This is a genomic window from Lysobacter sp. 05T417 (assembly GCF_056396405.1).
On sequence record NZ_JBFTLK010000004.1, the window covers coordinates 1 to 57443 of the forward strand.

A 57443-nucleotide genomic window follows, 5' to 3' on the forward strand; every position below is an offset into this window, starting at 1 on the left:
TGTGGTCCCACCCGATCCCTTTCCGAACTCGGAAGTGAAACGCACATGCGCCGATGGTAGTGTGGCCTAAGCCATGCAAGAGTAGGTCATCGCCAGGGGCTTTACCCTAAAACCCCCAGCCGAAAGGTTGGGGGTTTTTCTTTGTGCGCGTGGAAAGTCGATGCCCGCGCAAGTTAATGCCGCGCAAAGTTGATGCCGCGGCAGTTGATACCGCGGAAGTTAATATCGCCGTCAACTCGCAGGGACTACTTTCAGCCGACCGCCCGAAGCGTCAAGACGAGTACGTCGCGGTGAGATGGCTGCTGCGGATCCTGCGCTTCCACCGCGGTAACGCCGTGGAACACGCGCGAATCGTCCACCAGCGCCGCGTCCATTGGATGCGTGAGCGTGAAGCTCCCCAGCTCACGGCCATCGGCGGCATGGATGGTGGTCTTGCCGCTGACGATGTTGTGGCGATCGATCAGCAGGACCAGCACGTAATTGACGCCATCGCGGTGAACGCCCTCCGGCGTCGGTTGCCCGGGTTCGCCGGGGCGTGCCTCGATGCGGAACTGGTGCAGTTCGATGTGCCAGGCCGCCACCTCCGGCGACAGTTCGCCGTAGAAATCGCGGCAGAACTCGACGATCGCGCGCAGGCTGGAACTGGCGACGACCTCGGGCAAGACCGGCTCGAACCAGCGCTCGATGCCGCCCTGGAGGTTGTTGTAGTCACGGCTCTGGTAGTGCGGCTGATGCGGCTGGGGAACGATCCTGCCGGTGCTGCCAGCCGCAAACACGGCATAACGCCGGCTGCGATGGTGGCCGACGGCCGCCAGGTAGGCGTCCGGCGCCAGATCGTCCCAGCTCGCGGCGAACTGTGCCCAGTCATCGAGCGCGTCGCGCTGTTGGAAGAAGACGCGCATCACGCCGCCGGCGACAAAGCTGAAGCCGTCTCGCCTCAGCGTTTCCTGCAGCGCGGAGAAGGTGTTCCGGGTTGTTTGCATTCGGGGGATGGCAAGCAGGGCGCGGCATCGGGCCGCCGCGCGTGGTCGATCGATGGCGGGCCTGGCCCGTCCGGGCCGGCCTTGCCATGCGATCAGGGAGTGATGTTCAGTGCCGCCTGCACCAGCAGCCACAGCACGCAGACAAAGCCGCCAGCCCAGGCGGCGCTGCGCAGCATGTGGTGCCCGCTGACGTACAGCAGGCCGTGCAGGATGCGGAAGACGACGAAAACGATGGCCAGTGTGCCGATCTGCGTGTGCGGCACGCCAGCCAGCTGGGCCATGATCACGCCGGCGGCGAATGGCGCGAACGCTTCGTAACTGTTGAGCTGGGCGGCGTTGGCGCGCAGCGAGCGCTGGCTCTGCTGGCGCTCCTGCCAGCGGCGCGGGTCGCGGTTGTCGTAGCGCTCGCCGCTCGCCTTGGCGACGGCCACCCACAGGTAGGGCAGGAAGGCGGCAATCAGGACACAGACGTACGCAGTGACAAGCGTCATGGCATTCCCCGGTTGAGCAGGACGCCAGCGTAGCCGAAATGACAACGGCGCCCCACTGCCGGGGCGCCGTCGTCGTTGTGCAGCAACGCGGGCCTACTTCGCCGCGGGCTTCATCAGTTTGTCGTGGGCGGCGCGGAACGCGTTGCCCTCGTACCAGTTCGGCCACTGTTCGTTGCCCGCCAGGGTCTTGCCGACGCCATACAGCGCATCGAGGTCCTGGATCACGCCGTCGAGCTTCCACGCCGGGTCGTACTCGTCGCCGGGCTTGTGGTAGCGGTTGTCGCGGTAGTCGACCTGCGCCTTCTGCCCGGCTTCCATGCCGCCCTCGACCAGGTCGTCGCCGCCCTTGGCGTAGAGCGAGGGGACGCCGGCCTTGGCGAAGTTGAAATGATCGGAGCGGAAGTAGAAGCCGTCCTCGGGCGTCGCCTCGGCATGCAGCACACGCTTCTGTCCATCGGCGACGGTCCTGAGGATGTCCTCGAGCTCGGAGCTGCCGAATCCCACCACCGTCATGTCATGGGCCTTGCCGATCACCGGCATGGCATCGAGGTTGATCACCGCCACGGTCTTGTCCAGTGGCGCGGTCGGGTGGGCGACGTAGTACTTCGAACCGAGCAGGCCCGACTCCTCAAGCGTCACGGCCAAGAACAGCAGCGAGCGGTCCGGCGGCGGCTGCTGCTTGCTGAAGGCTTCGGCGATCTCGAGGATGCCGGCCACGCCGGTGGCGTTGTCGACGGCGCCGTTGTAGATGTCGTCGCTGCCGCTCGGGGCCGCTTCGCCGTGACCCTCGTGGCCGTGATTGCCCAGGTGATCCCAGTGCGCCATGTAGACGATGGTTTCGTCCGGCCGGGTGGCACCGGGCAGGCGCGCGATCACGTTGCGCGAGGACTTCTCGCTGATCGTGCTCTTCAGGTCGACCGACAGCTTCGCCTGCAGCGCAATCGCCTTGAAGCCGGGCTTGCCGGCGGCCTTGTAGAGCTCATCGAGATTCTGGCCGAGCGAGGACAGCAGACTGCGCGCAACATCTGCGGTGATCCATCCCTGCGCGGGCAGGCGCGGTTCCGGATCGTCCTTCGCCGGGAGGTCGAACTGCGCGCCCGACCAGGAGTTCTTGACCACGTCCCAACCGTAGGACGCGCCGTCGGTGTCGTGGATGATCAGTGCGGCGGCGGCGCCCTGGCGCGCGGCTTCCTCGAACTTGTAGGTCCAGCGGCCGTAGTAGGTCATCCGCTTGCCTTCGAACAGTTTCGGATCCTGTCCGTGGAAGCCGGGGTCGTTGACGAACATGACCACGGTCTTGCCCTTCACGTCGATGCCGGCGTAGTCGTTCCACTTCTGCTCGGGCGCGTTGACGCCATAGCCGACGAACACCAGTTCGCTGCCGTCGACCTTGACTTCGTTCTTGCCGCTGCGCGTGCCGATCACCATGTCGCTGCCGAACTTCAGTTCGCGCGGCTGGCCCTTGACGTCGAGCTTGAGCACGGTGCCTTCGTCGGCGACGGTCTCGACCATCGGCACGGTCTGCACATAGCTGTCGCCGTTGCCAGGCTGCAGGCCGATCCGCTTGAACTGCGCTTCCAGGTAGGCGACCGTCTTGTCCTCGCCGGGACTGCCGGGAGCGCGGCCTTCGAACTCGTCCGACGCCAGTGTCTTGACGTGTTCGGCGAAGTCGGCGGCGTTGATCGAATCACCGAACGCGTGGCTGCTGCCGACATCGGCAGGGGCAGCGGACGGTGCGGCAGCCATCGGCGCTTCAGAATCGGGCCTGGAGCAGGCCGTAAGCGCCATCGCGCCGACGAAAGCGCTGGCGATGGCGGCGGTAAGCAGGGGGGTGCGGGACATGGGACCTCCGGAATGGACCAACCGCGCAAGACCGTCAGGCGGCCTTGCGCGGATTTCCATTCTAGGGCCCGGTGCCGGCCGGCAACGTGCCGGTCGCGGCAGTTTGGGTGGCGGACCTTACTCCGGCGGCAGCGCGCCGTCGTAGCGCACCGCGGTGGCGCCGCTGATCGCGCCGGTCTTGGCGGTGCTGTGCACGTACAGGGTGACCTTGCGCTCGAACACCAGCGGGCCGTCGACCACGGCATTGGGTCCGATGATCACCTTCGGGTCGCGGCGGTTGAATGAGAACCAGCTCTGGCTCGGCTTGGTGTAGCGGATGCGGCCCTTCACGTGCGAGTTCACGCCGACGGTAAGGTCGCCGTTGACGGTGGTGATGTCGCCACCGACGTCGGTATCGACCAGGCCGATGGCGCCGTTGACCGTCTCGATGCTGCCGCGGACTTCACCGTCGCGGTCGACGAAGACGCCGCCGTTGACCGTCTGCAGGCCGCCGTCCAGTCGCGACTTCTCGCCAACGCGGATGCTGCCGTTGACCGTTTCCAGGCCGCCGACCTGGACGTTCTCGGCGGCGTTGATGCTGCCGTTGACGGTCTCGGCGTCGCCGGCGCGGGCGCCTGCGCCGATCTTGATGCTGCCGTTGACGGTCTCGAGCTTGCCGGCCTGCTGGCCTGGCTCGACGGTGATGCTGCCATTGACCTTTTCGATGTCCTCGGCGGCGAAGGCGGCCGGGGCGGACAGGACCAGGGCGAGAGGGAGTACGAAAGCGGGGCGGATGCGCATCGGTTGGGATTCCGTAATGGGACAGGCTTCAATGCAGGAGATGCGGTCAGGGCGAATTCGGTTTACGCCGCTTCGCTACAATCGCAGCCAGTGCCGGTTCCGGCCCGTGCCCGAAGTCACCTTTCGCCGGTCCGGGCTGTTCCAGAGCCATCCCATCCGATCCAGTTCAGCCAGTTCAGCCAGTTCAGGGAATCCCCGACGTGCCAGCCACCTCCGTGCGCCCCAAACCCGTTGTCCTGCTGATCCTCGACGGCTGGGGCCACCGTGAAGACCCGACCGACAACGCCCTGGCGCAGGCGACCCTGCCGAACTGGCACGCGCTGCTGGCCAGCGCCCCGCACACGCTGATCCACACCGAGGGTCGCCACGTCGGCCTGCCGGACGGGCAGATGGGCAACTCCGAGGTGGGCCACATGAACCTCGGGGCTGGCCGCATCGTCTACCAGGACCTGACCCGGATCGATGCCGCGATCGAGGACGGCAGCTTCTTCGGCAACGAGGAGCTGCGCGCGGCCTGCGCCGCCGCCCAGAACAGCGGCGGCACCCTGCACGTGATGGGTCTGCTCTCGCCCGGCGGCGTCCACAGCCACGAGAACCACATCTTCGCGATGCTCGAACTGGCCCGCCAGGCCGGTGTCGCCAAGGTCGCCGTGCATGCCTTCCTCGACGGCCGCGACATGCCGCCCCGGTCGGCCGAAGCCAGCCTCAAGCGCCTGCAGGATGTCTGCCGCAAGCTCGGCAACGCCCGCGTCGCCAGCGTCAGCGGTCGCTACTACGCAATGGACCGCGACCAGCGCTGGGACCGCCTGCATCGCGCCTGGGACGCGATGGTCGAAGCGCGCAGCGAGCACGTCACCACCGGGCCGATCGAGGCATTGCTGCAGGCCTACGAGCGCGGCGAGAACGACGAGTTCGTCGCGCCGACCGTGATCGAGGGCAGCGCGCCCATGGCCGATGGCGACGCGGTGGTGTTCATGAACTTCCGCGCCGACCGCGCGCGCCAGCTGACCGCCGCGTTCGTCTCGCCGACGTTCGATGGCTTCGCCACGCGCCGGCCGGCGCTGTCGCGTTTCGTCTGCCTCACCGAATACGACGCGCGCCTGCCGGCGCCGGTCGCGTTCGGCCCGGACGACCTGCGCAACACCCTGGGCGAAGTGCTGGCCGCCAACGGCCTCAAGCAGCTGCGAATCGCCGAGACCGAGAAGTACGCGCACGTCACCTTCTTTTTCAGTGGCGGCCGCGAGGATCCCTACGAGGGCGAGACCCGCATCCTGGTGCCGAGCCCGAAGGTCGCCACGTACGACCTGCAGCCGGAAATGAGCTGCCCGGAAGTCACCGCCCGGCTGGTCGCGGCGATCCACTCCGGCGAAGTCGATGTCGCCATCTGCAACATCGCCAATCCGGACATGGTTGGCCACACCGGCGACATAGCCGCTGCGATCAAGGCGGCCGAAGCGGTGGACATTGCCATCGGGGCCATCACCCAGGCCGTGCGCGACACTGGCGGCGCACTGTTGATCACCGCCGACCACGGCAACCTGGAAATGATGCGCGACGCCTCGACCGGTCAGCCGCACACCGCCCACACCGTCGGCCCGGTGCCGTTCGTGTACGTCGGGCCACGTGCGGCGACGCTGCGCAGCGGCGGCGCCCTGCGCGACGTCGCACCGACCATCCTCGACCTGCTCGGATTGCCGAAGCCGGCCGAGATGAGCGGAACGAGCCTGCTGGCGGGCTGATCGAACCCATGCCCGCCACCACGATGACGCGGCTGCTGCGCGCATTCGCCATCGTTGCCTGCCTCGTCGCCACGATGGCGGCGATGCCCGTGGTCGCGCAGAGCAGCAGCGAGGCCGAACGCAAGCTGGAGAAGATCCAGCGCGAGTTGAAGTCGGTCGCCGACGAGCGTCGCAAGATCGAGGACCAGCGCGGCGATGCGTCGCGCAAGCTGCGCGCGGCCGATGAGAAGGTCGGCGAATCCAACCGTCGCCTGCGCGATATCGAAACGCGACTGGCCCGCGAGCAGTCATCGCTGGCGCAGTTGCAGCAGCAGCGCACGGACCTGCAGGAGCGGATGGCGGCGCAGCGCAAGGAACTGGCGCAGTTGCTGCGCGGCGCCTACCTGCAGGGCCAGGACGCGCCGCTGAAGCTGTTGCTGGCGCAGGACAGCGTCGCCGAAGGCAGCCGTACCCTGGCCTACTACGGCTACCTGCAGCGCGACCGCACGGCCCGCATCACCGAACTGAGCGCGCAGCTCAAGGAACTCGATGCGGTCGAGGCGGAGATCGTCCAGCGACGCAGCCAGCTCGACAGCACCCGCCAGCAGCAGCGCAGCCAGCTTGGCGAGCTGCAGTCCGATCGCAGCGAGCGTGCGGCGCTGGTCGCCACGCTCGACCAGCGCTACAAGGACCGCAGTTCGCGCGAGCGCGCACTCGGGCGCGACGCCAAGGGCCTGGAGCAGTTGTTGAAGAAGTTGCGCGTGGCCGCGGCCCGGGCCGAGGCACAGCGGCGCGCGGCGGCCGAACGCGCCGCGCGCGAAGAGGCTCGACGCAGCAGTGGCAGCGGCGACGCCACGCCGCGCAAGCCGCCGGTGGTGGTGGCCAGCGCGCCGGCGCCGCAGGTCGGCGGATTGGGGTGGCCGGTGTCGGGCTCACTGCTGGCCGGCTTCGGCGCGACCATGCCCGACGGACGCAGCAGCGACGGCCTGCTGATTGCCGCCGGCGCCGGTACGCCGGTGAAGGCGGTCGCCGACGGCACCGTGGTCTACGCCGAATGGATGACCGGCTACGGCCTGCTGCTGATCGTCGATCACGGCAATGGCTACATGAGCCTGTACGCGCACAACGACGCCCTGCTCAAGGACGTCGGCGCCAGCGTCAAGCGCGGCGACACCGTCGCCAGCGTCGGCAACTCCGGTGGCCAGGGCCGGCCGGCGCTGTACTTCGAGTTGCGTCGCAACGGTGCGCCGGTGAACCCGGGCACCTGGCTGCGGCGCTGACGGCTGAATGCACGTCCGCCGCCCGTCCGGCGGATTAACGAAAGCCTTCCATTGCCCCGTGCCAACGTGTCCATAATCAACACGCGAATGGACCCGCGCGCGACCGTTCCCCGGAGCGGTCGCGCCGCCGGTCAATGTCCCTGACGTCCTGCCCCGGAGTTTCGTGCATGTCCCTGCGTCACCTGGTTCTGGCTCCTCTCGCTGGTGCAGCCCTCGCGGCTGCGGTCGCCTTGCCGGCCTTGGCGCAGGACACGCCTCCTGCAAGCACGCCTCCTGCAAGCACGCCTCCTGCGAGCGCGCCTCCTGCGAGCGCGGCGCCCGAGGCGCCCATCGAGTCGCCTGACGCGGAGACCACCGAGTCCAAGGTTCCGCTGGAAGAAATCCGCCGCTATGTGTCGGTCTACAACGCGGTCAAGCAGGCCTACGTCGAGCCGGTTGGCGACGACAAGCTGATGCATTCGGCGATCCGCGGCCTGCTGTTCGATCTCGATCCGCACAGCGTCTATCTCGACAAGGACGATGCGGAAAGCTTCGAAGAGCAGTCGCGTGGCGCCTATGACGGCGTCGGCGTGGAGCTGATGCGCCAGCCCGATGGCGGCCTGCGCGTGATCGCCCCGATCGACGACACGCCCGCGGCGCGCGCCGGCGTCAAGGCCGGCGATGTCATCACCGCCATCGACGGCAAACCGTTCAAGCCCGACGAAGGCGACAACTCCGGTCCGCTGCGTGGCGCGGCCGGCAGCAAGGTCACGCTGACGATCGTGCGCGAGGGCAAGGACAAGCCCTTCGACGTCACCATCCAGCGCGAGACCATCCGCATCGCCAGTGTGCGCAGCAAGATGCTCGAGCCGGGCTACGGCTATATCCGCATCAGCGCGTTCCAGGCCGATACCGCGGCCGATTTCGAAACCAAGGTCGAAGCGCTCAAGGCGCAGGCCGGCGGCAAGCTGCGCGGCCTGGTCATCGACCTGCGCAGCAATCCTGGTGGCCTGCTGACCTCGGCGGTGCAGATCGCCGATGACCTGCTCGACAGCGGCAAGATCGTCAGCACGCGCGGGCGCATCGCCATCAGCGATGCCGAGTTCTCGGCGACGCCGGGCGATCGCCTCGGCGGTGCGCCGCTGGTGGTGCTGGTCGATGCCGGTTCGGCCAGTGCGGCCGAAGTGCTCGCCGGCGCGCTTCGCGACAACGGGCGTGCGCGCATCGTCGGCAGTCGCACGTTCGGCAAGGGCTCGGTACAGACCGTGTTGCCGCTGGACAACGGCGACTCGGTCAAGCTGACCACCGCGCGCTATTACACCCCCAGTGGCAAGTCGATCCAGGCGCTGGGCATCACGCCCGATGTCGTGCTGCATCCAGGCAAGGGCGAAGACAAGGCCGTGCGCAACCTCAGCGAGGCGAGCCTGCCGGGCCACCTGCGCGGCGATGGGGAAGAAGGCGACGGCCAGCCGGGCGACAACGCTGGCGACGTGCTCGACGGCGATGCGCCGATCACCGCGGCGCTGGTCGAGCTGAAGAAGCCGGTGGCGAGCAACGCCAAGCCGGCGGCGAAACAATAGCCACGCGCGTGCAGGCGCCAGCACGGCGCCTGCAACGCAATTGCGTCAACGCGGTTTGGCGGGCATCGGGAACGGCGTGACCACCTTTTCGCCGGTGGTCGCGTCACGGATCGCCGACTGGCCTTTGCGCTCGACTTCCTCGACACGCACGATGCTGTGCATCGGCAGGTGCAGCACGCGGGTGTTGCCGAACTCGTCGCGCAGGCGCTCCTCGGTCGGGTCGATCACCACGCCCTCGTGCACATCGAACACCAGTTCACCGACCTCGGTGAATCCCCACAGCGAACCGGAACCGACGTGGCGGGCATAGAGCTCGTACACCTTGCCGGCGTTGAGGAAGGTCACCTTGTAGAGGGGCTTGGCCATGCGCGGGGAGTGTCCGGAGTTCGCGATCGGCGACGGCATTGCGTCGCAGTAGCAAACACAATGGGGCGGGCTTGTTGCCTTCTCAAGCTCGGACCACCTCAAGCCCTGACAACTGCCGGCCTGGGCGATGGCGCCTATAAACCGCGTTTGCGGCGCAGGCGCCGGGCAATGCCGGCGCGGGCGATCAGCGCGAACGCGCCGCCGAACGCGAACCCGGCCAGGTGCGCCGACCAGGCAACCGCGCCGAACGCCGGTCCGATGAAGGTGAAGAGCAGCTGCAGCAGGGCCCACACGCCGATCAGCAACGGCGCCGGAACCTTCACGAACTGCAGGAACAGCCCCAGCGGCACGACCACGCCGAGCTTGGCGCTCGGGAACAGCGCCAGGTAGGCGCCGATCAGCGCCGAGACCGCGCCGCTGGCGCCGATGATCAGCCGGTCGGGGGTGCCGATCGCGATCACCGCGGCCAGGTTGGCCACCGCACCGCCCAGCAGGAACAGCATCAACAGCCGCCACGGCCCCATCGCGCGCTCGGCGGGCAGTCCGAAGATCAGCAGGAACACCAGGTTGCCCAGCAGGTGGGCCCAGTCGGCGTGCAGGAACAGGGCGCTGAACAGGCGCAGCAGCACGCCGCTGCGCAGCGAGGACCACCATTCCTCGGGCGAGGTCAGGCCGCCGGAGAGCGCGCCCCATTCCAGCAGCAGGCGACGCTGGTCGGAGTCGGGGAGCAGTTCGACGCCGATAAAGCACAGCCATAGAACGCTGAACAGGGCTGGCGTGGCCCAGCGAACCGGCGTGCGCTCGCGAGTCGGGATCGAGACGAACACCGTTCAGGCTCCCCGGTGGCCAACGTCATGGAATTGCCGGCAATTTGGCGTTGTGCAAGTGCGGAGGGGCATGCCGGCTTTTGTTAGCTTCGAGTTAACTGCCGCGTTATAGTGCATACGGCGTCGTACGTCGGGAGGGGTTTCCGGCGCGCAACAGGCGCCCGGATTCGGTCGGGTGCCAGGCAATGGCGGCCGCGGAAGACATAAATACTCCAATGGAGACTACACGCATGCAACACGTTCACCGCTTCACCCGCCTGTCGGCGCTGGCTCTGGGCATCACCGGCGTACTGGCAATCGGTCAGGCCGGCGCTACCGGCTTCCAGATTCGCGAGAACAGCGTCAAGAACATGGGCCGCGCCAACTCCGGCACGGCCGTTGCCCAGGACGACGCCTCGGTTGTGTCCAACAACCCGGCGGCGATGGTCAACCTCAAGTCCACCACGGTCCAGGCCGACGTCACCGGCATCGACCTGACCGCCGACTTCACCGGCGGCGGCACCGCAGCCGCAGGCTCCCCGCTCGCCCGTCCGCTGACCGGCGGCAACGGTGGCGACCCGGGCAGCCTCGAGACCGTCCCGGCCCTGGCCGTGGTCGTGCCGCTGAGCGGCTCGCTTGAGTACGTCACCCTGGGCGCCAGCATCAGCGCGCCGTTCGGCCTGAAGACCGAATACGACCGCGACTGGGTCGGCCGCTACAACGCCGTCAAGTCCGACCTCAAGACCGTCGACCTGACGCTGTCGGCCGCGATCGAGCTGAGCGAGCGCTTCTCGGTGGGCGTCGGCTTCATCTACGAGCGTGCCGAAGCCACCCTTTCGAACGCCGTCGACTTCGGTTCGGCGATCTGCCGCGTCAACGTTGCTGCGTGCATCACGCCCAACCCGGTTGCCGCGCCGTTCGGTCCGCAGAAGAACGATGGTTTCGCCGAAGTGACCGGCGACGACACCGGCATCGGCTGGCTGTTCGGCGCCCAGTGGCGTCCGACCGACCAGCTCTCGATCGGCTACTCGCACCGCTCCGAGATCGACCATGACCTGGAAGGCTCGATCGAGTTCACCAAGCCGGCCGCCGTGCAGGCGCTGTTCGGCGCTGCTGGCATCACCCAGTACAACTCCGGTCCGGGTGGCGCAGCGCTGACCACCCCGGCGGTGGACACGTTGAGCGTGCAGTACGACTTCAACGACGACTTCCGCATGATGGCCGACATCCAGCAGACCGGCTGGGAGTCGTTGCAGTCGATCAACATCAAGCGTTCCAACGGCGCCCTGGTTTCTTCCGAGGCGTTCAATTGGGAAGACACGATGCTGTATTCGCTGGGCGCCGAATACGATCTCAACGACAGCTGGGCGCTCCGCGCAGGCGTCGCCAGCGACGAAACGCCGACCAACGACCAGGCCCGTACCCCGCGCTTGCCCGACAATGACCGCATGCTGTACTCGGTTGGCGTGACCTGGCAGGCGACGCCGGCCCTGAGCGTCGATGCGGCCTACATGTACATCTCGATCGACAGCCCGACCATCGACGTGGTTTCCTCGAGCGGCTCCCACCTGGTGGGCGAGTTCAAGGGTCACGCCGACCTGCTGGGCTTCTCGGCACGCTACAAGTTCTGATCCATTGCGTCATTGCTGCATGAAAAAGCCCCGCTTCGGCGGGGCTTTTTTTGTGCGCGGCGCGGGCTGTCCTTCGACTTCGCTGCGCTACGCTCAGGACGAACGGGTTGATGCGGAGCGCTACGCTCAGGACGAACGGGTTGATGCGGACCGCTACGCTCAGGACGAACGGGTCGATGCGGATGGGCGGGCCGGAGCCCGCCCGATGCCTCAGTCGCCCAGCGTCAGCAGCGAGGCATTGCCGCCGGCTGCCGTGGTGTTGACGGTGATCGTCTTCTCGGTAGTGAAGCGCGGCAGGTAGTGCGGGCCGCCGGCCTTGGGGCCGGTGCCGGACAGGTTCTGGCCGCCGAAGGGCTGCACGCCGACGACCGCACCGATCTGGTTGCGGTTGACGTAGCAGTTGCCCACCTTCACTCGCGCGCTGATCTTCTCGATGGTTTCGTCGATGCGCGAGTGGATGCCGAGCGTCAGGCCGTAACCGGTGGCGTTGATCGCGTCGATCACCGCATCGAGCTGGTCGGCCTTCCAGCGGATCACGTGCAGCACCGGACCGAAGACTTCCTTGTGCAGCTGGTCCAGCGACTTGAGCGCGTAGGCGCGCGGGGCGAAGAAGCTGCCGTGCGCGGTGTCGCTGTCGACTGCGACTTCGCCGATCTTCGTCGCTTCCACGTCCATGCGCGCGGCGTGGTCGACGAGCATCTTGAGCGCGTCTTCGTCGATCACCGGGCCGACGTCGGTCGACAGCAAGCCCGGGTCGCCGACCTTCAGTTCGGCCATCGCGCCGGCGAGCATCGAGGTCACCTTGTCGGCGATGTCCTCCTGCACGAACAGCACGCGCGCGGCCGAGCAGCGCTGTCCGGCGGAAGTGAAGGCCGAACCGATCGCATCCTTGACCACCTGCTCGGGCAGCGAGGACGAGTCGGCGATCAGCGCGTTCTGGCCGCCGGTCTCGGCGATCAGCACGCCGATGGCGGCATCGCGCGCGGCCAGTGCGCGGTTGATCGCGCGGGCGGTGTCGGTCGAGCCGGTGAAGGCGACGCCGGCGATGCGCGGGTCGCGCGTGAGCGCGGCGCCGACGGTGGCGCCGTCGCCGGGCAGGAACTGCAGCACGGCTTCGGGCACGCCGGCCTCGTGCAGCAGCTTCACAGCGTAATAGCCAATGAGGTTGGTCTGCTCGGCCGGCTTGGCGATGACCGAGTTGCCTGCGGCAAGCGCGGCGGCAATCTGGCCGGCAAAGATCGCCAGCGGAAAGTTCCAGGGGCTGATGCAGACGAACACGCCGCGGCCGGACAGCTGCAGCGTGTTGGACTCGCCGGTCGGGCCCGGCAGGGCTTCGACCTGGAACAGCTTGCGCGCCTGGCCACCGTAGTAGCGCAGGAAGTCGACCGCCTCGCGCACTTCGGCGACGCCGTCGGGCAGGGTCTTGCCGGCTTCCTTGGTGCACAGCGCCAGGTACTGCGGCATGCGCTGCTCGAGCAGGTCGGCGGCGTGTTCGAGGATCGTGGCGCGGCTGGCGGCCGGCAGCGTGTTCCAGGCGTCCTGCGCGGTGACGGCGTTCTTCAAGGCCTGCTCGACGGTTGCGGCATCGGCGGCCTGCCACTGGCCGACGGTCTCGCGACGGTCGGCCGGGTTGGTCACGGCAATGCTGGCGCCGCCGATGGTCGTGCCCGGCACGAGCGGGGTGGCGCGCCAGTCGCTGCGGGTGGCCTGGTTGACCTGCTCGGCGAGTGCGCGCAGCTGGTCGTCGTTGGCGAAGTTGATGCCCATGGAATTGGTCCTGTCTGCATGCTGTTTCGAGTCCGCGTAGCTGCGGTACAGATCGACCGGCTGCGGGATGCGCGGATGCGCGATGGAGTCGAAAGAGGAAACGGTGGCGACCGGATCGTGGATGAGGTCATCGATGGCGATGTCCTCGTCGGTGATGCGGTTGACGAAGCTGGAATTGGCGCCGTTCTCGAGCAGGCGGCGCACCAGGTACGGCAGCAGGTCTTCATGGCTGCCGACCGGCGCGTACACGCGGCACGGTACGTCGAGGCGTTCGGCCGGAATCACTTCGGCGTAGAGGTCGTCGCCCATGCCGTGCAGCTTCTGGAACTCGAAGTGCTTCGCACGGCCCATCGTCTTCGCGCGCTGGTGGATCGTGGCGATCGTCTGCGCGTTGTGGGTGGCGAACATCGGATAGATGGCGTCGCCGGCCTCGAGCATGCAGCGCGCATTGGCGAGGTAGCTGACGTCGGTGTTGGGCTTGCGCGTGAACACCGGGTAGCCCGGCTGGCCGTCGACCTGCGCGCGCTTGACCTCGCTGTCCCAGTACGCGCCCTTGACCAGGCGCACGGGGATGCGGCGGCCGTGGCGGCGGGCGAGGTCGGCAATGAAGGTGATCACTTCCGGCGCGCGCTTCTGGTACGCCTGGATCGCCAGGCCGTAGCCTTCCCAGCCGTTGAGCGAGGCATCGGCGTAAGCGGCGGCGATCACGTCCAGCGACAACTCGAGACGGTCGGCCTCTTCGGCGTCGATGGTGAAGCCGATGCCGTAGGACTTGGCCAGCTGCGCCAGTTCGAGCACGCGCGGCGTCAGCTCGGCAAACACGCGTTCGCGCTTGGCATGCTCGTAGCGCGGGTGCAGCGCCGAGAGTTTGACCGAGATCGAAGGCGCGGCGAATACGTCGATGCCGACGAAGTTTCCCCGAGCATCGCCTTGGCGATGCGGAGAAGCATGTTTGCCGATCGCGTGGATCGCATCGCGGTACGCCTGCAGGTAGCGCAGCGCATCCTTGGTGGTCAGCGCGCCTTCGCCGAGCATGTCGAACGAATAGCGGTAGCTTGCATTGGCGCCCTTGACCGAGCGCGCCAGCGCCTCGCCGATGGTCCGGCCCATCACGAACTGGTGGCCCATGATCTTCATCGCCTGGCGTACGGCCAGGCGGATCACCGGCTCGCCGACGCGGCCGAGCAGGCGCTTGAAGGCGCCGTGGACGTCGCGCTTGGTGTCGTCGTTCAGGTCGACCAGGTGCCCGGTCAGCATCAGGCCCCAGGTCGAGGCATTGACCAGCACCGAATCGGACTGGCCCATGTGCCGCTTCCAGTCGGCATCGCCGAGCTTGTCGCGGATGAGTTTGTCGGCGGTCTCCTGGTCGGGGATGCGCAGCAGCGCCTCGGCCACACACATCAGCAGCACGCCTTCCTCGCTGCCCAGGTCGTACTGGCGCATGAAGGCCTCGATCGCGCCCTGGTCCTTGGCGCGGGCACGCACGCGCTGGACGATGCCCGCGGCGGTGGCCTGGGCGGCGTCGCGCTCGGCGTCGGGCAGTCGGGCGAGCTCGAGCAGGGCGCGGACGTGCCCGGCCTCGTCGCGGACCCAGCCGGCGGTGATCGCGGCACGGGGCGCAGCCGGCGCCGGCGGGAGTTCGGGGCTGAGCAGCGCGCGCGTCGGCGGCGGGCCGTCGCTGGCGACGGCGGGGGAAGCGTTGATGGTCATCGGGCCCGGGGAGACTGCCGTGGGGAGCCCACTAGTTTAGAGGCTATGGGCGTCGCTGGCCCGTGCGCCCGTGGCCCCGCCCCGGCGGGCAGCGCCCTTCCGAAGTCGGAGCGCGCTGGGGAATTTTTGGCCCGCAAGCCCCTCAAGCGCGGCAAAGAGCCGTTTTTGCAAGGTGCAAGGCCCGCTTACTGCATCGTGCAGGTTGCCGCAGCAGTGGTCGGCGGATACCATTTCCCGGTTATCCGTAGCGCTATGGGGCGATCTGCCCCGGCGTGATGGGCCCCATACCAAGTGTCAGGGGCTCGCCAGCCACCTCCGTCCGGACGGTCCCCGCGTGTTGCGCGGCCGGTGCCGGGAGAGGCAGCCCGCGGAGCACGACATCGCAACCGTATCCAATACGTTACCTAGTTGATATTTCTGGGGCTCGAACAGATGAAAGCCGGTCGTTTCAAGCAGTGGGCAGCGGGCGTCGCCGCAATGGCGCTGCCGGTCCTTGCGTTCGCGCAGGCGGCCGATCCCAAGCCGTGGCAGCTGAACATGGGCAAGGGCGTCACCGCCCAGTCCACCAATGCCTATGACGCCCACATGTTCGCGCTGTGGGTCTGCGTGGTCATCGGCATCCTGGTGTTTGGCGCCATGGCCGTGGCCATGGTCAAGTTCCGCCACTCCAAGGGAGCGGTGCCGGACAAGGACTTCACCCACTCGACCAAGCTCGAGATCGTCTGGACCGTGGTCCCGGTGGTGCTGCTGGTGCTGATGGCGTTCCCCGCCACCAGCAAGCTGATCAAGATGTACGACACCCGCAACGCCGAGATGACCGTCAAGATCACCGGCTACCAGTGGATGTGGAAGTACGAGTACCTCGGCGAGAACGTGGCCTTCACCAGCCGCCTGGACCGCAAGAGCGACGCGATGCGCCAGAGCAAGGCCGTGCCGACCGTCGACCAGCTCCCGCACTACCTGCTCGACGTCGACCACGTCCTGGTCCTGCCGACCGAGACCAAGATCCGCTTCGTCATCACCGCCGACGACGTGATCCATGCCTGGTGGGTGCCGGCGCTGGGTTGGAAGCAGGACGCGATCCCGGGCATCGTCAACGAGGCCTGGACCGACATCTCCAAGCCAGGCATCTACCGCGGCCAGTGCGCCGAGCTGTGCGGCAAGGACCATGGCTTCATGCCGATCGTGGTCAAGGCCGTGCCGAAGGCGGAATACCAGCAGTGGCTGGCTTCCGAGAAGGCCAAGAACGCCCCGGCCCCGGCTCCCGCCGCGCCTGCCGCACCTGCGGAGCCCGCCGCTGCACCGGCTGAACAGCCGGCGCCGGAAGGCACCACCCCGAACACCGAAGCCGTCGCCGCTGTCGCGGCTGCCGGCTGATCGTCACGCAATCCTGAGGTAGGCCATGGCCGTCACGCACGCTGACACCCATCACGATGATCACGCCCACAAGCAGGGCTTCATCGAGCGTTGGTTCTTTTCGACCAACCACAAGGACATCGGCACGCTGTACCTGATTTTCAGCTTCATCATGTTCATCATCGGCGCGTTCATGTCGGTGCTGATCCGGACGGAGCTGGCGCAACCGGGCCTGCAGCACTTCAGCCCCGAGTTCTTCAACCAGATGACGTCGATGCACGCGCTGGTGATGATCTTCGGTGGCGTCATGCCGGCGTTCGTCGGCCTGGCCAACTGGATGATCCCGCTGCAGATCGGCGCGCCGGACATGGCGCTGCCGCGAATGAACAACTGGTCCTTCTGGATCCTGCCGTTCGCCTTCACCCTGCTGCTGATGACGCTGTTCCTGCCGGGCGGTGGCCCCGCCGGTGGCTGGACGCTGTACCCGCCGCTGTCGCTGCAGGGTGGCAACAACGTTGCCTTCACCATCTTCGCCATCCACATGATGGGCATCAGCTCGATCATGGGCGCGATCAACGTCATCGCCACCATCCTCAACATGCGCGCCCCGGGCATCGACCTGCTGAAGATGCCGATCTTCTGCTGGACCTGGCTGATCACCGCCTTCCTGCTGATCGCCGTGATGCCGGTGCTGGCTGGCGCGGTGACGATGCTGCTGACCGACAAGTTCTTCGCCACCTCGTTCTTCAACGCGGCCGGCGGCGGCGACCCGGTGATGTTCCAGCACATCTTCTGGTTCTTCGGTCACCCCGAGGTCTACATCATGATCCTGCCGGCGTTCGGCATCGTGTCGGAGATCATCCCGACCTTCAGCCGCAAGCCGCTGTTCGGCTACCAGGCGATGGTGTACGCAACCGCCTCGATCGCCTTCCTCTCGTTCATCGTGTGGGCGCACCACATGTTCACCGTCGGCATGCCGCTCGGTGGCGAGATCTACTTCATGTTCGCCACCATGCTGATCGCGGTGCCGACGGGCGTGAAGGTGTTCAACTGGGTCACCACGATGTGGCGCGGCTCGATCTCGTTCGAGCCGCCGATGCTGTGGGCGATCTCGTTCGTGGTCCTGTTCACCATCGGCGGTTTCTCCGGCCTGATGCTGGCGATTGTTCCTGCCGACTTCCAGTACCACGACACCTACTTCGTGGTGGCGCACTTCCACTACGTGCTGGTGACCGGCGCGCTGTTCGCGATCATCGCCGCCGTGTACTACTGGTGGCCGAAGTGGTCCGGGCGCATGTACAACGAAGGCATGGCCAAGTTCCACTTCTGGTGGACGATGGTCTTCGTCAACCTGCTGTTCTTCCCGCAGCACTTCCTGGGCCTGGCCGGCATGCCGCGCCGCATCCCGGATTACAACGTGGTGTTCGCGGACTGGAACCTGGTGAGCTCGATTGGCGCGTTCGGCATGTTTGCCACGCCGTTCATGATGGCCTTCATCCTGTGGCGCTCGAAGGCTGCCGGCGTGCAGGCCGAAGCCCGTGCCTGGCCGACCGCGCGTGGCCTGGAGTGGACCGTGCCGAGCCCGGCGCCGCACCACACCTTCACCACGCCGCCGGTCATCAAGGATGGCGACCTGGCCCACGGCGACATCACGCACTAAGGTCCTGATCGTCATGACTCCGATCACCGATCCCACTGACGTTGCAGCGCGCCGCAAGGCGGCGCGTCGCACCGCCGTGTGGGTGGCGGTGGTCGCGGTCGCGATCTACGTGCTGTTCCTTCTCGGTGGGATGCTCGGCAAATGAGCGACATCCAGGACAAGAAGAACAGCGCCGGTCTCACCAAGATGATCGTGGTGGCAATTTTCGCCTTCGGCCTGACCTTCGCGCTGGTGCCGCTGTACCGCATCGCCTGCGAGAAGGTCTTCGGCATCCGCCTGGAGCGCACCGCCGCCGAAGGCGTCGCCGACGCCAAGACACCGGCGGACAAGCGCGTGATCACCGTGCAGTTCGATGGCGGCACCAATTCGAAGCTGCCGTGGGACTTCTCGCCGAACCAGGTCACGATGCAGGTCGTGCCGGGCGAGCAGTACGAGACCACGTACCACGCCCGCAACACCGCGCAGCGCACCATCGTGGGTTCGGCCGTGCCGTCGGTCGCGCCTGCGCGCGCCTCGGGTTACTTCAGCAAGACCGAATGCTTCTGCTTCACCGCCCAGACGCTCAAGGCCGGTGAAGTTCGCGAGATGCCGGTGCGTTTCATCGTCGATCCGAACCTGCCGGCCGACGTGAAGACGATCACCCTCTCGTACACCTTCTTCAAGAACGACACGCTCACCGCACGGGCGCAAGGCACGGCGAAGGCCGCGTCCGCACCGTTGTCGGCACCGTGACGCTGCCCTTTTCCCTGTAATCGCACCACTCAGACGGAACGCCGCCATGGCCCAAGCCCATACGCCAGACGCCAGCCACTACTTCGTGCCGCATCACAGCCGCTGGCCGTTCCTCGGTTCGATCGCGCTGTTCATCACCATGATCGGCATCGCTGCCTGGTTCTCGGAACTGGGCAACTGGGGCAAGCCGGCGTTCTTCTTCGGCATCGCGCTGATGGTCGGCGTGCTGTTCGGCTGGTTCAGCGACGTCGTGCGCGAGTCGGTGCAAGGCAACTACAACAAGCAGGTCGACACCTCGTTCCGCATGGGGATGATCTGGTTCATCTTCTCGGAAGTGATGTTCTTCGGCGCCTTCTTCGGCGCGCTGTTCTACGCCCGCCAGCTGGCGATGCCGTGGCTCGGCGGCGAAGGCGACGGCGTGATGACCAACGCCCTGCTGTGGCCGCAGTTCAGCGCCGCCTGGCCGAGCAACGGCCCGGGCGCGATCGGTGGCGTCTACCAGACCATTCCGGCCTGGGGCCTGCCGCTGCTCAACACCCTGATCCTGCTGACCTCGGGCACCACCGTCACCGTCGCCCACCATGCGCTGAAGGCGGGTCACCGCAAGCAGCTGCTGGTGTTCCTCGGCCTGACCGTGCTGCTGGGTTCGCTGTTCCTGTACTTCCAGGCCGAGGAGTACATCCACGCCTACAAGGAACTGAACCTGACGCTGGGCTCGGGCATCTACGGCTCGACCTTCTTCATGCTGACCGGCTTCCACGGCGCGCACGTGACCCTGGGCACGATCATGCTGGCGGTGATCTGGTTCCGTTGCCTCAAGGGCCACTTCACCAAGGACAACCACTTCGCATTCGAAGCGGTGGCCTGGTACTGGCACTTCGTCGACGTGGTCTGGCTCGGCCTGTTCCTGTTCGTCTACGTGCTGTAACCACCCCGGCACGGACCAGGGTTCGCTATCGGCCAACGCTGTCGAAAACCTGGTCCAACAAAAAAGCGACGGCATGCCGTCGCTCTTTTGCTTTATTGGACGCCGGTTTTGAGTCGTTCGCGCGGCGTCAGTTGCTGACGCCGTGGAACTTGATCCAGCCCATGTAGTTGGCCAGCACCACCAGCAGTATCAGCGCGATGGACAGCGCGATGCGGCGAGTCAGCGCATTGACGGTGCGCTTGCTCTCGCCCTTGTCCACGAGCATGTAGTAGAGGCCGGCGCCCAGGTTCCAGAGAATGACGATCAGGAAGGCAATGACCACCAGGGTCTTGAGCGAATCGTTCATGGCGGCCTCCAGTCGGCTCCATGGCAGGGCGAGGCGTTCATTATTGCAGCCGCACGGTGCCAGCGCGTGAGCAGGCGCCGCAACCTCGTTGTCGGCTGGATCCTGGCGGCGCTGGTGATCGCGCTGTTCGTCCGCCTGGGCCTGTGGCAGACCCATCGCGCCGTCGAGAAGGAGGCGATGCTCGACGCCGCCGCGAAGGTGCTGCAGCGCCGCGATCCGCAGTCGCTCGCCGCTGCCGGCGGTGCCGCGCGCGCCCACACCTACGACTGGGCCACGGGCAGCGGCCAGTTCGACGCGCGCGACGCGCTGCTGCTCGACAACCAGCAGCGCAACGGCCGCGCCGGCGTTCGCGCCTACCGGGTCTTCGTGCCCGCGCAGGGCGGTCCGTTGCTGGTCGACCTGGGCTGGCTGCCGCTCGGCGGAGATCGCAAGCTGCCGCAGGTTCCGCGGCCGGAAGGCACGCTGCAACTGCGCGGCCTGCTGGCGCCGCCGCCGTCGACCGGGCTCGCGCTGGGGCCGGCACTCGGACGCGATCACGAGGCGTGGCTGATGACCCGCGTCGACTTGGCGGCGATTGAAAAGGCCACGGGCCTCCCGGCGCCGTTGGCGCCGCGTGTGCTGCGCCTGGATCCGGCCATGAAGATCGGATACGAGCGCGACCTGGCACTGCTGGCCAACACCTTGCCGCCGGAGCAACACCGCGGCTACGCCGTCCAGTGGTTCGCGCTGGCCCTGGCCGTGCTGGTCACCGCCCTGATCCTGACTTTCCGCAAGCGCCGCGTGGCCTGAGGCAGAACATGCAAGACACCCCCCACCATCCGCACGACGATCACCAGCGCAAGCGCAACCGCGTGCTGCTCCTGCTGATCTTCGGCCTGTTCTTCGGCACCATGCTGGTGGCGGGACTGCTGCGCTTCTCCGGCTGGCGTCCGCAGGGCAGCAAGAACCACGGCGAGTTGCTGCAGCCGCCGGGCGACCTGCGTGCGCTGTCGCCGCGCCTGCTCGACGGCGGCGAGTACGTATGGAAGAGCGGCGAGCGCACCTGGCGGATCGTGGTCGCGGCGCCCGTCGAGTGCGACGCCAAGTGCCGCAAGGTTGCCCACGACGTCGACACGGTGTGGCAGACATTCGGCAAGGATGCGGACGACGTGCACGTGCTGTGGGCCTGTGCGACGACCACCTGCGCATGGCCCAGGGGCGCGCCGGTGCCGGCCACGCTGAAACTGCTGCAGCCCGATCCGCGCCTGCGCGAGGGGATGCCACGCCTGGACGAGCGCGTGCCCGGCAAGGACGGCGAACTGCCCGTCTACGTCGTCGATCCGTACGGCTTTGTCATTCTGCGTTACCCTCCCGGCTTCGATCCGGCAGGGCTGCGCGCCGATGTCGCCAAGCTGCTCAAGCTGAAGTGATCCCACCTAGACGCCAACCATGAACCAAGCCGTGGACCACAAGCCTGCAGACAACCGCGCTCCGCGAGCGGCGCAGTTTCGACCGGCGACCTACCGACATTTCCATCGCATTGCCTGGCTCGCCGTCGCGCTCGCCCTGGGCGTGATCGTGTTCGGCGCGTTCGTGCGCCTGTCCAATGCCGGCCTGAGCTGCCCGGACTGGCCGACCTGCTACGGCCGAGCCGCGTGGCCGACCGTCGCGCACGAGATCACCGACCACGCCGCCACCGCGATCCGTCCGGTCGAAGTGCACAAGGCCTGGCGCGAACAGTTCCACCGCATGATCGCCGGCGCCCTGGGCCTGCTGGTGCTGACCCTGGCGCTGCTGGCCGCGCGCAAGCGCCGCTACGGCGCCGCGCAGGTGCTGGCCGCCGCGGCGCTGGTCGCCATCGGCATTCCGCTTTACATGCACGGCGAACACGTCGCCGCCTCGGTACTGGCGATCGCCGGCGAGGCGATCCTGTTGTTTGCCGCACTGCGCTGGAGCAACCTCGACCTCGCCCGCGTCGCCGTGATCACCCTGGCGGTGATCATCTTCCAGGCCCTGCTCGGGATGTGGACGGTGACGTGGCTGCTCAAGCCCATCGTGGTGATGGGACACCTGCTCGGCGGCCTGCTGACGTTCTCGCTGTTGCTGTGGATGGCGTGGCGCGCGACCGACCTGCCGATCCGCCTGGCGGAAGCGGTGACGGTGCGCAGGCTGGTGATAGCCGGCATCGTCCTGCTTGGCGTGCAGATCGCGCTGGGTGGCTGGACCAGCGCGAACTACGCCGCGCTCGCGTGCGGCAATGATTTCCCGAAGTGTGTTGGCCAATGGATGCCGGCACACGACTTCCGCGAAGCATTCGTGCTCTGGCGCGGGATTGGCGTCGACTACGAGGGCGGCATCCTCGACGGCGAGGCACGCATTGCCATCCAGCTAGCACACCGGACGATGGCGCTGGTCGTGTTCGTCTACCTGATGTGGCTGGCGCTCAAGCTGGTCCGCACGCCGGGCATGCGTGGCTGGGCAACCCTGCTGGGCCTGCTGACGCTGGCACAGGTCGCACTGGGCATCGGCAACGTCAAGCTCGGCCTGCCGCTGACCGTGGCCGTGCTGCACAACGCCGGCGCGGTGCTGCTGCTGTTCGTACTGGTCTCGCTGCTCGCGCGCCTGCGCACGCCGGAGCCGTGATGGCCGCCCCCAAGTCACAAGCTCCCATGCCGCACGGCACCGTCAAGCAGTACTGGGACCTGACCAAGCCGCGCGTGGTCGCGCTGATCGTGTTCACCGCGATCGTCGGCATGTTCCTGGCGGTGCCGGGCCTGCCGCCGCTGAAGGAGTCGGTGCTCGGCTTCCTCGGCATCTGGCTGGCGGCGTCGAGTGCGGCCGCGATCAACCAGTTGCTGGACTCGCGCATCGACGCCAAGATGGCGCGCACCTCGTGGCGCCCGATCGTCGCCGGGCAGATCACCCCGACCCAGGCGCTGGTGTTCGCGCTGATCCTGGCCGCGCTGTCGATGACCATCCTGGTGGTGTGGGTCAACACGATCACCGCGCTGCTGACCTTCGCCTCGCTGATCGGCTACGCGGTGGTCTACACCGTGTTCCTCAAGCGCGCCACGCCGCAGAACATCGTCATCGGCGGCATCGCCGGCGCGGCGCCGCCGCTGCTGGGCTGGGCTGCCATCACCGGCATGCGCGGCGAGTGGGACTGGCCGCATGCACTGCTGCTGGTGCTGATCATCTTCGTCTGGACGCCGCCGCACTTCTGGGCGCTGGCGATCTTCCGCCGCGCCGACTACGCACGCGCGATGGTGCCGATGCTGCCGGTCACCCACGGCGTGGAATACACGCGCTGGCAGATCCTGTTCTACACCGTGCTGCTGGTCGCCGTGACGGTGCTGCCGTGGGTGGCGGGCATGAGCGGGCTGTTCTACCTGGGCGGCGCGCTGGTGCTGGGCGTGGTGTTCCTGGGCTATGCCTGGAAGCTGATGGACCCGCCCGACGAGCTGTACGCGATGAAGGTCTTCAACTACTCCATCGTCTACCTGATGGCGCTGTTCGCCTTCCTGCTGCTCGACCACTGGCTGCTGCCGCTCCTGCAGCCGGCTGCCGCAATGGAGCTGCAGCCGCTAAGCTGAGGGTCCAACCACCCGAACCACCAACCCACTGGACGCGCCCATGCTGAAGCAGCGAGACCGCCTGACCCTGTCGTTGTCCTCGCTGTTTGTTGCATTGGCCTTTGCCGGCGCCGCGCCGGCCCAGCCCGTCACCCCGGGCCAGCCCGCCGAAGGCAAGGGCGACGTGGTGGTGACCGCGCAGCGCCTGTTCGACGCGCGCAGCGGCCGCTACGTGGAAAGCCCGCAGGTACTGATCCGCGACGGCCGCGTGGTCTCGGTCGGTCACGCCGGCGATGCCGCGCCGGCCGATGCACGTCGCATCGACCTGCCGGGCATGACCCTGCTGCCGGGCCTGATCGACATGCATGTGCACCTCGACAGCGACCCGAGCTACGGCGGTTACACCGGCCTGCAGTTCAACGACCGCTTCTGGTCCATCCTGACCGTGCCGCATGCGCAGAGCACGCTGATGGCCGGATTCACCACCGTGCGCAATGTCGGTTCTGATGCCTGGAACGACGTCGGCCTGCGCCAGGCGATCGAGGAAGGCAAGGTCATCGGCCCGCGCGTGGTCACTGCTGCCTACGCTTTCGGCGCCACCGGCGGCCACTGCGACTCGACCTTCTTCCCGCCGTCGATGGACCAGCACAGCGAATTCAACGCCGACAGCCCGGCCGAGGCGCGCAAGCGCGTGCGCGAACTGCGCAAGTACGGCGCCCAGGTGATCAAGATCTGCGCGACCGGCGGCGTGTTCTCGCGCAACACCGAGCCGGGCCAGCAGCAGATGAGCTTCGACGACATGAAGGCGGTCGCTGACGAGGCCCACCAGTGGGGCCTGAAGGTGGCCGCGCACGCGCACGGCGCGGCCGGCATCAAGGACGCTATCCGCGCCGGCATCGACACCATCGAGCACGCCAGCCTGATCGACGACGAAGGCATCCGCCTCGCCCGCGAGCGCGGCGCCTGGTTGTCGATGGACATCTACAACACCGACTACACCCAGGCCGAAGGCAAGAAAAACGGCGTGCTGGAGGACAACCTGCGCAAGGACCGCGAAGTGGCCGACATCCAGCGCGAGAACTTCCGCAAGGCCAACAAGGCCGGCGTGAAGATGATCTACGGCACCGACGCGGGCGTGTATCCGCACGGTTACAACGGCCGCCAGTTCGCGGTGATGGTGCGCTATGGCATGACGCCGGTGCAGGCGATCCAGGCGGCGACGGTCAATGCGTCGCAGGCGCTGGGTCGCGACGACGTCGGCGTGATCGAGGCCAATCGCTGGGCCGACATGATCGCTGTCTCCGGTGACCCGCTGCAGAACGTGTCGCTGCTGGAATCGGTGCCCTTCGTGATGAAGGGCGGCGTGGTGGTCAAGGAAGCGCCGGCACGCTGATCCACGGAGCCCGGGCGCGCATTGCGCGCACCGGGCCGGGGACTGACCGCCTGGCTAGTGCGCCGCGACTGCGGCGCCGGGCGCGATGATCAGGGGCTTGGCCGACACCAGTCGCGACGGATCCAGCAGCGCGCCCATGGTCGGGTCGGCCGGATAACGCGTGCCGTCGAACTCCATCGCGACCACGCCGGACTCGCCGTCGCCGCCGACCGTCACCAGCAGGTCGCGCCAGCCGCGATTGCTGCGGTCGGCCACGGCGATCGGGGCGCGAGTCGACGCTGATTCGCCCACCAGCTTGTAGCCGTCGGCGCCGCCGCGGAACACCAGCAGCGTGCAGCCGCCGGCGTCGCACCAGTTCTGGTCATCGAGCAGCATCAACAGGTCGTCTATGCCGTCGCCGTCGAGGTCGGCACTGGCGTCGCGGTGCGCGGGCATCTCGCGGATGCTGCGTGAGGCGAGGAACTTGCCCAGCGCGGTTTCGGCGCGCTGGTGCTCACTTACCTGCGGCGGCGGCGCCAGGGCGACCTCGGTCGTCGTGCCTGAATGCTCTGCGCATGCGGCGACCAGAAGGCTAAACAGGGGAACGGTCAACCAGAGGACGCGCATGGCCACGACTCCATCGGATGTGGCCAGCCTAGGCGCGTGCGTGTCGCGACCGGGTCAACGTCTGGCGACGTCGACCCGGCTTGATGAATCACAACTCGTTCATGAATCCGGTCACTGCCCGCCGATCAGGTTCTGCTGCCAGAACAGGATCGAGGCGGCACCGAAGTAGTCGACGTTGCTCTTCTTCCGGAAGCCATGGCCCTCGTCGTCGAACAGCAGGTACCAGACCGGCTGGCCGTTGCCGCGAACCGCCTTCACGATCTGCTCGGCCTCGGAGTAGGGCACGCGCGGGTCGTTCTTGCCCTGGGCGACGAACAGCTTGGAGCGGATCCGGTCGGCGTGGTTGAGAGGTGAGATCTGTTCGAACACGGCTGCCATCTTCGGGTCGCGCTCGTCGCCGTACTCCGCCCGGCGCAGGTCGCGGCGGTAGCTCTCGGTGTTCTTCAGGAACGTGCCGAAGTGGGAGATGCCGACGACGTCGATACCGGCCTTGATGCGGTCGCTGTAGTGCATCAGCGACGACAGCACCATGTAGCCGCCGTAGCTGCCGCCGAACACGCCCACGCGCTGGGCGTCGAGCTCGGGCTGCTGGCCCACCCAGTCGAGCAGGGCGCCGATGTCCTTGACCGAGTCCTCGCGCTTGTCGGCGTTGTCCAGGTCGAGGTAGGTCTTGCCGTAGCCTTCCGAGCCGCGCACGTTCGGCAGCAGCATTGCCACGCCCAGTTCATTGGCAAGGAACTGCGCGGTCGGGTTGAAGGTCGGCAACGACTGGCCTTCCGGGCCGCCGTGAATGTTGATCACCACCGGGATGCGCTTGCCGGCCGGCACGTTGGCCGGGCGGTAGTAGAACGCCGGGATCATGCGCGGCTTGCCGTCGACGGTGTCGAAGGTCTGGTAGTGGACCAGCGTCGGGGCGACGAACTTCGCCGGGTCCAGGCCGCCGACCTCACTCTGCGTCCAGCGCGTGATCGACGCCTTGCCCAGGTCGATCACGTGCACGTCGCTCGGCGAGGTCGCCGAGTTCATCGTCACTGCCAGGCGCTTGCCGTCGGGCGAGAAACCCAGGTTCACGACGAGGCCGATCGGCAACTCCGGCAGCTTCACCGGCTTGTGCGAAGGCAGGGCGAGCACGTGCAGCCTGTAGATACCGTCCTCGTTGGTGGTGTAGGCGAGGTGGCGGCCGTCGTCGGCGATCGCCAGGTCCTCGACGTCCCACGGCGTGTTGGCGGTCAGCACTTCGAACTTGCCACTGGCCGGGTTGTGGTAGCGCAGGCTGTGGAACTCCTGCGGCTTGCCCATGCCTTCATCGGTATGGACGGGCTCGTTGGAGATGAAGTACACCGACTTGCCGTCGGGCGCGAACTTGAAACCCTTGAACGACGCCTTGCCGCCATCGACCGGGAACAGCTCCAGCTTGCCGCTGTCGACATCGACCACGCCGGGATAGGCCTCGGCGGCCGACACATACTTCATCACCAGCAGACGCTTGCCGTCGGGCGAGAAATCCATCGCGTTCCACTGGCCGCCTTCAGTGACCAGCGCGCGCGACTTCTTCGTGGCGAAGTCCATCACCCACAGGTCGGTGTCCTTGCCGTTGCGCGCGGTGCTGCTCCAGGCGAAGCGGCTGCCGTCATGGGCGAACAGCGGGTCCTGGTTACGCGCCTTGCCGTCGCTGAGCAGCGTGGTGTTGCGCGTCTTCAGGTCGAACCAGTGCAGCTGCCAGAACTCGTTGCCGCCCACGTCCTTGCCGAACACGAAGCCGTCGAGCTTCGACGCCGCCGGCGCGGTTTCGATCGCGGCCAGCGGCTCGGGATAGAACGTCAGCTGCTCGCGCATCCCCAGCGGCTGGCAGACGCGGTGCGCCTGCGCGGTTTCGGCAAAGCGCGTGCTGACCAGCATGCAGCTGCCGCTCCAGCCGGCGAAGACCGCGCCGCGCGTGTTCTGGTAGCGGTTGAGCTGGTCCACCAGCGCCGGCGGAATGGCCGGGATGTTCTCACTGGTGCGGTTGCCGATGTGTTCGCGCGCGGGCGTTGCGGCCGGCGTTGCCGACAGGGCAGGCATGCTGGCGAGCGCAAGGATCGACAACGCAAGGCTGCGGTGCAGTGGCATCTTCTGGACTCCCCGGTGACTTCGGACGATGGTGCCGAGCTTAGCCCGGGTCGCCTTTGCGCGGCCGGGTCGGAAGTCACGCGGTGGGGCGTCGGCATCAGCCGCGCGGGATCGCCCGCGCCCGGCTGGCGCGCAGGCTCAGCAGTTCGCGCATCTCGTGTTTCTCGGCCTCGTCCAGTTCGGAGGTGCGGCGCGACTGCAATGCCTCGATGCGCTGCTGGATCGCCTGCTCCTCCAGCCGGCCGATCGAGTCCAGGAACGCCTGCTGGCGTTTGTCGGCATTGTCGAGCACGCGGGCATCGAGCGGCGTCGCAGCCGTGGTCTCCACTGCGCGCGCGGTGGCCAGCTTGGTCAGCGCCGGCGCTTCGCTGCGGTCGGCAAAGTGTTCGAGGATCAGGCCGGTCGAAATGTCGGGGCGCTCGTGCACGAGTTCGACCAGTTCCACCAGCAGGCCGACGCCAGGCTGGTCGAGCGAGGCGAAATGCAGCGACGACGGCACCGCCAGCGCGATGGCCGGTTGCTGCAGCAACAACGTGATGGCGCTGCGCACCAGCGACGGCTTGTTGGCCGTCGGCGTGGCCGGTCGCTGCGGACGCTGCGCCGTGGACTCCGGGCTGTTGGCGCGCGCGCCGACGCCGGTGAGCTCGGTCAGGCGCTGCTTCATCAGGTCGCCGAAGGCGCCGTCTGGAATCTGCGCGAGCAGTGGCTTGGCGCGTTCGGCCAGGCGGCCGCGGCCTTCCAGCGTGCCCAGGTTGACGTCGCTGGAGAGCGAGTCGAAGAAGAACTGCGACAGCGGCGTAGCCTCGCGCAGGCGCAGTTCGAAACCCTCGCGGGCTTCCTTGCGCACCAGCGAATCGGGGTCCTCGCCATCGGGCAGGAACAGGAAGAGCGCCTGGCGGCCGTCCTTCATGCGCGGCAGCACCGACTCCACGGCTTTCCACGCCGCACCGCGGCCGGCGCGGTCGCCGTCGAAGCAGAAGTAAACGTCCGGTGCGTTGCGGAACAGCAGCTCGGCGTGGTCGGGCGTGGTCGCGGTACCCAGTGTCGCCACGGCGCAATCGACGCCGTGCTCGAACAGCGCGACGACGTCCATGTAGCCTTCGACGACGATCAGCTTGTCGATCTTGTTGTGCGCCTGGCGCACCTGCCACAGGCCGTAGAGCTCGCGTCCCTTGTGGAACAGCGCGGTCTCGGGCGAATTGAGGTACTTGGGGCCGGCGTCCTTGCCGTCACTGGGGGCGTTGAGCACGCGACCGCCGAAGGCGATCGTGCGACCGCGCCGGTCGAGGATCGGGAACATCACCCGGTCGCGGAACTTGTCGTAGACGCGGCCGGTGTCGTTCTTCGAGAACAGGCCGGCGCGTTCGAGCAGCGACATCCGCCGCGGATCGGTGCCGAGCGCATCGCGCAGCGCGTTGAAGCCGTCGGGTGCGTAGCCGATACCGAACTGCTCACGGATGGCGGCGCTGACGTTGCGGCCGTCGAGATAGGCCTGCGCCTTGGCGCTGCCGGCGAGCTGCTTCTGGAAAAACTTCGACGCCGCTTCAACCGCGGCGTAAAGGTCGATGCTGTCGGGATTGACGTTGCGTTGCTGCGTATCGCGCGGCACTTCCATGCCGGTGCGCTTGGCCAGCTCTTCGACCGCGTCGAGGAACTCGAGGCGGTCGTAGTTCATCAGGAAGCTGATCGCGGTGCCGTGCGCGCCGCAGCCGAAGCAGTGATAGAACTGCTTGGTCGGCGAGACCGTGAAGCTGGGCGAGCGCTCGTCATGGAACGGGCAACGCGCCGAGTACTCCTTGCCCTGGCGCTTCAACGGCACGCGCGACCCGATCAGCTCGACGATGTCGGCGCGGGCGAGCAGGTCGTCGATGAATGCGTCGGGGATGCGGGCCATCGGAGCTTTGTACCGCGTCCTGCGCTGGTGCGGGAGGTGGGTAAACCCGTTCGGCCTGAGCGTAGCGCAGCGAAGTCGAAGGGGCTGCCATGTGGGCGGCCCTTCGACTACGCGCCGTCGGCGCTACGCTCAGGGCGAACGGGGTTTTCCGGCCGCCCACCCGCGGGCGGGGGCGGGAGGTGGGTAATCAGCCCGCCAGGCGCTTCTTCACCAGCACCGACACCTGGCCCATGTCGGCCTGGCCGGCCAGCTTGGCCTTCAGCGGACCCATCAGCTTGCCCATGTCGGCCGGGCCCGTCGCGCCGGTCTCGGCGATGGCGGCGTCGATGGCGGCCAGGATCTCGGCCTCGCCCATCTTGGCCGGCACATAGCGCTCGATCACCACGATCTCATCGCGCTCGACCTGGGCCAGGTCCTCGCGGTTGGCCGCCTCGTACTGGCTGACCGAGTCGCGGCGCTGCTTGACCATCTTGTCGAGCACGGCAATCACGGCGATGTCGTCGAGCTCGATGCGCTCGTCGACTTCGCGCTGCTTGATGGCGGCGTTGATCAGGCGGATCACGCCCAGGCTTTGCTTGTTGCCGCTCTTCATCGCGGCCTTCATGTCATCGGTGAGTCGCGTCTTGAGGCTCATCGGGCTGCTCCCTGGCACGGCAAAGTTAAAAACACGGAAACACAAAAAGCCGGCGGCGCATGGGCGCGGCCGGCTTGTGTGATGCGCTCGAGGACGGGTCCGCGCGCTGCGCGGGGCCCGTTAGGGCGATCAGTACAGGCGCTGACGCTTGGTCACATCGCGCGAGGCGCGACGGGCCTGACGCTTCACCGCTGCGGCGGCCTTGCGCTTGCGTTCCTGGGTCGGCTTCTCGTAAAACTCGCGCTTGCGGGTCTCGGCGAGGACGCCGGCCTTCTCACAGGTGCGCTTGAAGCGACGCAGAGCAAACTCAAAAGGCTCGTTTTCGCGGACTTTGACGCTGGGCATACGTAATCTCGTTTCGGGAACCGGCCCGGGCAGGCCGGGGAAGAGCCGCGCATTATAGCGATGGCCGCCTTGAAGGTGCAACATGGTTCCCCCATCAAGGGCACAGGTCCTTGATTCCAGGCCGGAACCGCGTCTATTGGCGCTGCCGGCACGCTTCTCTCCCCCGGAACCCGTCCCTTGAAAGTCCTAGGCATCGAAACCAGCTGCGACGAGACCGGTGTGGCCGTCTATGACACCGACACCGGCCTGCGCGCGCACGCTTTGTACAGCCAGATCGCCCTGCACGCCGAGTACGGCGGGGTGGTGCCCGAGCTGGCCAGCCGCGACCACGTCCGCAAGCTGCTGCCGCTGGTCCGCCAGACCCTGTCGGAGGCCGGCCTGGCCACCTCCGACATCGACGGCGTCGCCTATACCGCCGGTCCCGGCCTGGTCGGGGCCCTGCTGGTCGGCGCCGGCGTGGCCCGCTCGATGGCCTGGGCGCTGGACGTGCCGGCCATCGGCGTCCACCACATGGAAGGCCACCTGCTGGCGCCGCTGCTGGAAGACGACCCCGCGCGCGGTCGGCCGGAGCCGCCGTTCGTGGCGCTATTGGTATCAGGCGGCCATACCCAGCTCATCCACGTCGAGGCGATCGGCCAGTACCGCCTGCTCGGCGAGACCCTGGACGACGCCGCCGGCGAGGCCTTCGACAAGACCGCCAAGCTGATGGGCCTGCCGTACCCGGGTGGGCCGCAGCTGGCCGCACTGGCCGAGCAGGGCCGGCCGGGGGCGTTCAGGTTTTCCCGGCCGATGACCGACCGGCCCGGGCTCGACTTCAGCTTCAGCGGCCTCAAGACCCAAGTGCTGCTGGCCTGGCGCGACAGCGACCAGTCCGACCAGACCCGCGCCGACATCGCCCGCGGCTTCGAGGACGCGGTGGTCGAGACGCTTGCGATCAAATGCGGGCGTGCGCTGGACGCGGCCGATTGCGGGACGCTGGTGGTCGCCGGTGGTGTCGGCGCCAACAAGCGCCTGCGCGCGCGGCTGGAGGAAATGGCGAACAAGCGCGGCGGTCGGGTCAGCTTCCCGCGGCCGGCGTTCTGCACCGACAACGGCGCGATGATCGCCTTCGCCGGCGCCCTGAGGCTCCAGGCCGGGCAGCATGGCGACCTGGCGGTGCGGGTGACGCCGCGGTGGGACATGGCGACCCTGGACGTGGTGGGTTCTCCGTAACCGCCGACAACGCTACATTCCCCACCCCTGACTTCGTACCGGCCATCGCCCCATGGACCACGTCTTCATCGAAGGCCTCGAGATCGAGGCGCTGATCGGCATCTACGACTGGGAGCGGCGGATCCGCCAGCCGCTGGTGTTCGACATCGAGATGGCCTTCGACAACCGCATCCCCGCGGCCAGCGACGCCATCGAGGACACGCTCAACTACAAGGCGGTCAGCAAGCGCATCGTCGACTACGTGTCGAATTCCGACTTCGGCCTGGTCGAGACGCTGGCCGAGCGCGTCGCGTCGATCATCCTGGAAGAGTTCGGCGTGAAGCAGGTGCGGCTCAAGCTCAGCAAGCCCGGCGCGGTGCGCGGGGCGCGCGCGGTCGGTGTGTCGATCGAACGTTCGGCGGGCTGAACCGCGCGCATGAGCCATGCCTACCTGAGTCTTGGCAGCAACGTTGATGCCATCCGCCACCTGCGCGCGGCCGTGACGGCGCTGGGCGAACGCTTCGGCGACGTCGTGCTGTCGGCGGTGTACCGCACCCGCGCAGTCGGGTTCGACGGGCCCGACTTCTTCAACGCCGCGGCGATCATCGAGACCGATCTGGAGCCGTCGGCGCTCAACACCTGGCTGCACGATCTGGAAGACCGCCACGGCCGCGACCGCAGCGGTCCGCGTTATGGCGACCGCACGCTCGACATCGACATCGTGCTGTTCGACGACCGCGTGCTCGAAGGCGCCGGCAACCTGCGCATTCCGCGGCCTGAGCTGAAGCATGCATTCGTGCTGCGGCCGCTGGCGGAGATCGCGCCGGATGTGGCCGTGCCCGGGACCGGCCAGACGCTCGCGCAACTGTGGGCGGCGCACCCGGAGCATGGGGCGCAATGGGAGTCGGTGGGCATCTAGGGTTCCCGGGTGTCTGGAATGGGTTGGCCGTCAGGGTTTGATCGCCATGCCACTTGCCCTTGCCGCCGCGCGGCCCGAGGATGCGCTCTCGGTCCATGGGGGATCAGCAAGGGGATTGCGATGTTCGAGAAGTTCTCGCGCAGTTGGGAGCTGGTGAAGGCGAGCGCGGCGGTGCTGCGTTCGGACAAGGAACTGATGGTGTTCCCGATCGTGTCGGCGCTGGCCACGCTGGTGGTGCTGGCGACGTTCATGGTGCCGATGCTGGGCTGGCGCATCTTCCAGCATGGATTCGGCGTGACCGGCATGGTCTGGATGTTCATCTTCTACTTCTGCCAGTACACGGTAATCATCTTCTTCAACTGCGCGCTGGTCGGCGCGGCGATGATCCGGCTGGAAGGTGGCGATCCGACGCTGGCCGACGGCATCAACGCCGCCAAGGCGCGCCTGCCGGCGATCCTCGGCTACGCCGCGATCGCAGCGACGGTCGGCATGTTGCTGCAGGCGCTGCGCAACAAGGAAAACAACTTCCTCGTTCGCCTGCTCGGCAGTGGCCTGGGTGCGGCCTGGACGCTGGCGACCTTCCTGGTTGCGCCGGTGCTGGTCAGCGAGGAGATCGGTCCGGTCGAGGCGCTCAAGAAGAGCGCGAGCCTGCTGCGCCACACCTGGGGCGAGAACGCCATCGGCAACGTCGGCATTGGCCTGGCCTTCAGCCTGATCATGGTCGGCGTCGGCCTGGTCGGCGCGCTGATCGCCTTCGTCGCCGCGCAACTGTCGATGTACCTGGCAGTCGCGGTGGTGATCGTGTTCGTGATCGCGTTGCTGCTGCTGGGCGTCTACCAGGCGGCACTGGGTGGCATCTACTCGGCCGCGCTGTACCGCTACGCGACGCAGGGCGAGGCGCCGCCGGAATTCCAGAACCTGCGTCTGGAGCAGGCGTTCGCGACGAAGTAAGTCTCCCCTCTCCCTGGCCACGTTCGTGGCCGGGGAGGGGTGTCAGGCGTTCAGCAGCCTGCCGCCATCCAGGTGCAGCACCTGTCCGGTGCTGTAGCGCGCATCCATCAACAGCCAGCGAACGGCCTCGGCGACTTCGCCCGGGGTGCCGGTGCGGCCCATCGGCGTGCGGCCGAGCATGGCCTCCTGCGCGGCCGCATTGGCCGACTCCTCCGGCCACAGGATCGCACCCGGCGACACCGCGTTGACGCGTACATCCGGCGCAAGCTCCAGCGCCAGCGCCTTCGTCATCATCAGCAGCGCCGCCTTCGCCATGCAGTACAGCGCGTGTCCGCGCAGCGGGCGTTCGCCATAGATGTCGGTGAGGTTGACCACCGCGCCCTGCGCCGCGCGCAGGTGCGGCGCAGCCGCCTGGGCCAGGAAGAACGGCGCGCGCGCATTGCTGGCGAACAACTGCTCCCACTGCTGCGGCGTGGCCGTGCCGATCGGCGTCGGCGTGAAACTGGAGGCATTGTTGACCAGCGCATCGAGGCGGCCGAAGCGGCCGATGGTGTGCGCGACCAGTTCCGGCAGCCGGTCGAACTCGCCCAGGTCGGCCTGCAGCAGCACGGTGCTGCCGGCGCGGGCGGCTTCGAGCCCGGTTGCCAGCGCCTGGGCCTGCTCGCGCGAATCGCGGTAGTGCAGGGCGAGGTCGTACCCGGCGTCGTGCAGGGTGCGCGCGATCTGCGCGCCGATGCGCTTGGCGCTGCCGGTGATCAGGGCGACGGGGCGGTGGGCTGGCATGGTGGCGATTCTCACCTATCTCGCGGCCCGGTCGGGGATAATCCCGCCATGTCGTCACTCCCTCCCCCCGATGCGGACGCGCTGGCCCACAGCGCCCGCCTTGATGCGGTCATCCGCGCCCAGATCGCCGACAACGGCGGCGCCATCGCGTTCTCGCGCTTCATGGAGCTGGCGCTGTACGCGCCGGGTCTGGGCTACTACAGCGCGGGCGCCAGCAAGTTCGGCGAAAGCGGCGACTTCGTCACCGCCCCGGAGATCGGCCCGATCTTCGCCGCCTGCGTGGCCGACAGCGTCGCCCCGGTGATGCAGCAGCTCGGCGCCGGCGCGCGCTTCCTCGAACTGGGTGGCGGCACAGGCGCCTTCGCCGAGGTCGCGCTCAAGCGGTTGATGGAGCTGGACGCGCTGCCCGACCGCTACGCCATCCTCGAACCCAGCGCGGAACTGCGCGAGCGCCAGCGCGAGCGGCTGCAGCAGCGGCTCACCCCGCCGCTGTTCGAGCTGGTCGAATGGCTCGATGCGCCGTTCGGCGATGACTGGGACGGCGTGCTGTTCGCCAACGAAGTCATCGATGCCTTGCCGGCGCCGCGCTTCGCCATGGAGGCCGGCGAGGTCTACGAGGAGCATGTCGCGATCGAAGCCGGCGAGCTGGTGCGCGTGCTGCGCCCGGCCGATGCCTTCCTCGGCAACGCGGTGCGTCACCTCGAACGCAACCTTGGCCGCGAGTTCGCCCAGGGTTACCGATCCGAGACACTGCCGCAGCTGCCCTACTGGGTGCAGGCGGTATCGGGCGGCATGCGCAGCGGCGCGATGCTGTTCGTCGACTACGGCTACGTCCGCAGCGAGTACTACCAGGCCGACCGCGACGACGGCACCCTGCGCGCGTTCTACCGCCACCGCATGCACAACGAGCCGCTGCTGTGGCCGGGGCTGCAGGACCTGACCGCGTCGGTCGATTTCACCGCCCTGGCCGAGGCCGGCGTCTCGGCCGGTTTCGACTTCGCCGGCTACTGCTCGCAGGCCAGCTTCCTGCTCGGCAACGGCCTGGCCGGCGTGCTCGAACGCATCGAGCGGATCGCCGACGAGGGCGAACGCCTGCGCCGCACCCAGGAGGTCAAGCGCCTGACCCTGCCCAGCGAGATGGGCGAACGCTTCCAGGTGATGGGCTTCGAGAAGGGCGTCGAGTTCGGCGCGGCGTTCCTCGTCGGCGACCTGAGCTTCCGCCTGTGACGCCGCTGCTGAGGGAACTGCGCTGGCCGCGCCTGTGGCTGGGCCTGTGGCTGCTGATGATCGCTGCGGTCATCGTGACCTCGCTGGTGGCGGCCTCCGACCTGCCACCGCCTGCGTTCGACGGCATCGACAAGTTCGAGCACTTCTTCTCCTATCTGATCCTGAGCGCCTACGGGGTGATGCTGATCGAGCGCCGGCGACCGCAGGCGCTGATGGCAGCCGGGCTGATTGCCCTGGGCGTCGGACTGGAGATCGCCCAGGGCGCCCTGACCACTTCGCGCCAGGCCGACTCGGCCGACGCACTGGCCAACTCGCTGGGTGTGCTGGCCGGGCTGATCCTGGCCGCGACCCCGGTTTCGCGGGGTCTGCAATGGCTGGAGGCGCGGTTTCGATAATGTGACCGCCGTCAAATGGCGACAAAATCGCCATCACGGCACACACGGCAAAGCGAGTGCAGGTATTGCGCAAAGGTTAAGAGATGGTTAAAGCTCGGGGTGGGCTCAACAGGGGGAGTCCGCCCACCCTGAGTGAAGGAACCACCGATGCCTGCCATTACCCGCAATCGCTTGGCCCTGGCTGTCACGGCCAGTCTGGCCGCCAGTCTTTTCAGCTCCACCGTACTGGCCCAGGATCCCACCGCGGCCCAGGTCCGCTCCGAGGCCACCACCCTCGACCGCATCCAGGTCACCGGCTCGCGCGTGCGCGGCCGCACCGCCGAGGACACGGCCGCACCGGTCGACATCATCGGCAAGGAAGAGCTCAACGCCACCGGCGCGATGGAGCTCGGCCAGATCCTGCAGATGCTGGAGCCGTCGTTCAATTTCTCCCGCACCTTCGTCAGCGACGGTACCGACATCCTGCGCCCGGCGACGCTGCGCGCGCTGGGTCCGGACCAGGTGCTGGTGCTCGTCAACGGCAAGCGCCGCCACCAGCAGGCGCTGGTCAACGTGCAGCAGACCATCGGCCGCGGTTCGGCCGGCACCGACATCAACTCGATCCCGGTGTCGGCGATCGAGCGCGTCGAAGTGCTGCGCGACGGCGCTGCGGCGCAGTACGGCTCCGACGCCATCTCCGGCGTGATCAACATCATCCTCAAGGAACAGACCGACCACACCGACCTCTCGGTGGAAGGCTCGCAGTACTACGCCGGCGATGGCGAGATGCTGCACGGTTCGGTCAACACCGGCTTCAAGCTCGGCGGCGACGGCTTCCTCAACCTGTCGGCCGAAGCGCGCAACCGCAACGAGACCAACCGTGCCGGCCCCGACAGCCTGCGCGTGGATCCGCCGCGCGTGACCCAGCGCCTGGGCGACGCCGATGCCAAGGACTACTACCTGTGGTTCAACAGCGGCCTGCCGCTGGCCGGCGGCGAGTTGTACGTCTTCGGCGGCTGGTCCAAGCGCGAAGGCGACTCGTCGGGCTTCTTCCGCAGCGCCGGTGACAACCGCACCGTGCCGGAACTCTATCCGGAAGGTTTCCTGCCCAACATCCTGACCACGGTCGAGGACGCCTCGATCGCGGTCGGCTTCAAGCAGCCCATCAACGACCGCTGGGATTGGGACGTGTCGGTGGTGACCGCGCGCAACAAGTTCGGTTTCGAGGAAGGCAATTCGGTCAACGTCAGCTGGTGGTACGAGCCGATCAACCCGGCCGATCCGAACAGCGCGATCTACGGCGCCTCGCCGACGCGCGCCGACACCGGCGAGCTGCAATCGGACCAGACCACGTTCAACCTCGACTTCAGCGGTTATGTCGATGGCATCGGCGGCACGCCGCTGTACCTGTCGACCGGCCTGGAATGGCGCCAGGACGATTACAAGATCCGTCCGGGCGATCCGGTGTCGTACACCTACGGCCGCAACAACGATCGCAGCGTGGTGATCGTCGGCCAGACCGGCGACATCGCGCAGCCGGGCATGCAGGGCTTCCCGGGCTTCTCGCCGACCGAAGCGGTCGATGACGGACGCGACAGCTGGGCGGTCTATCTCGATGCCGAAACCAACCTGAGCGAGAAATTCCTGCTCGGCGCGGCGGTGCGTTTCGAGGACTACTCGGACTTCGGCAACACCACCACCGGCAAGCTGTCGGCTCGCTTCGACGCCACCGAGACCTTCGCCGTGCGCGGCACGCTGTCCACCGGCTTCCGCGCCCCCGGCGTGCAGCAGCTGTTCTACAGCCAGCGTTCGACCAACCTCAACTCCGACGGCATCCTGACCGACACCCTCACCGCGCGCCAGGACAGCGACGTCACCCGCGCGTTCGGCATCGAGCCGCTGCAGGAAGAAACCTCGACCAGCGGCACGCTGGGCTTCGTCTGGCAGCCCAGCGATCGCCTGTCGGTGAGCCTGGACATCTTCCAGATCGACATCGACGACCGCATCATCTTCTCCAGCAACATCGCGCCCGAGTCGGTCGGCACCGACGGCAACGCGTGCGCGGCCGACAACAGCAACTGCCCGATCCACGCCATCCTCGATCCGATCGGCGTCGGCCAGGTGCTGTTCTTCACCAACGCCATCGACACGCGCACCCAGGGCGTCGACCTGACGGTCAACCACAACACCACCTTCGCCGGCGGCAGCACGCTCAACCTGACCGCGCTGGTCCACTTCAACGACACCGAGGTGCGTGCACGCCGCTCGCAGTCGCCGATCCTGTCGCCGACGCAGCTGTTCGACGACACCCAGGTGACGCTGCTCGAAGAGGGGCAACCCGGTGCGCACCATGTGTTCCAGGGCATCTGGGAGAACGGTGCATGGCAGTGGACCGGTCGTGCCAACTACTACGGCTCGGTCGCCGGTGAAGGCTTCACGCCGGGCATCAAGCAGACCTGGGGCGGCAAGTGGCTGTTCGACGCGCAGGTCCGCTACGCCATCAACGACGCCATGGCGGTCACCGTCGGCGGCAACAACATCTTCGACCAGTACCCGGACAAGTGGGATCCTGTGACCGGTGCACCGTTCCCGCAGCTCGGGTTCAAGTACGGTTGGGAAACGATGCCGTTCGGAATGAACGGTGGCAGCTACTACGTCCGCTTCGACTATCGCTTCTAGGCGGTAGCGGCGCGCCGGCCCTGGCTCGCAGGGCCGGCGGCGCACGCGGACGAGACCGGACCGAAAGGGGAGAGAAACGCCGGGCGACGGGCAGGTCGTCCGGCGTTGCTTTTTGTAGCCTCAGCGCTTTCCGGTTACCTGCGCGATCGCCTCGATCCGCGCCTTCTGCATCGCCTCGCCAACGGCCGGACCGCTCAACCCTGCGGCCACCTCGTCGGCGCGCACTTTCATCGCCGCCGCATGGGCTGCGCACAGCGCCCGCCCTTGCGGGTAGTCATCGTCCTCATGCCCGGTGCGGCCGCGCTTGTCGGCCTCGCAGGCAGTGGCGATCTGGGCGATGCGCGCGGGCTTGCGGAAGCCATCGCATCGCGCGATCAGCTCGTACACGGTCTTCGCCTTCAGTTCGTCGAAGCGGTGCACGTTGAGGTGTTCGCGGCACACGGCTTCGGCCAGCTGGCGGTGCTCGGTTGGAACCTTGAGGCGCTCGCACAGGACCTTCAGCGGTGTGAGACCGGCGTGCTCATGGCCGACGTGCCTGGGCAGCACATCGGCTGGCGTCAGCGCCTTGCCCAGGTCATGGGTGAGCGCAGCGAAGCCGATCAGCTCGTCACCCGGTGCGAGCCGCGCGGCCATGTCGCAGACCAGTTCGGCATGGACGCCGGTGTCGACTTCGGGGTGGAACTCCGCGCGCTGTGGCACGCCATACAGCGCGTCGACTTCCGGCAACACCGCGGCGAGCGCGCCGGCGTCATGCAGGGTGCGCAGGAAGGCCGAAGGCGCCGGGCAGGTGATGGCGCGGCGCAGTTCCTTCCACACACGCTCGGGAACCAGCGCCGACAGCTCGCCGGACGCCACCATCGTCCGCATCAGCGCCATCGTCTCCGGCGCAATGGCAAAGCCCATCGGCGCGAAACGGGCCATGAAGCGTCCCGCGCGCAACACCCGCAACGGATCCTCGGCGAAGGCCGGGCCGACATGGCGCAAGACGCGCGCCTCGATGTCGCGCACGCCGCCATAGGGGTCCACCAGGTGTCCTTGCTCGTCCTCGGCAATGGCGTTGATGGTGAAGTCGCGCCGTTGCAGATCCTGCTCCAGCGTCACCGACGGGTCGGCATCGACGACGAAGCCGCGGTAACCGCGGCCGCTCTTGCGCTCGGTGCGGGCGAGCGCGTACTCCTCGCCGGTGTCGGGGTGCAGGAACACCGGAAAGTCGAGGCCGACCGCGCGGAACCCTGCCGCCTCCATCGACGCCTGCGTTTCACCGACCACGACCCAGTCGCGGTCGCCAGGCGGCAGGCCAAGCAGGCGGTCGCGGACGGCGCCGCCGACGAGATAGGTCTTCATGCGGGGGATCTTACATGTGGGAATCCTGGGGGAATTGCGCCCGCGCGCGCGGGGCGAGGGCCTCAGCAACCCGCCAGGATGTCCGGCAGCCGGGGCTCGATCGTCGTCGGCGTGATGCCGAGCCTGCGCAAGCCATCCTCGAAGCTCACCGAGTCGAGCTGCAGCGAGCGCCAGTTGTCGCGGCTGATCGGCTTGCCGGGAATGAACTCGCCGATGCCGGCCTGCATCCGGCCCAGCGCCTGCGGCAGGCCAAGCACGACGCGGTAGCGGCCGCGCCCGCGCGCTGCCAGGTGGACGATGCGACGCAGCGACATCACGTCCGGGCCGACCAGGTCATAGCTGTCGCCGATGCTGCGGCGGTCGTCGAGCGCGCGGGCAAACGCCTCGACCACGTCGCCCACCCAGACCGGCTGGAAACGGGCGTCGGCGCGGCCGATCGGAAGCACGGGAGTCAGCCGCAGCAGGGCGTCGAAGCGGCAGAACAGGCCGTCGCCGGGACCGGCGATGACCGAGGGCCGGAACAGCGTCCAGTCGAGGCCGGATGCACGCACGCGCTGTTCGGCGCGGCCGCGCGACTGCAGGTAATGGCTTTCGCCGTGGCCAGCGTTGAGCGCGCTCATCTGCAGCAGGCGGCGCACGCCCATGTCCTTCATCGCGGCGATCAGCGATTCGGTGATGCCGACGAAAACGTGTTCGAAACCGTCGCCGCGGTCGCCCTTCTCGTTGAGGATGCCGATCAGGTTGACCACCGCGTCGGCGTCGTCGAGCACCGCGGAGAGGAATGCGCGGTCGCCGACATCGCCCTCGATCAGGCTCGCGCCCTGCGGGCGCTTGGCGCGCTTGCCGGGATCGACGCCGCGACTGAGCACGGTGACGCGATCACCACCCTGCAACAGGCGCGCGACGAGATGCCGGCCGACAAAACCGGACCCACCCAGGACGACGACATGACGTTGTGCCATGCCGCGAGTTTAAGGTCCCGGCGCTTTCAGCGCTGTGATGGACGCCTGGGTTGGGTGGCGCGTGGCGCGGGCGCATCCGCGGCAGGTGTTGCCGGCTGTGGGCAGACGAACTGCGTGCGTGCGGCGTCGACACGTCCGCGCATGCGGTCGCTGACCCGGGCCGCGTCGCCGTTGAGGCGCCAATCGTAGAACACGCTGAAGGCAAGCACGCGGGCGACGTACTCGCGGGTTTCCTTGTAGCTGATCGTCTCGATCCAGAAGTCCGGGTCCATGCCCGGCCGCTGCGACTGCCAGCGCGACAGCGGAGACGGCCCGGCGTTGTATCCGGCGATGACCTGGTAGGGCTGGCCGCCGTACTTGTCGAGCAGTTCGCGAAGGTAGGCGGTGCCGAGAATGATGTTGGTGTCCGGGTCGTACAGGCTTTCGGCGCCGCTCCACGGCTGGCCGATGCGGCTGGCGACGCCGGCGCCGGTGCCCGGCAGGATCTGCATCAGGCCCATGGCATTGGCGCTGGAACGCGCGCGTGGGTAGAACACGCTCTCGGCGCGGATCTCGGCCGCGACCCAGGCCGGATCGAGACGGTTGCTCTGGGCCTCGCGCCGGATCGTGGCTTCGTGGTGCAGCGGGAAGCGCAGGCCGTACAGGCGCAGTTCGTCCGGCTTGCCCTTGCCGAGCGCGAACACCGCGCGGTCGAACCAGCCGTTGCCCTGCGCCACCTCCACCGCGATGCGGCGCTGCTCGTCATTGAAGCGCGACAGCGCATCGTCCCATTCGCGCACGGCCCAGCCGACGCGGTCGATCTGGAACAGCGCCATCGCCCGCACGATCGCCGGATCGCGCGCGATCGCCGCCTGCGCCGAGGCGCTGTCGTTGGGCAGCCAGGGGCAGACCGCATACGGCAGGTCGAGCTTGTCGGCGGCGAGGAAACCATGGAAGTCGGGCTTCTTCGCTGCTTCGCGAAACAGGCGGTCGGCGCTGGACTTGTTGCCGGCGCGTTCGTTCAGGCGCGCCTCGAAATACATCCAGCGCGTGTCGCTGCGCTGCTTGGCGCCCATCTTGTTGATCGCCGCCAGCGCCGCCGACCAGTCCGAGCGCGCCATGGCCTCGCGTACTCGCCACTCGTGCAGGCGCTCGTCATAGGCCGCCTCGGGCACGGCGTTGAGGCGCCGCGCCGAGTCCGGCTCGTAGGAGGCCACCGACCACAGCGCGATCTGGTACAGCGCGCGGCCACGCTCTTCATCGCTCAGGCCCAGCGCATCGGCATAGCGCGGCAGGACGGCTTCGGCCGACGCCGGCGAAGCCTTGCCGAACTTCGCCAGCCCTTGCGAGGCGATGGCGCGGCTGCGCGCGGTCTTCGGCCAGGTCAGGGCACGCTCGTGCGGTGCGTCGAGGAAGGCGGCGTAGTCGTTGGCCAGCGCCAGCTGGTCGGCAGGCAGGCCGCGCGCAGCCGCGCGCATGACGCCGGGCTGCCATTCGCCAGCGGCGAGGTCGATGCGTTCCCAGCGCAGCTCCGGGGTCAGTCCGCCCTGTGCAGACAACGCCGCCATCGGTGCATCGCATTCGTCCGGGAGCGATTTGCCGGTGCTGCGCCAGATCGCCTGTGCGTCGCTGGTCCATCCGGCGTCGCTGCGGCCCTGCGCCAGGCGCGCGCTCAGTTCGCCGCAGCGCAATGCCGGGTTCTTGATCTTCGCGTCCCACGCGGCCAGGAATGAACTCCAGTCCTGGCGGCGCGCGGCCGCCGCCAGCCAACCTTCGCGGAACGTATCGGCGACGGCCTGGCCGCTGTATCGCGTCAGGAACGACTGCGCCTGGCTGGCGGAAAGATTGTCGATATCGCGGCGCAGGTTCGCGTACTCGACCCAGCCGTAGAGCGGATGGCGGGCGATGTCGCTGTACTGGCCGGCATCGAAGCGGCCGAGTTCGGCTGCCTCCAGCGCTGCACGCACGCGCGGCAGTTGCGGGTCGACGCTGGCCTTGGGCAGCGCCGGCAACTGCACCGGCGGCGCAGCTGCGGTGCTTTGTGCGCAGGCCGTCGCGGCGAGCGCCACGGTGCACGCAACGAGTACGATTGTGAATGGGCGGGGGAGCATCGTGGGACTATAGCCCAGCGTTGTGAAGCGTCCGTGGCCGTCGCGCGCGATGCAGTCAGGCTGTGTTGTTGTTGCAGATCGCTTCGGCGCACCGGAATTCCAGGGAGTCACATGATCACGGCATTGTTCATCTTCCTTTCGCTCGGCTGCGTCGCCGGTGTTCTCGCTGGATTGCTCGGCGTTGGCGGCGGTCTGGTGCTGGTGGCGGCACTGGCATGGTTGCTGCCTGGAATGGGCGTTCCGAAAGAGGCCGCCATGCATGCCGCGCTGGCCAGCTCGCTGGCGAGCATCGTCCTGACCGCGGCCGCATCGGCGCGCGCGCATGCAGCGCGCGGCAGCGTGTTGTGGCCGACGGTGGCGTGGATGGTGCCGGGCCTGCTGCTCGGCGGCTGGATCGGCAGTGGCCTGGCCGTGCGCATCGACGACAGCGTGCTGCGCTGGGTCGTCGCCGGCTACTGCTTCCTCGCCGCCGCGCAGCTCACGTTCGGACGAGCCCGCGGCAACGGCAGCGGCGATGTGCCGGCGCCGACCGGCGCAACGATGTCGGCGGCCGGGCTCGGCATCGGCGCCGTGTCGGCGGTGGTGGGCATCGGTGGCGGTAGCATGACGGTGCCGCTGCTGGTCTGGCGTGGCGTCGCGCCCGTGCGTGCGGTCGGCACGTCGTCCGCTTGCGGCGTCGCGATCGGTCTTGCCAGCGCGGTCGGCTATGCGCTGCATGCGCCGCCCGGTGCGTTGCCCGCGCACGCGATCGGCTACGTCTACCTGCCCGCCGCGATCGGCGTGGCCGCCGCTTCGGTGCTGGCCGCGCCGTACGGCACGCGCTTGGCGCATCGCCTCAACGGCGACACCCTCAAGCGGGTGTTCGCCGCCTTCCTCGCGCTGGTGGGAACCAGCCTGCTGCTCGGCGGCTGAGCGCTGCCCGCGCCTAGAACTTCTTGCTGTAGGTGACCATCGGGCCGCTGCCGTCGGGCAGCAGGCCCATGATCAGCGGGGTCTGGCGGCCATGCGCGTAGATGCCGAAGCCGACTCCGACGGCCGCGCCGACGAGTACGTCGCTCTGCCAGTGCCCATGCACCTTGACCCGGGCAACCGCGTCGTAGGCCGGGAGCAGCGCCAGCAGGTACACGCTGGGATGGTCGTGGTGGTATTCAATGATGAAGGGCGTCACGACCGCGCTGATCTCGGCGACCTCGCCACTGGGGAAGCTCTGGTGCGGGGCGCCGTCGAAGAAATCGCCGGGGTCGGAGTTCTCCCTTGGCCGTTCGCGCGAGAACATGTACTTCATCGCCGTCGTCGTGATCGCCGTCAGCACGATCGAATCCATGGTCTGGTCGAAGGTCCTGCCCATGCGGGTGTCGCCGTCGACGAGGAACGCACCACCGACGACCGTCACCGCCGCGCCGACCGCAAGCGCCTGCTGGTACTTGCGGTCCCAGATGCCGGAGTCGTCGTAGGTGACCATGTGGTCGATCAGCAGCGGCCCGCCGGCGAGCGCCGGCGCCGGTACGAGCACGACGGCAAGGATCATCGTCGCGTGAATGGCGCGGCGATCACCTGACGACAGCACCGCATGCACCTTCGTGCCGAACCTGGTCATCCGCCCGATCTCCGTCAAAGGCGCCAGCGTGTCGCGAGGGTGGATGCTCTTCCTGCAGCTGTCGCAAAAAGGTAGGAGCTGTCAGTCCGGTCGAGGTGAGCGCTCGAGCATACGGTCGAGCAGCAGGAAGGTAGCCGGCATCAGCAGCAGCACCGCCGGCACCGCAACGAGCAGGCCGCAGATGATGGTGATCGCCAGCGGGCGCTGCATCTCCGACGAGCCCAGTCCGAACGCCAGCGGCAGCAGCGCCAGGATCGCGATCGAGGAGGTCATCAGGATCGGTCGCAGGCGCATGGCCGCGGCGCGGTGCAGGTCGGCGGGCGTGATGCGGCGCGTGGTATCGAGCTCGGCGAAGAAGAAGATCGCGACCTCCGTTGCGATGCCCAGCACCATCGTCATGCCGATCATCGACGACAGGTTGAGCTCACTGCCGGTCAGCCACAGTCCGGCGAACACACCCGGCAACGTTGCCAGCACCGTCAGCACGATCGCCATCACGACGCTCGCCCGCTCGTAGAGGAACATCAGCAACGTGGCGACCAGCAGCAGCGCGGAAACGAAGACGACGACCAGCTGCCGGAACGACTGCCGCTGCTCCTCGTACAGGCCGCCGTAGGCGACGCCGACGCCTGGAGCGAGCTTGATCGAGGCCACGCGCTGGCGGACATCGCGCATCGCCGAGCCGAGGTCGCGGCCTTCCAGTCGCGCGGTGACGGCGACTATCCCGCGCAGATCTTCGCGGTCTTCCTGCGCCTGGCCGGATACGACACTGATCGCGGCCACGCGCGAGACCGGCAGGTAATGGCCATCGGGTGAGCGCAGCTGCAGATGGGATACCTGTTCGACGCGGCTGCGGATGTCCTCGGGCGACCAGACGCGGATCCCGATCATCTTCTCGCCGGCCTGGATCTGGCTGGTGACCGTGCCGGCGAGCAGCTGTTCAATCTGTGCGGTGGCGTCGTCCGGGGCCAGGCCTTCGAGCGAGGAACGGACGCGATCGACGCGGATGTCTATCGCGTCACCGGCAATGCGGGTGCCGTTGAGGACCTCCACCACGCCGGGGATGCGCGCGATGGCGTCGGCGACGGTGTCTGCGTCCTTGCGCAGGCGTCCGTTGTCGGCGCCGAACAGTTTGATCTCGATCGGTTGCGGCGTGGCGATGAGATCGCCGATCACGTCCTCCATCAACTGCGCCGTCTCGATCTGCAGGCCCGGGACTTCGCTCTCGACCCGCTGCCGCAGCTCGCTCATCACGTCGTCGATGCCGCGACGTGGCCCGGACTTGAGCTTGATGAACATGTCGCCCTCGTTGGCTTCGGTCAGGCCACCGCCCAGTTGCAGGCCGGTACGACGCGAGTAGCTTTCAACCTCCGGCAGCGAACGCACGATCGATTCGACCTGGCGCATCAACCGGTCGGTTTCGCTGAGCGAAGTGCCTGGCGCGGCGCGGTAGTCGAGTATGAAACCCCCTTCGTCCATTCGCGGCATGAATCCGCTGCCGATCCGCAGGAACGCCACGACGCCGACCAGGACCAGGACCAGCACCGGCACGATCAGACGCACTGGCCGCTGCATGGCGCGTTCGACGGCGTCGACGCCGCGAGATTGCAGCTGGCGCTGCCACGGGCCAGGGTGTTCGAGCGTGGCCGCGTCGCTCGGCCGCAGCAGGGCGCGGGTCAGCAGTGGCACCACCAGCAACGAGACGACGAAGGAAACGGCCAGGGTCGAGGCCATCGTCAGCGCCAACGGGCGGAAGAAGGCGCCGGCGACGCCGCCGAGGAAGGCCAGCGGCAGGAACACGGTCATCGTGGCCGCCGACGAGCCCGCCAGCGGCCGCAGCATCTGCGCGGCGTAGTCCAGCACCGGTGGCGGGCCGGTGCGGTCGCGGTCCTCGAACAGCCGCCGCGCCATGTGCTCGATCATCACCACCGCGTCGTCCACCACCAGGCCCACGGCGGCGGCCATGCCGCCAAGCGTCATGATGTTGAAGCTCTGGCCGAACGCCAGCAGCAACGCGCAGGTGATCAGCAGCACGACCGGCAGCACCAGGCTTACTACCAGGGTCATGCGCCAGTTGCGCAGGAACAGCATCAGGATCGCGCCAGCCAGCACCGCGCCGGCGGCGATGGCCTCGACCACGCCACCGGCCGAGGCGACCACCAGCTCGGACTGGTCGTAGTAGGGAACAATGCGGACGTCACGCGGGAACGATGGCAGCAGGCGCTGCAACTGCGCGTGTACGTCGCCCGACAACGCCACCGTGCTGGCGCCGCGCTGCTGCATGACGTTGATCAGGACCGCATCGGTGCCATCGGCATTGACGCGCGTCCATTCGGGCATCTCCCCCAGGCGCACGTCGCCGACGTCCTCCAGTTCGATCACGCCATCGGCACTGCTGCGCAGGACCGTGCGGCGGATGTCCTCGATGCTGCGCAGGCGCGTGTCCGACAGGGCCAGGTAGAGGCGGTAGCGATCCTCGAGCCTGCCAACCGCGGTGACGACGTTGGCCGCGCTCAGCGCCTGCGCGACGTCCACCGGCGAGAGCCCCAGCGACTGCAGGCGCACAGGGTCGAGCAGCACCTGGTACTCGGCTTCGCGCCCGCCGAGCACTTCCACCTGGGCCACGCCCGATACCGACGACAGCGCCGGGGCGAGCTTGAAGTTGGCCAGGTCGCGCAGCTCGGTCAGCGCGCGGTGCGGCGAGGTGACGCTGAAGCCGAGCACCGGAAACACGGTCGGGTCCATGCGCCGGATGGTGAAACTGCTGCCGGCCGGCAGCGCGGCGACCATGCGCGCGACCACGGCGTCGGCCTGCAGCAGGGCCACCATCATGTTGGTGTTCCAGTCGAACGAGAGCGAGATGTCGGCCTCGCCCCGGCTGCTGGTGGAGCGGATGCGGGTGACGTTGGGAACGGCGCGCAGCGCCTGTTCCAGTGGTCGCGTCACCTCCACCACCATGCGGTCGACGGGACGGTCGCCGGCATCGACGGCGACGACGATGCGCGGGAAGCTGGCCAGCGGAAACAGGCCGACCGGGATCAGGCGGATGCTCAGCGCGCCCAGCGCCGCCAATAGCACAAAGGCCAGCAACACCGATCCGCGATGGTTCCAGAGCCAGCGCGACATCAGCGATGTCCTGGCGTCTCGACGACGACCTTCATGCCGTCCTGGAGTTCGTAATTGCCCTGCACCACCACGACGTCGCCAGCCTTGACGCCGGAGGTGACCGCGACCCGCTCGCCATCGTCATCGTCGACGGCCACGTTGACCTTGTGCGCGGCCGCTGCGCGCACGAGAAAAACGTGCGGCGTGCCGGCGTCCAGCAGCACCGCCGATCGCGGCAGGCTGAGCACGGCGCGGGGACGGGTGGTGTCGATCTCGGCGCGCACCGTGGTGCCGGGCAGCAGGTCCTGCGTTGGCGGCACGCGCACCAGCGCCTGGCTCAGGCGCGACTGCGGATCGACCTGGCGCAGGATCCGCATGATGTTGCCGGCAACGCCGGTGTCGGGCGCGTAGCTGGGATGCAGCGTCACCGGTTGGCCCAGTGCGATCTGGGCCAGGTCGGCCGGTTCCACGCCCAGGCGCACCTCCAGGTCGGCGCTGTTGCCAAGGTGCACGAGCGCGGCGCCGGCCGCGGCGATGTCGCCGCGGTTCACATCCACCGTCGTCACTGCCAGCTCGCGCGGCGCGGTGATCAGGTGCGCGCCCGGGGCAGCACCGCGGGCGACGGCGTCCTTCCAGGCGGCCTGGGCATTGAGTGCGCCCTGGCGCGCAGTGGCCATGTCGGCATTGGTGGCCAGGTGCTGGGCGAACATGCGCTCGACGCGCTGCAGCTCGCGCGCCGCAGCGTCCTGGTCGGCCCGCGCACGTTCCCATTCGAGTACCGAATCGGGCGTCGCGCGTACCCGCAGCAATGGCTGGCCGGCATGGACGTCCTGGCCGGCCACGACCATCACCTCTTCGATCGCAACCTGCGCGCCGGTCGTCACGATCTGCTGCGACTGCGGCGCGAAGGCGACCGTGCCGTAGGCCGTGAGCGTGCGGTGCATCGGCCGGATGGCGGCGACTTCCACCTGCACCCGGGCCGTGCCGGCAGGGCCTGCATCATCGGCGGCATCGGCGCCCGGGGCGCCGTCATGGCACGCCGCGAGAAGCAGCGACAGCAGCACCGGGAGGAGAAGTTTCAGGCGAATCATTGCGCATCCCATAACAATCGTCCGGCGGCGGTTTCGAGCGCGACTTCGCCTTCCGAGCGGGCCTGTTCAAGCGCCATCAAGGCGAGCCGCTTGTCGAGCAAGGCCGAGCGCACCGTTTCGTAGGCCGTCACTGCGACATCGCCCTTCGCACTGGCCTGGGCGAGCACGTCGGCAGCCTGTTGCAGCGTCGGCAGCTCGGCGGCCAGCGCATGCTGCTGGGCATCGAGCTGCCTGAGATCGTCGAGCTGGGCGGCAAGATCCGAGCGCATCTGCAGCAACCGGGCGACGTACTCGTCGGCCAGCTGTGTGCGCGTGGCGCCGGCCACCGAGATCCCGCCGCGATTGCGGTTCCACAGGGGCAAGCTGAAATCCACGCCAAGCCCGGTCGTCCACACGTCGCCGGTGTCGCGCGCGCGGTTGATGCTCAGCTGCGGTAACGGCAGTGCACGGCGAGTTTGCAGGTGCAATCCCAGCTCTGCCGCGGCGTAACCCTCCTGCAGCGCCAGCACGTCCAGGCGCTGGTGAGCGGCGTCGTTGGCAAGCGTGGCCACGTCAGTCGCCAGCACAGGGCGAGGCGGCGGCAAGGTCGCCAGGGCAAAGCGACTGTCCGCTGGCACGCCAAGGGCGGCATTGAGTTCATGACGTGCCGCGAGCGCCTGCCGTTCGAGCTCGAGCGTGCGCGTCTGCGCGTCGATGAAGCCGACCTGGTAGACGCTGACATCGTCCAGGCGCGCATCGCCGCGCCGCATGCTGTCGCGATTCAGGCGGTACAGCGCCATCGCGGCGTCGCGCGCCTGCGCGGCGATGGCCGCCTGCTGTTCCAGCGAAGCGATCCTGCGCGCGAGGATGCGGACGTGGTTGAGCGCGAGCCACTCGTTCCAGGCGACGTCCAAGTGCACCTGCCCGGTGGCGTGCTGCTGCCCGGCAACCTGCAGATGGCGGGTGAACAGCGAGGCCAGGTCGAACGCCAGGCCGGCAGCCAGCGCGGTCGTCACGTCGGGCCCACTGGTCGGGCGATCGACTGCAAGTGACAGCTGTGGATCGGGCACCAGCCCCGCGGCGAACAACTGCGCATCGGCGACGCCGGCCTGCGCCCGCAGCGCCACCAGGTCCGGGCTGGCGAGCAGTGCCAGCCGCGCCACATCGAGGTCGCTCAACGGACGGTCCAAGTCGATCTCGTGCGGCGGCAGGCGCGGATGGGTGACCGCAGGTGTGGAGACGTCCGGTACGCCGCGCGCCAGGATCGCCTCTGGCGACGGCAACGGTGCCGCTCGATAGGTGGCGCAACCGGGCAGCGCGGCCAGCATCGCGAGGGCGAGCAGCGCGAGCGCCGGCAGCGCGGGGGTCTGCAGCGCGAGGCGAATGGTCGGGCGCATCAATCCGGTCGCGCAGGCGATGGTGGCCTCGCTGCCTTGTCTACTGCGGCGCGATGCGCGCGCGACGGGCGGTCCATCCGCATCCCCAGGTATACCGCCAGCACGCAGATCCAGCACACGGCGGCCGACCACAGGTCATGCGAGAGGAAGTGGGCGCCACGAAGCTGTTGAGTGGTGCCGAACAGCAGGCCGAAACCAAGGGCGGTGGCAAGGCCGAGCCAGCGCAGCCGCGGATGCGTCGTCAGGAAGAAAAAGTACAGCGACAACCAGCAGTATCCGGCGCTGGCATGCGCGGCCGGAAAGCACGCGCCCTGGTGGCCGGCGATGCGTGGGCCGAACAGGCTGTGGTAGTGCTGCAGGCCGCCAAGGCCGATCACGTTCCAGGGGCAATCCATGTTCGTCCAGGTCTTCATCCACGCCACGGTGGCGGCGGCCACTGCGGTCGCCATCAGCAGGTACGCAAGCGGCCTGCGCAGCAACGCAAGTGGTGCGCGCAACAGCGTGACGATCCACAGCACCAGCACGCACAGCCACGCCAGCACGCTGAGCAGGCGCCCACCGGTGTGGATCACGGTCTCGGCGATGAAGGAATCCTTCAGCGCCCACGCATTGCCTTCCCACGCGTAGAGCACACGGGCTAGCTTCTGGTCGATCCCGAGCGCAAGCATCGCGACCGCCACGGCGACGAACACGAGCAAAGGCCATAGCAGGTGCATGGCCAGGAAGCGTGAGCGACCCATTGCGACGCGAGGCAGACCGAGCCGGCCGCTGTTGCTTAGCTCTGCACTGGAAGGCATTGGGCATGGCTCACGCCACCGATACGCGAGCCATCCTCTGCGGCGCGATGTCGTAATGGTGTCGGAAGCGTGCGAGCGCCATTCGCGTTCGTGCGCGCTGGCATTTGCCCCGTGCAATTTCGATTGCGTGCGCGTGCGCAGCGTTGGATGATCGGCGGCGCTCAACGTCCACGTCCACGACCAGGCTCCGGCTCGAGGCAGCGATGACAGCGATGACAGTGTCCGCAGGGAAATTGTCGAATGCATGGATCGCGATCCTCGCGCTCGTGCTGGCGTTCGCGTTCCTCGGCTCACGAGGTCTCTGGGATCCGGACGAAGGCCGCTACACCAATGTCGCGCTGACCATGCTCGACAGCGGCAACTGGCTCGATCCGATGCGCAACGAGGACACCGGGCACTGGTCCAAGCCGCCGGTCACCTACTGGCTGGTCGCGGCTAGCGTGTCGGTGTTCGGTCGCAACGAGTTCGCGGCGCGATTGCCCAGTGCGCTGGCGTACCTGCTTTGCATCGCACTGGCATGGCGTTGCGCGCGGCGGCTTGCGCCGGGCGCGGAAGCAGAGGCGGCGCTGATCTACGCGACGATGATCCTGCCTTACTGCGCCGGACAACTGGTCACCACCGACTTTCCGATGACCGCGGCGCAGACGCTGGCGGTGTATGCATTCGTTGAGCACCGCTTCGGAACGCCGGGCACGCGATGGGTGCTGCTGATGTGGGCGGCATTCGCGCTTGCGTTCATGACCAAGGGGCCGCCGGCGCTGCTTCCGCTGGCCCCGATCATGGCCTTGCAGTGGCTGGCGCCTTCCGGGCAGCGGCGGAAGTGGCTGGCGCACGCTGCCGGTGTCCTGATTTTCCTGGCGCTGGTGCTGCCGTGGTTCATCGCGGTGTCGCTGCGCCATCAAGGGTTGCTCGGCTACTTCCTCGGCGCGGAGGTGGTGGATCGCGTCAGCAGCGACCGCTTCCGGCGAAACGGCCAGTGGTATGGCTGGGCGGTCGTGTACGTGCCGACCCTGGCCGTGGGCGCGCTGCCCTGGCTGGCTCCGGCAGGGCGCTGGGCATGGCAGTTGCCGTCGCAGTTGCGTGCATGGAGCACGCGGATGGCGCGGCAGGCGCAGGCGCGCGGCCTCTTCGTCGCGCTGTGGCTGCTGCTGCCGTTGCTGGCCTTCTGCATTGCCCGATCGCGACTGCCGCTGTACCTGCTGCCCGTCTTCGTACCGCTGGCGCTGGCCATTGCCGCACAGCGCCAGCACGAACAGCGGCAGATTCTGCGACTGGCGTGGCTGCTGGCCTGGCTGGTGCTGATGGTGTTGTTGCGGGCGGTGGCCGCGCAGGTGCCCTCGCGCCAGGACGAGTCGGCCTGGGCAGACGCGATCCGGTCCCGCGTCAGCACGCCGATTTCAGAGGTCGTGTTCGTCGAGGACTCGCCCCGCTACGGCCTGCATCTGTATCTGGGCACGCAGATCGAGTCGCTGTCGCTGGCGCCGCTGCCGCAATCTCGATTCAACCCGAAGTACGACGAGCCGCTGATCCGCGAACTCGAGGAGGCCGGCGAGGAGTCCGGGCTGGTCTATGTGGCCAGGCAGGAACTGTGGCCTGAACTGCAGCGCCGGATCGCCGGCTATGGCTATTCGTCCAGGCAGTTCGGCGCGTCGTACCGGGGCAGGGTGATCTTCGAGGTGAATCTGCCTGCGAACCGGCAACCGGCGGAAGCCGCAGCACCCACGGAAAGCCGTTGATCCGCGCCGAATCGCGACGATCAGGCGAAAAAGGGGCGCCGAGCTGTCGCCCTCGACCATAGGCCGGGGCAATCGAGGCCTGATCACTGTCCATACATTGGCCTGACGGCCCCGGGGCGGCCTTGAACGGCAGTCGGTGTGGGTCGCGTTCGAACGCTTGGCGGCACTCCATCTTCAAAAGAACTGCAGTGTATTCAACTGCTTGCATGCTGCTGCGGGCTGCGTTTGCTGGCCGGACAGGGTCGGATCGGACCGCGGGGATCGGGTCCAAGGCCCACTGTGCCGAAAGTGACGCTGACTCTTTGCCGCTTGTGGCGGCTTTACGAATTGTTTACAACTCTGGGACGCCGCCCGGAGGGGGGAGGGCGCGTCCAGCTGTTCAGCCAGATTTTTTTCTTTTTTGGAGAGAGTCGCGATGAAAGCACTACGCCGTCAGACCCTGACGAAAGCCATACAGCTGTCGCTGCTGCTGAGCCTGCCCGGGCTCGCCGCGGCGCAAACCGCGCAGACGCCTGCACAGCCCGGCTCGGCCACCACCCTGGACACGGTCACCGTCACCGGCAGCCGCATCAAGCAGACCAATGTGGTCACCGCCCAGCCGGTCTACGTGCTCGACCGCACCAAGATCGAAGCCACCGGCCTGCAGAGCGTGGGCGACCTGCTGCAGCAGCTCAGCTCGAGCGGCAAGGCGCTCAACGCCAAGTTCAACTCCTCCGGCAACTTCGGCTATCCGCCGGACGGCGGCGGCATCGGCGCCGGCTCGGCCCAGGTCGACCTGCGCAACCTCGGCTCGCAGCGCACCCTGGTGCTCGTCGACGGCGTGCGTTGGGTCAATGAATCCTCCGCCTCCGGTGTCAGCGGCAGCGCCGACCTCAACACCATCCCGCTGGCGATCGTCGAGCGCATCGAAGTGCTGGAAGACGGCGCCTCGGCGATCTACGGCTCCGACGCCATCGCCGGCGTGGTCAACATCATCACCCGCCGCAAGTTCGACGGCGCCGAAGTGCATGCCTACTACGGCCAGTACGACGACGGCGGCGAGACCACCGAAGCCAGCCTGACGATCGGCGGCAGCGGCGAACGCTGGTCGGGCATCTTCACTGCCAGCTACTTCGAGCAGCAGGAAATCAGCTCGGGCAGCTGGCAGCAATCGGCCTTCCCGACGCCGGGCGTCGGTGTCGAAGGCGGCAGCTCGGGCATCCCGCAGGGTCGCTTCTTCTTCTGCAACCCGGCCTTTGCCACCACCGCGGTCGGCGGTTGCGATGGAGATACCGCGAACTGGTACGACATCACGCTCAACAACGGCACCACCACGCCGGTGTTCGACCCGAACAACCCCAACGGCGGCACCTACAACCAGTTCGACGGCTCGGACCGCTTCAACTTCGCGCCGTACAACTTCCTGCTCACGCCGAGCAAGCGCAAGTCGATCTTCGCCAGCGCCACCTACGACCTGAGCGATGAAGTCCGCCTGCACGTCAAGGGCCTGTACAACAACCGCACCTCGACCAACCAGGCCGCGCCCGAGCCGATCTTCGTCGGTCCCGGCGCCGGCACCGGCGGCATCGCCGACACGATCAGCATCCACCAGGACAACCCGTTCAATCCGTTCGGCTACACGCTGGACGCGGCTTCGAACCTGCTGGTGGTGACGCGTCGTCCGATCGAAGTCGGTCCGCGCATCTTCAACCAGGATGTGGACACCACCTACTTCAACATCGGCCTCGACGGCACCTTCGGCATGGGTGATCGCACCCTCGGCTGGGACGTCAACTACGCCCACTCCGAGAACAAGGCCACGCAGGAGTTCCTCAACGGCTACAACGTGGCCAAGATGAAGCTCGCGCTGGGCGATCCGGCGATCTGCGCGCTGGTCGCCGGCTGCACGCCGCTCGATCTGTTCGGCGGCCAGGGCCGTCCGATGACGCAGGACCAGATCGATTACATCCGTACCCGCCAGATCGATTCGAGCAAGCAGGTGCTGGACCTGTTCCAGGGCAACATCACCGGCGACCTGTTCGACATCGGCGACCGCACCGCCGGTTTTGCCGCGGGCGTGGAGCATCGTCGCTACCGCGGCGACTTCAACCCCGATCCGCTGCGCCAGACCGGCGAATCGCAGGACTCGTTCGCCGCGCCGGTGTCGTCGTCGTATGAAGTGGACGAGGTCTACACCGAGTTCAGCTTCCCGGTGCTGTCGTCGCTGGATATCAGCGCCGCGGTCCGCTACTCCGACTACTCCACCTTCGGCAACGAAACCACCGGCAAGCTCGGCTTCCGCTGGCAGCCGATCGAGGACATCGTCGTCCGCGGTACCTATTCGACCGGCTTCCGCGCTCCGAACCTGGGCGAGCTGTATGGCCTGACCCAGTTCGGCGCGACGCTGGTCGATCCTTGCGGTTCGACCGGTCGCCCGGGTCCGCAATCGCCTGATCTGGCTGCCGGTTGCGCGGCGCAGGGCGCGCCGCCGAACTTCGTCCAGGCCAACACCCAGATCACCACCTTCACCGGTGGCAACCCGGATCTGCAGCCGGAGACCTCCGACAACTGGACCTTCGGCGTGGTGTATGCACCGAGCTGGGGCGCCGGCCAGTCGTGGTCCGATCGCCTCGATTTCGAGGTGGGCTACTACAACGTCGAGATCAAGGACGCGATCCAGGCGCGCGATCTGCAGGCGCTGCTGGAGACCTGCCTGCGCGAAGGCGGCGTCAACACCGTCAACTGCACGGCGTTCAGCCGTGGCGCCGGTGGCAATCTCAACCCGCCCAACAACTTCCTCGACAACCTGGGTTCGATCAAGACCGATGGTGTGGACATCAAGGCCAACTGGGCCGGTCCGGAATGGAGCTGGGGCCGTCTGAACGCGTCGATGCAGTCGACCTACGTCAATGACTACGAGGCCATCGACGTCGACGGCAACCGTTCGCAGCGCGAGGTTGGCATCGAGGTCGACAACAGCGCGATCCCGGAATGGCAGACCAACGTGCAGCTGGGCTGGACGAAGGGCGACTTCAACGCGGGCTGGACGCTGCGTTACATCGCGTCGGTCAAGGAGGATTGCGGCAACGTGCCGGTCGGCGGTGCGCCGGGTTGCCTGGGTGGCGCCGAGTTCAACGAACTGGGTTCGACGACCTACAACGATGCGCAGTTCAACTGGGGCAATGCGTTCACCGAAGGCCTGAAGTTGACGGTTGGCGTGAACAACATTTTCGGCAAGGATCCGCCGGTGTGCCTGACCTGCTCGCTGAACGGTTACGACGCCGGTACGTATGACCTGCCGGGTGCGTTCTGGTACGTCAGCGCGGACTATCGCTTCTGATGACTGTCATGACTGCGTGACCGCAAGCGCTCGAAACAGGAACGGCCGGTGCTTGCACCGGCCGTTTTCTTTTCTGCGCCCGGGTCAGCGCAGTGCGCTGCTGGGCACGTCGAGTTGCACGGACAGCGCGAGATGGTCCGATTGCGCCGCCGGCATTGCACGCGCGTTCGAGGTGCGCAGGCCGTCGCCGACCAGGATGTGGTCGATCGCGCGCTGCGGGCGCCAACTCGGAAACGTCGGCACGTCGCCCTCGGGTGGCTGCAGGCGCGTGTTGCGGAACAGGGCCTGCATCTCGGGGCGGTCGATCGAGCAGTTGAAGTCGCCCATCAGCACGGCGTGCGGGTGGTCGTGCAGCAGCTCGGAGATGAAGCCCAGCTGCGCTGCCCGCGAGGTCGCGCCCAGCGAGAGGTGCGCCACCGCGATCAGCAGGGCGTCGTCGCCCTCGCCGTAGCGGGCCAGCAGCACGCCGCGGCCGGAGATGCGGCCGGGCAGTGGATGATCGATGACCTCGCGCGGTTCCAGCCGGCTCAGCAGCCCGTTGGCACTGGAGGCGACGCCGCCGACGCGGCGGTTGGGCTGGTGGCTCCAGTAGTCGAAGCCACCGCGCTGGGCGAGGTAATGGGTCTGGTTGGTGAAGCCCGAGCGCAGGCTGCCGGGATCGCTTTCGTTGAGGCCGACGATGTCGTGTTCGCCGGCCAGCTGCGCGATCGTGTCGAGGCTGCCGCGCTTGTTGCCGGCCGGCAACACGTGCGACCAGCTGCGCGCGACATAGTCGTGGTAGCCGCGCGTGCTCGATCCCGCCTGGATGTTGGCGCTCAGCAGGCGCAGCCGGCGCGTTTCCATCTCAGGCGGGGTCATCGGGTGCCAGGACCGTCAGTGCAGCGTCGCGGCGATCAGCCGCCGGCCGGTGCCGGTGCGGCGGACTTGGCGCGTTCCGCGGCGACGAGGTGGTCGGTGATGCGCAGGCTGTCTTCGAAGCTCTTGCCGACAACCTTGTACTTGCCGTTGATCACCAGCGAGGGCGTGGAGTCGACGCCGCTGCGGGAGATGAAGCTGCCGGCGCGCTTGAGCTTGGCATCGACCGCGAAGCTGCTCATGGTGCTTTCGAACTGCTTGGCGTCGACGCCGTACTTGGCGTAGAAGCCGGCGATCTGCGCATCGGTCGGCAGCGGCTGCACCGGCAGCGTGTGGTCGACGTGGATGGCGTTGAACATCGCCTCGTGGGTCTTGGCGAGCACGCCCATCGCCTGCGCGGTGTAGTACGCCTTGGCGTACGGCATCCAGTAACCGCCGAACGGCGCGGCCAGCGGGACGAACTTCACGTCGGCCGGCTGCTTGGCCTTCCAGGCCTCGACCAGCGGTTCGAAGTGCGCGCAATGCGGGCAGGTGTAGCCGAACACTTCCACCACTTCGAT

At 67.7% G+C, this 57443-nt stretch carries 48 protein-coding genes and 1 rRNA gene (1 of these 49 running past the window's edge); 25 read left to right on the forward strand and 24 right to left on the reverse strand.

What is annotated here, in order from left to right:
* Positions 1–98 (forward strand): 5S ribosomal RNA (rrf, locus tag AC1DER_RS07880); the annotation flags it as partial.
* Between the two features lie 153 nt (positions 99–251).
* Here the strand turns inward: rrf and AC1DER_RS07885 are convergent.
* From AC1DER_RS07885 to AC1DER_RS07900, 4 genes are all read right to left on the reverse strand, one after another.
* A complete protein-coding gene (locus tag AC1DER_RS07885; protein WP_477248517.1) occupies positions 252–983 on the reverse strand; it encodes a 2OG-Fe dioxygenase family protein in 732 nt (243 codons plus the stop codon).
* 92 nt (positions 984–1075) lie between these two features.
* Positions 1076–1474: an MAPEG family protein gene (locus tag AC1DER_RS07890; RefSeq protein WP_477248515.1), complete on the reverse strand. Its 399-nt coding sequence runs from the start codon at positions 1472–1474 to the stop codon at positions 1076–1078.
* Between the two features lie 93 nt (positions 1475–1567).
* Positions 1568–3316, reverse strand: a complete 1749-nt coding sequence (locus AC1DER_RS07895; protein WP_477248513.1) for a M28 family metallopeptidase — start codon at positions 3314–3316, stop codon at positions 1568–1570.
* 117 nt (positions 3317–3433) lie between these two features.
* Positions 3434–4096: a DUF4097 family beta strand repeat-containing protein gene (locus tag AC1DER_RS07900; RefSeq protein WP_477357830.1), complete on the reverse strand. Its 663-nt coding sequence runs from the start codon at positions 4094–4096 to the stop codon at positions 3434–3436.
* Between the two features lie 200 nt (positions 4097–4296).
* Between AC1DER_RS07900 and gpmI the strand changes: the two genes are divergently transcribed.
* The 3 genes from gpmI (at position 4297) to AC1DER_RS07915 (ending at position 8653) form a co-directional block, all read left to right on the forward strand.
* Positions 4297–5835 carry a 2,3-bisphosphoglycerate-independent phosphoglycerate mutase gene (gpmI, locus tag AC1DER_RS07905; protein WP_477248511.1) on the forward strand — a complete coding sequence of 513 codons (1539 nt, stop codon included), beginning with the start codon at positions 4297–4299 and terminating at the stop codon, positions 5833–5835.
* A gap of 8 nt (positions 5836–5843) precedes the next feature.
* Entirely contained in the window at positions 5844–7094 is a 1251-nt protein-coding gene (locus AC1DER_RS07910; protein WP_477357833.1) for a murein hydrolase activator EnvC family protein, read from the forward strand.
* A 167-nt stretch (positions 7095–7261) separates the two neighbouring features.
* Positions 7262–8653 (forward strand): S41 family peptidase, encoded by a 1392-nt coding sequence (locus tag AC1DER_RS07915; RefSeq protein WP_477357836.1) that lies wholly within the window; start codon positions 7262–7264, stop codon positions 8651–8653.
* 45 nt (positions 8654–8698) lie between these two features.
* Here AC1DER_RS07915 and AC1DER_RS07920 read toward each other — a convergent pair whose 3' ends face one another.
* Both AC1DER_RS07920 and AC1DER_RS07925 read right to left on the reverse strand, forming a co-directional pair.
* On the reverse strand, positions 8699–9019 hold the full coding sequence (locus AC1DER_RS07920) for a DUF1820 family protein (protein WP_441816349.1): 321 nt from the start codon (positions 9017–9019) through the stop codon (positions 8699–8701).
* Positions 9020–9153: 134 nt separating this feature from the next.
* Positions 9154–9846 (reverse strand): rhomboid family intramembrane serine protease, encoded by a 693-nt coding sequence (locus tag AC1DER_RS07925; protein WP_441816350.1) that lies wholly within the window; start codon positions 9844–9846, stop codon positions 9154–9156.
* Between the two features lie 230 nt (positions 9847–10076).
* On the opposite strand from AC1DER_RS07925, the gene AC1DER_RS07930 reads away from it, so the two are divergent.
* Positions 10077–11456, forward strand: a complete 1380-nt coding sequence (locus tag AC1DER_RS07930) for an OmpP1/FadL family transporter (RefSeq protein WP_441816351.1) — start codon at positions 10077–10079, stop codon at positions 11454–11456.
* A 210-nt stretch (positions 11457–11666) separates the two neighbouring features.
* On the opposite strand, the gene putA is transcribed toward AC1DER_RS07930, so the two are convergent.
* Positions 11667–14933 (reverse strand): bifunctional proline dehydrogenase/L-glutamate gamma-semialdehyde dehydrogenase PutA, encoded by a 3267-nt coding sequence (gene putA / locus AC1DER_RS07935; RefSeq protein ID WP_477357839.1) that lies wholly within the window; start codon positions 14931–14933, stop codon positions 11667–11669.
* A 432-nt stretch (positions 14934–15365) separates the two neighbouring features.
* Here putA and coxB point away from each other — a divergent pair, with 432 nt between their 5' ends.
* From coxB to AC1DER_RS07960, 5 genes are read left to right on the forward strand one after another with little or no spacing between them, the layout of a single operon-like run.
* Positions 15366–16310: a cytochrome c oxidase subunit II gene (gene coxB / locus AC1DER_RS07940; protein ID WP_477247271.1), complete on the forward strand. Its 945-nt coding sequence runs from the start codon at positions 15366–15368 to the stop codon at positions 16308–16310.
* A 25-nt stretch (positions 16311–16335) separates the two neighbouring features.
* The gene (ctaD, locus tag AC1DER_RS07945; RefSeq protein WP_477247269.1) at positions 16336–17949 is read left to right on the forward strand and encodes a cytochrome c oxidase subunit I; all 1614 of its coding nucleotides are present in this window, start codon (positions 16336–16338) and stop codon (positions 17947–17949) included.
* Between the two features lie 13 nt (positions 17950–17962).
* Complete coding sequence (locus AC1DER_RS07950) at positions 17963–18094, forward strand: hypothetical protein (RefSeq protein ID WP_477247267.1); 132 nt, start codon at positions 17963–17965, stop codon at positions 18092–18094.
* Entirely contained in the window at positions 18091–18681 is a 591-nt protein-coding gene (locus tag AC1DER_RS07955; RefSeq protein WP_477247265.1) for a cytochrome c oxidase assembly protein, read from the forward strand. The genes AC1DER_RS07950 and AC1DER_RS07955 overlap by 4 nt, the downstream gene beginning before the upstream one ends.
* 46 nt (positions 18682–18727) lie before the next feature.
* A complete protein-coding gene (locus tag AC1DER_RS07960; RefSeq protein WP_477247263.1) occupies positions 18728–19609 on the forward strand; it encodes a cytochrome c oxidase subunit 3 in 882 nt (293 codons plus the stop codon).
* A 127-nt stretch (positions 19610–19736) separates the two neighbouring features.
* Here AC1DER_RS07960 and AC1DER_RS07965 read toward each other — a convergent pair whose 3' ends face one another.
* Entirely contained in the window at positions 19737–19955 is a 219-nt protein-coding gene (locus tag AC1DER_RS07965) for a twin transmembrane helix small protein (protein ID WP_441816358.1), read from the reverse strand.
* A 66-nt stretch (positions 19956–20021) separates the two neighbouring features.
* Here AC1DER_RS07965 and AC1DER_RS07970 point away from each other — a divergent pair, with 66 nt between their 5' ends.
* From AC1DER_RS07970 to AC1DER_RS07990, 5 genes are read left to right on the forward strand one after another with little or no spacing between them, the layout of a single operon-like run.
* Positions 20022–20744, forward strand: coding sequence for an SURF1 family protein (locus tag AC1DER_RS07970; RefSeq protein WP_477247261.1), 723 nt, complete (start codon positions 20022–20024; stop codon positions 20742–20744).
* Between the two features lie 8 nt (positions 20745–20752).
* Positions 20753–21364, forward strand: coding sequence for a hypothetical protein (locus AC1DER_RS07975; RefSeq protein WP_477247259.1), 612 nt, complete (start codon positions 20753–20755; stop codon positions 21362–21364).
* A 19-nt stretch (positions 21365–21383) separates the two neighbouring features.
* Positions 21384–22577, forward strand: a complete 1194-nt coding sequence (locus tag AC1DER_RS07980; RefSeq protein WP_477247257.1) for a COX15/CtaA family protein — start codon at positions 21384–21386, stop codon at positions 22575–22577.
* Between the two features lie 26 nt (positions 22578–22603).
* Positions 22604–23527, forward strand: coding sequence for a heme o synthase (locus tag AC1DER_RS07985; RefSeq protein ID WP_477247255.1), 924 nt, complete (start codon positions 22604–22606; stop codon positions 23525–23527).
* 40 nt (positions 23528–23567) lie between these two features.
* Entirely contained in the window at positions 23568–24899 is a 1332-nt protein-coding gene (locus AC1DER_RS07990) for a Xaa-Pro dipeptidase (RefSeq protein WP_477247253.1), read from the forward strand.
* 54 nt (positions 24900–24953) lie between these two features.
* Here AC1DER_RS07990 and AC1DER_RS07995 read toward each other — a convergent pair whose 3' ends face one another.
* The 5 genes from AC1DER_RS07995 to rpsU all read right to left on the reverse strand — a co-directional run bounded on the left by AC1DER_RS07995 (position 24954) and on the right by rpsU (position 30487).
* Positions 24954–25505 (reverse strand): hypothetical protein, encoded by a 552-nt coding sequence (locus AC1DER_RS07995; RefSeq protein ID WP_477247251.1) that lies wholly within the window; start codon positions 25503–25505, stop codon positions 24954–24956.
* A 111-nt stretch (positions 25506–25616) separates the two neighbouring features.
* Positions 25617–27614, reverse strand: a complete 1998-nt coding sequence (locus AC1DER_RS08000) for a S9 family peptidase (RefSeq protein ID WP_477247249.1) — start codon at positions 27612–27614, stop codon at positions 25617–25619.
* Positions 27615–27711: 97 nt separating this feature from the next.
* On the reverse strand, positions 27712–29508 hold the full coding sequence (gene dnaG, locus AC1DER_RS08005; protein WP_477247247.1) for a DNA primase: 1797 nt from the start codon (positions 29506–29508) through the stop codon (positions 27712–27714).
* A gap of 187 nt (positions 29509–29695) precedes the next feature.
* Entirely contained in the window at positions 29696–30142 is a 447-nt protein-coding gene (locus AC1DER_RS08010) for a GatB/YqeY domain-containing protein (RefSeq protein ID WP_477247245.1), read from the reverse strand.
* Between the two features lie 129 nt (positions 30143–30271).
* Positions 30272–30487, reverse strand: a complete 216-nt coding sequence (gene rpsU, locus AC1DER_RS08015) for a 30S ribosomal protein S21 (RefSeq protein ID WP_031371286.1) — start codon at positions 30485–30487, stop codon at positions 30272–30274.
* 177 nt (positions 30488–30664) lie between these two features.
* Between rpsU and tsaD the strand changes: the two genes are divergently transcribed.
* From tsaD to AC1DER_RS08035, 4 genes are all read left to right on the forward strand, one after another.
* Entirely contained in the window at positions 30665–31699 is a 1035-nt protein-coding gene (gene tsaD, locus AC1DER_RS08020) for a tRNA (adenosine(37)-N6)-threonylcarbamoyltransferase complex transferase subunit TsaD (protein WP_477247243.1), read from the forward strand.
* A 52-nt stretch (positions 31700–31751) separates the two neighbouring features.
* The gene (gene folB / locus AC1DER_RS08025; RefSeq protein WP_441816369.1) at positions 31752–32105 is read left to right on the forward strand and encodes a dihydroneopterin aldolase; all 354 of its coding nucleotides are present in this window, start codon (positions 31752–31754) and stop codon (positions 32103–32105) included.
* Positions 32106–32114: 9 nt separating this feature from the next.
* Positions 32115–32597, forward strand: coding sequence for a 2-amino-4-hydroxy-6-hydroxymethyldihydropteridine diphosphokinase (gene folK, locus AC1DER_RS08030; protein WP_477247240.1), 483 nt, complete (start codon positions 32115–32117; stop codon positions 32595–32597).
* A gap of 120 nt (positions 32598–32717) precedes the next feature.
* Positions 32718–33548 carry a DUF6159 family protein gene (locus tag AC1DER_RS08035; RefSeq protein WP_441816371.1) on the forward strand — a complete coding sequence of 277 codons (831 nt, stop codon included), beginning with the start codon at positions 32718–32720 and terminating at the stop codon, positions 33546–33548.
* Positions 33549–33590: 42 nt separating this feature from the next.
* Here the strand turns inward: AC1DER_RS08035 and AC1DER_RS08040 are convergent, their stop codons facing one another.
* A complete protein-coding gene (locus tag AC1DER_RS08040; RefSeq protein ID WP_477247238.1) occupies positions 33591–34331 on the reverse strand; it encodes a pteridine reductase in 741 nt (246 codons plus the stop codon).
* Positions 34332–34379: 48 nt separating this feature from the next.
* Here AC1DER_RS08040 and AC1DER_RS08045 point away from each other — a divergent pair, with 48 nt between their 5' ends.
* The 3 genes from AC1DER_RS08045 to AC1DER_RS08055 all read left to right on the forward strand — a co-directional run bounded on the left by AC1DER_RS08045 (position 34380) and on the right by AC1DER_RS08055 (position 38611).
* Entirely contained in the window at positions 34380–35558 is a 1179-nt protein-coding gene (locus AC1DER_RS08045; RefSeq protein WP_477247235.1) for a class I SAM-dependent methyltransferase, read from the forward strand.
* Positions 35555–35953: a VanZ family protein gene (locus AC1DER_RS08050; protein WP_441816374.1), complete on the forward strand. Its 399-nt coding sequence runs from the start codon at positions 35555–35557 to the stop codon at positions 35951–35953. The genes AC1DER_RS08045 and AC1DER_RS08050 overlap by 4 nt, the downstream gene beginning before the upstream one ends.
* Positions 35954–36100: 147 nt before the next feature.
* Complete coding sequence (locus AC1DER_RS08055) at positions 36101–38611, forward strand: TonB-dependent receptor plug domain-containing protein (RefSeq protein ID WP_477247233.1); 2511 nt, start codon at positions 36101–36103, stop codon at positions 38609–38611.
* A gap of 120 nt (positions 38612–38731) precedes the next feature.
* Here the strand turns inward: AC1DER_RS08055 and AC1DER_RS08060 are convergent, their stop codons facing one another.
* The 3 genes from AC1DER_RS08060 to AC1DER_RS08070 form a co-directional block, all read right to left on the reverse strand.
* Positions 38732–39955: a multifunctional CCA addition/repair protein gene (locus AC1DER_RS08060; RefSeq protein WP_477247231.1), complete on the reverse strand. Its 1224-nt coding sequence runs from the start codon at positions 39953–39955 to the stop codon at positions 38732–38734.
* Between the two features lie 62 nt (positions 39956–40017).
* Entirely contained in the window at positions 40018–40917 is a 900-nt protein-coding gene (locus AC1DER_RS08065; RefSeq protein ID WP_477247229.1) for a complex I NDUFA9 subunit family protein, read from the reverse strand.
* Between the two features lie 26 nt (positions 40918–40943).
* Positions 40944–43007 (reverse strand): transglycosylase SLT domain-containing protein, encoded by a 2064-nt coding sequence (locus AC1DER_RS08070; protein ID WP_477247226.1) that lies wholly within the window; start codon positions 43005–43007, stop codon positions 40944–40946.
* A gap of 111 nt (positions 43008–43118) precedes the next feature.
* Here AC1DER_RS08070 and AC1DER_RS08075 point away from each other — a divergent pair, with 111 nt between their 5' ends.
* Positions 43119–43919, forward strand: coding sequence for a sulfite exporter TauE/SafE family protein (locus AC1DER_RS08075; protein ID WP_477247224.1), 801 nt, complete (start codon positions 43119–43121; stop codon positions 43917–43919).
* Between the two features lie 13 nt (positions 43920–43932).
* On the opposite strand, the gene AC1DER_RS08080 is transcribed toward AC1DER_RS08075, so the two are convergent.
* The 5 genes from AC1DER_RS08080 to AC1DER_RS08100 all read right to left on the reverse strand — a co-directional run bounded on the left by AC1DER_RS08080 (position 43933) and on the right by AC1DER_RS08100 (position 51138).
* Entirely contained in the window at positions 43933–44604 is a 672-nt protein-coding gene (locus AC1DER_RS08080) for a phosphatase PAP2 family protein (RefSeq protein ID WP_477247222.1), read from the reverse strand.
* 81 nt (positions 44605–44685) lie between these two features.
* The gene (locus tag AC1DER_RS08085; protein ID WP_477247220.1) at positions 44686–47730 is read right to left on the reverse strand and encodes an efflux RND transporter permease subunit; all 3045 of its coding nucleotides are present in this window, start codon (positions 47728–47730) and stop codon (positions 44686–44688) included.
* Positions 47730–48800, reverse strand: a complete 1071-nt coding sequence (locus AC1DER_RS08090) for an efflux RND transporter periplasmic adaptor subunit (RefSeq protein WP_477247218.1) — start codon at positions 48798–48800, stop codon at positions 47730–47732. Before AC1DER_RS08090 ends, AC1DER_RS08085 begins: the two co-directional genes overlap by 1 nt.
* Entirely contained in the window at positions 48797–50176 is a 1380-nt protein-coding gene (locus AC1DER_RS08095) for a TolC family protein (protein WP_477247216.1), read from the reverse strand. Before AC1DER_RS08095 ends, AC1DER_RS08090 begins: the two co-directional genes overlap by 4 nt.
* On the reverse strand, positions 50176–51138 hold the full coding sequence (locus AC1DER_RS08100; protein WP_477247214.1) for a phosphatase PAP2 family protein: 963 nt from the start codon (positions 51136–51138) through the stop codon (positions 50176–50178). Before AC1DER_RS08100 ends, AC1DER_RS08095 begins: the two co-directional genes overlap by 1 nt.
* A 68-nt stretch (positions 51139–51206) precedes the next feature.
* Between AC1DER_RS08100 and AC1DER_RS08105 the strand changes: the two genes are divergently transcribed.
* Together AC1DER_RS08105 and AC1DER_RS08110 are read left to right on the forward strand one after the other, a co-directional pair.
* Positions 51207–52709, forward strand: a complete 1503-nt coding sequence (locus tag AC1DER_RS08105; protein WP_477357842.1) for an ArnT family glycosyltransferase — start codon at positions 51207–51209, stop codon at positions 52707–52709.
* 415 nt (positions 52710–53124) lie between these two features.
* Positions 53125–56028, forward strand: coding sequence for a TonB-dependent receptor (locus AC1DER_RS08110; protein WP_477247211.1), 2904 nt, complete (start codon positions 53125–53127; stop codon positions 56026–56028).
* Between the two features lie 84 nt (positions 56029–56112).
* On the opposite strand, the gene AC1DER_RS08115 is transcribed toward AC1DER_RS08110, so the two are convergent.
* Together AC1DER_RS08115 and AC1DER_RS08120 are read right to left on the reverse strand one after the other, a co-directional pair.
* Positions 56113–56886 (reverse strand): endonuclease/exonuclease/phosphatase family protein, encoded by a 774-nt coding sequence (locus tag AC1DER_RS08115; protein ID WP_441816386.1) that lies wholly within the window; start codon positions 56884–56886, stop codon positions 56113–56115.
* Positions 56887–56921: 35 nt separating this feature from the next.
* Positions 56922–57443, reverse strand: partial view of a thiol:disulfide interchange protein DsbA/DsbL gene (locus tag AC1DER_RS08120; RefSeq protein WP_477357845.1) — the 3' portion only. Its footprint extends 333 nt past the window's final position; 522 of the gene's 855 nt are visible here — the last part of the coding sequence; the start codon falls outside the window, past its right edge; its stop codon occupies positions 56922–56924.

Bases quoted from the DNA above. Each gene is read 5' to 3' on its own strand.
- AC1DER_RS07990 (WP_477247253.1), top strand. From the start codon at position 23,568: ATGCTGAAGCAGCGAGACCGCCTGACCCTGTCGTTGTCCTCGCTGTTT.
- AC1DER_RS07890 (WP_477248515.1), bottom strand. From the start codon at position 1,474: ATGACGCTTGTCACTGCGTACGTCTGTGTCCTGATTGCCGCCTTCCTG.
- AC1DER_RS08070 (WP_477247226.1), bottom strand. From the start codon at position 43,007: ATGCTCCCCCGCCCATTCACAATCGTACTCGTTGCGTGCACCGTGGCG.
- folB (WP_441816369.1), top strand. From the start codon at position 31,752: ATGGACCACGTCTTCATCGAAGGCCTCGAGATCGAGGCGCTGATCGGC.
- AC1DER_RS08085 (WP_477247220.1), bottom strand. From the start codon at position 47,730: ATGTCGCGCTGGCTCTGGAACCATCGCGGATCGGTGTTGCTGGCCTTT.
- AC1DER_RS08000 (WP_477247249.1), bottom strand. From the start codon at position 27,614: ATGCCACTGCACCGCAGCCTTGCGTTGTCGATCCTTGCGCTCGCCAGC.
- AC1DER_RS07950 (WP_477247267.1), top strand. From the start codon at position 17,963: ATGACTCCGATCACCGATCCCACTGACGTTGCAGCGCGCCGCAAGGCG.
- AC1DER_RS07915 (WP_477357836.1), top strand. From the start codon at position 7,262: ATGTCCCTGCGTCACCTGGTTCTGGCTCCTCTCGCTGGTGCAGCCCTC.
- AC1DER_RS08110 (WP_477247211.1), top strand. From the start codon at position 53,125: ATGAAAGCACTACGCCGTCAGACCCTGACGAAAGCCATACAGCTGTCG.
- AC1DER_RS07975 (WP_477247259.1), top strand. From the start codon at position 20,753: ATGCAAGACACCCCCCACCATCCGCACGACGATCACCAGCGCAAGCGC.
- AC1DER_RS07885 (WP_477248517.1), bottom strand. From the start codon at position 983: ATGCAAACAACCCGGAACACCTTCTCCGCGCTGCAGGAAACGCTGAGG.
- ctaD (WP_477247269.1), top strand. From the start codon at position 16,336: ATGGCCGTCACGCACGCTGACACCCATCACGATGATCACGCCCACAAG.
- AC1DER_RS08040 (WP_477247238.1), bottom strand. From the start codon at position 34,331: ATGCCAGCCCACCGCCCCGTCGCCCTGATCACCGGCAGCGCCAAGCGC.
- AC1DER_RS08075 (WP_477247224.1), top strand. From the start codon at position 43,119: ATGATCACGGCATTGTTCATCTTCCTTTCGCTCGGCTGCGTCGCCGGT.
- AC1DER_RS08035 (WP_441816371.1), top strand. From the start codon at position 32,718: ATGTTCGAGAAGTTCTCGCGCAGTTGGGAGCTGGTGAAGGCGAGCGCG.
- AC1DER_RS08065 (WP_477247229.1), bottom strand. From the start codon at position 40,917: ATGGCACAACGTCATGTCGTCGTCCTGGGTGGGTCCGGTTTTGTCGGC.
- AC1DER_RS08060 (WP_477247231.1), bottom strand. From the start codon at position 39,955: ATGAAGACCTATCTCGTCGGCGGCGCCGTCCGCGACCGCCTGCTTGGC.
- folK (WP_477247240.1), top strand. From the start codon at position 32,115: ATGAGCCATGCCTACCTGAGTCTTGGCAGCAACGTTGATGCCATCCGC.
- AC1DER_RS07900 (WP_477357830.1), bottom strand. From the start codon at position 4,096: ATGCGCATCCGCCCCGCTTTCGTACTCCCTCTCGCCCTGGTCCTGTCC.
- AC1DER_RS07955 (WP_477247265.1), top strand. From the start codon at position 18,091: ATGAGCGACATCCAGGACAAGAAGAACAGCGCCGGTCTCACCAAGATG.
- AC1DER_RS08090 (WP_477247218.1), bottom strand. From the start codon at position 48,800: ATGATTCGCCTGAAACTTCTCCTCCCGGTGCTGCTGTCGCTGCTTCTC.
- coxB (WP_477247271.1), top strand. From the start codon at position 15,366: ATGAAAGCCGGTCGTTTCAAGCAGTGGGCAGCGGGCGTCGCCGCAATG.
- AC1DER_RS07980 (WP_477247257.1), top strand. From the start codon at position 21,384: ATGAACCAAGCCGTGGACCACAAGCCTGCAGACAACCGCGCTCCGCGA.
- AC1DER_RS07930 (WP_441816351.1), top strand. From the start codon at position 10,077: ATGCAACACGTTCACCGCTTCACCCGCCTGTCGGCGCTGGCTCTGGGC.
- AC1DER_RS07960 (WP_477247263.1), top strand. From the start codon at position 18,728: ATGGCCCAAGCCCATACGCCAGACGCCAGCCACTACTTCGTGCCGCAT.
- AC1DER_RS07920 (WP_441816349.1), bottom strand. From the start codon at position 9,019: ATGGCCAAGCCCCTCTACAAGGTGACCTTCCTCAACGCCGGCAAGGTG.
- dnaG (WP_477247247.1), bottom strand. From the start codon at position 29,508: ATGGCCCGCATCCCCGACGCATTCATCGACGACCTGCTCGCCCGCGCC.
- AC1DER_RS07985 (WP_477247255.1), top strand. From the start codon at position 22,604: ATGCCGCACGGCACCGTCAAGCAGTACTGGGACCTGACCAAGCCGCGC.
- AC1DER_RS08045 (WP_477247235.1), top strand. From the start codon at position 34,380: ATGTCGTCACTCCCTCCCCCCGATGCGGACGCGCTGGCCCACAGCGCC.
- putA (WP_477357839.1), bottom strand. From the start codon at position 14,933: ATGACCATCAACGCTTCCCCCGCCGTCGCCAGCGACGGCCCGCCGCCG.
- AC1DER_RS08095 (WP_477247216.1), bottom strand. From the start codon at position 50,176: ATGCGCCCGACCATTCGCCTCGCGCTGCAGACCCCCGCGCTGCCGGCG.
- rpsU (WP_031371286.1), bottom strand. From the start codon at position 30,487: ATGCCCAGCGTCAAAGTCCGCGAAAACGAGCCTTTTGAGTTTGCTCTG.
- AC1DER_RS07895 (WP_477248513.1), bottom strand. From the start codon at position 3,316: ATGTCCCGCACCCCCCTGCTTACCGCCGCCATCGCCAGCGCTTTCGTC.
- AC1DER_RS08080 (WP_477247222.1), bottom strand. From the start codon at position 44,604: ATGACCAGGTTCGGCACGAAGGTGCATGCGGTGCTGTCGTCAGGTGAT.
- AC1DER_RS08055 (WP_477247233.1), top strand. From the start codon at position 36,101: ATGCCTGCCATTACCCGCAATCGCTTGGCCCTGGCTGTCACGGCCAGT.
- AC1DER_RS07995 (WP_477247251.1), bottom strand. From the start codon at position 25,505: ATGCGCGTCCTCTGGTTGACCGTTCCCCTGTTTAGCCTTCTGGTCGCC.
- AC1DER_RS07965 (WP_441816358.1), bottom strand. From the start codon at position 19,955: ATGAACGATTCGCTCAAGACCCTGGTGGTCATTGCCTTCCTGATCGTC.
- AC1DER_RS08010 (WP_477247245.1), bottom strand. From the start codon at position 30,142: ATGAGCCTCAAGACGCGACTCACCGATGACATGAAGGCCGCGATGAAG.
- AC1DER_RS07910 (WP_477357833.1), top strand. From the start codon at position 5,844: ATGCCCGCCACCACGATGACGCGGCTGCTGCGCGCATTCGCCATCGTT.
- AC1DER_RS08115 (WP_441816386.1), bottom strand. From the start codon at position 56,886: ATGACCCCGCCTGAGATGGAAACGCGCCGGCTGCGCCTGCTGAGCGCC.